The sequence below is a fragment of the Micromonospora costi genome (assembly GCF_003626655.1).
Lineage (GTDB): Bacteria > Actinomycetota > Actinomycetes > Mycobacteriales > Micromonosporaceae > Micromonospora > Micromonospora costi.
This window is the reverse complement of sequence record NZ_RBAN01000004.1, coordinates 791,778-837,444: the sequence shown is the minus strand read 5'-3', so window position 1 is coordinate 837,444 and position 45,667 is coordinate 791,778. Positions and strand designations below refer to the sequence as shown.

General features: G+C 69.3%; 42 protein-coding genes (1 of these 42 running past the window's edge). 29 read left to right on the top strand and 13 right to left on the bottom strand.

Going from position 1 to position 45,667, the window contains the following annotated elements; all coding sequences use genetic code 11:
- The first annotated feature begins 578 nt into the window (after positions 1–578).
- The 6 genes from D7193_RS25775 to D7193_RS25750 all read left to right on the top strand — a co-directional run bounded on the left by D7193_RS25775 (position 579) and on the right by D7193_RS25750 (position 6,082).
- Positions 579–1,352 (top strand): SDR family NAD(P)-dependent oxidoreductase, encoded by a 774-nt coding sequence (locus D7193_RS25775; RefSeq protein ID WP_120782126.1) that lies wholly within the window; start codon positions 579–581, stop codon positions 1,350–1,352.
- A 342-nt stretch (positions 1,353–1,694) separates the two neighbouring features.
- A complete protein-coding gene (locus D7193_RS25770; RefSeq protein ID WP_120782125.1) occupies positions 1,695–2,153 on the top strand; it encodes a hypothetical protein in 459 nt (152 codons plus the stop codon).
- Positions 2,154–2,991: 838 nt separating this feature from the next.
- The gene (locus D7193_RS25765; protein ID WP_120782124.1) at positions 2,992–3,390 is read left to right on the top strand and encodes a GntR family transcriptional regulator; all 399 of its coding nucleotides are present in this window, start codon (positions 2,992–2,994) and stop codon (positions 3,388–3,390) included.
- A 63-nt stretch (positions 3,391–3,453) separates the two neighbouring features.
- Entirely contained in the window at positions 3,454–4,158 is a 705-nt protein-coding gene (locus D7193_RS25760; protein ID WP_120782123.1) for a 4-carboxy-4-hydroxy-2-oxoadipate aldolase/oxaloacetate decarboxylase, read from the top strand.
- Entirely contained in the window at positions 4,155–5,231 is a 1,077-nt protein-coding gene (locus D7193_RS25755; protein WP_120782122.1) for a 4-oxalomesaconate tautomerase, read from the top strand. The genes D7193_RS25760 and D7193_RS25755 overlap by 4 nt, the downstream gene beginning before the upstream one ends.
- A 47-nt stretch (positions 5,232–5,278) precedes the next feature.
- On the top strand, positions 5,279–6,082 hold the full coding sequence (locus tag D7193_RS25750; protein ID WP_120782121.1) for an NAD(P)-dependent oxidoreductase: 804 nt from the start codon (positions 5,279–5,281) through the stop codon (positions 6,080–6,082).
- A gap of 39 nt (positions 6,083–6,121) precedes the next feature.
- Here the strand turns inward: D7193_RS25750 and D7193_RS25745 are convergent, their stop codons facing one another.
- On the bottom strand, positions 6,122–6,778 hold the full coding sequence (locus D7193_RS25745; protein WP_241563411.1) for a GntR family transcriptional regulator: 657 nt from the start codon (positions 6,776–6,778) through the stop codon (positions 6,122–6,124).
- 235 nt (positions 6,779–7,013) lie between these two features.
- Between D7193_RS25745 and D7193_RS25740 the strand changes: the two genes are divergently transcribed.
- The 7 genes from D7193_RS25740 to D7193_RS25710 all read left to right on the top strand — a co-directional run bounded on the left by D7193_RS25740 (position 7,014) and on the right by D7193_RS25710 (position 15,691).
- The gene (locus D7193_RS25740) at positions 7,014–8,033 is read left to right on the top strand and encodes an amidohydrolase family protein (protein ID WP_120782119.1); all 1,020 of its coding nucleotides are present in this window, start codon (positions 7,014–7,016) and stop codon (positions 8,031–8,033) included.
- A gap of 47 nt (positions 8,034–8,080) precedes the next feature.
- The gene (locus D7193_RS25735; protein ID WP_241563409.1) at positions 8,081–8,815 is read left to right on the top strand and encodes a GntR family transcriptional regulator; all 735 of its coding nucleotides are present in this window, start codon (positions 8,081–8,083) and stop codon (positions 8,813–8,815) included.
- Between the two features lie 86 nt (positions 8,816–8,901).
- On the top strand, positions 8,902–9,837 hold the full coding sequence (locus tag D7193_RS25730; RefSeq protein WP_120782118.1) for a DUF6282 family protein: 936 nt from the start codon (positions 8,902–8,904) through the stop codon (positions 9,835–9,837).
- Complete coding sequence (locus D7193_RS25725) at positions 9,834–10,601, top strand: ABC transporter ATP-binding protein (protein WP_120782117.1); 768 nt, start codon at positions 9,834–9,836, stop codon at positions 10,599–10,601. Before D7193_RS25730 ends, D7193_RS25725 begins: the two co-directional genes overlap by 4 nt.
- Positions 10,598–11,455, top strand: a complete 858-nt coding sequence (locus D7193_RS25720; RefSeq protein ID WP_120782116.1) for an ABC transporter permease — start codon at positions 10,598–10,600, stop codon at positions 11,453–11,455. The genes D7193_RS25725 and D7193_RS25720 overlap by 4 nt, the downstream gene beginning before the upstream one ends.
- Before the next feature lie 6 nt (positions 11,456–11,461).
- The gene (locus D7193_RS25715; RefSeq protein WP_241563449.1) at positions 11,462–12,583 is read left to right on the top strand and encodes an ABC transporter substrate-binding protein; all 1,122 of its coding nucleotides are present in this window, start codon (positions 11,462–11,464) and stop codon (positions 12,581–12,583) included.
- An 18-nt stretch (positions 12,584–12,601) separates the two neighbouring features.
- On the top strand, positions 12,602–15,691 hold the full coding sequence (locus D7193_RS25710) for an FAD-binding and (Fe-S)-binding domain-containing protein (RefSeq protein ID WP_241563407.1): 3,090 nt from the start codon (positions 12,602–12,604) through the stop codon (positions 15,689–15,691).
- A gap of 341 nt (positions 15,692–16,032) precedes the next feature.
- On the opposite strand, the gene D7193_RS25705 is transcribed toward D7193_RS25710, so the two are convergent.
- Positions 16,033–17,853, bottom strand: coding sequence for a CocE/NonD family hydrolase (locus D7193_RS25705; protein ID WP_120782113.1), 1,821 nt, complete (start codon positions 17,851–17,853; stop codon positions 16,033–16,035).
- Between the two features lie 40 nt (positions 17,854–17,893).
- Positions 17,894–19,087, bottom strand: a complete 1,194-nt coding sequence (locus D7193_RS25700; protein ID WP_241563405.1) for a M14 family zinc carboxypeptidase — start codon at positions 19,085–19,087, stop codon at positions 17,894–17,896.
- Positions 19,088–19,757: 670 nt separating this feature from the next.
- Between D7193_RS25700 and D7193_RS25695 the strand changes: the two genes are divergently transcribed.
- The 5 genes from D7193_RS25695 to D7193_RS25675 all read left to right on the top strand — a co-directional run bounded on the left by D7193_RS25695 (position 19,758) and on the right by D7193_RS25675 (position 25,801).
- A complete protein-coding gene (locus D7193_RS25695) occupies positions 19,758–21,233 on the top strand; it encodes an LVIVD repeat-containing protein (RefSeq protein ID WP_147434453.1) in 1,476 nt (491 codons plus the stop codon).
- 103 nt (positions 21,234–21,336) lie between these two features.
- Positions 21,337–22,479, top strand: a complete 1,143-nt coding sequence (locus D7193_RS25690; RefSeq protein ID WP_120782111.1) for a branched-chain amino acid ABC transporter substrate-binding protein — start codon at positions 21,337–21,339, stop codon at positions 22,477–22,479.
- Between the two features lie 5 nt (positions 22,480–22,484).
- A complete protein-coding gene (locus D7193_RS25685; protein WP_120782110.1) occupies positions 22,485–24,290 on the top strand; it encodes a copper resistance CopC/CopD family protein in 1,806 nt (601 codons plus the stop codon).
- Between the two features lie 122 nt (positions 24,291–24,412).
- Complete coding sequence (locus tag D7193_RS25680) at positions 24,413–25,057, top strand: hypothetical protein (protein ID WP_147434452.1); 645 nt, start codon at positions 24,413–24,415, stop codon at positions 25,055–25,057.
- Positions 25,058–25,093: 36 nt separating this feature from the next.
- Positions 25,094–25,801, top strand: coding sequence for a YcnI family copper-binding membrane protein (locus D7193_RS25675; RefSeq protein WP_120782108.1), 708 nt, complete (start codon positions 25,094–25,096; stop codon positions 25,799–25,801).
- 80 nt (positions 25,802–25,881) lie between these two features.
- Here D7193_RS25675 and D7193_RS25670 read toward each other — a convergent pair whose 3' ends face one another.
- The 3 genes from D7193_RS25670 to D7193_RS25660 are packed head-to-tail and all read right to left on the bottom strand — an operon-like array spanning position 25,882 to position 28,533.
- Complete coding sequence (locus D7193_RS25670) at positions 25,882–26,817, bottom strand: ornithine cyclodeaminase family protein (protein WP_120782107.1); 936 nt, start codon at positions 26,815–26,817, stop codon at positions 25,882–25,884.
- On the bottom strand, positions 26,814–27,266 hold the full coding sequence (locus D7193_RS25665) for an aconitase X swivel domain-containing protein (RefSeq protein WP_120782106.1): 453 nt from the start codon (positions 27,264–27,266) through the stop codon (positions 26,814–26,816). Before D7193_RS25665 ends, D7193_RS25670 begins: the two co-directional genes overlap by 4 nt.
- Positions 27,247–28,533 (bottom strand): aconitase X, encoded by a 1,287-nt coding sequence (locus D7193_RS25660; protein WP_120782105.1) that lies wholly within the window; start codon positions 28,531–28,533, stop codon positions 27,247–27,249. Before D7193_RS25660 ends, D7193_RS25665 begins: the two co-directional genes overlap by 20 nt.
- Before the next feature lie 309 nt (positions 28,534–28,842).
- Between D7193_RS25660 and D7193_RS25655 the strand changes: the two genes are divergently transcribed.
- The 7 genes from D7193_RS25655 to D7193_RS25625 all read left to right on the top strand — a co-directional run bounded on the left by D7193_RS25655 (position 28,843) and on the right by D7193_RS25625 (position 35,291).
- The gene (locus D7193_RS25655) at positions 28,843–30,015 is read left to right on the top strand and encodes a branched-chain amino acid ABC transporter substrate-binding protein (RefSeq protein ID WP_120782104.1); all 1,173 of its coding nucleotides are present in this window, start codon (positions 28,843–28,845) and stop codon (positions 30,013–30,015) included.
- A 69-nt stretch (positions 30,016–30,084) separates the two neighbouring features.
- Positions 30,085–30,978, top strand: a complete 894-nt coding sequence (locus tag D7193_RS25650; protein ID WP_120782103.1) for a branched-chain amino acid ABC transporter permease — start codon at positions 30,085–30,087, stop codon at positions 30,976–30,978.
- Complete coding sequence (locus D7193_RS25645; RefSeq protein ID WP_174242725.1) at positions 30,978–32,015, top strand: branched-chain amino acid ABC transporter permease; 1,038 nt, start codon at positions 30,978–30,980, stop codon at positions 32,013–32,015. Before D7193_RS25650 ends, D7193_RS25645 begins: the two co-directional genes overlap by 1 nt.
- Entirely contained in the window at positions 32,012–32,830 is an 819-nt protein-coding gene (locus D7193_RS25640) for an ABC transporter ATP-binding protein (RefSeq protein ID WP_120782102.1), read from the top strand. Before D7193_RS25645 ends, D7193_RS25640 begins: the two co-directional genes overlap by 4 nt.
- The gene (locus D7193_RS25635; RefSeq protein WP_120782101.1) at positions 32,823–33,551 is read left to right on the top strand and encodes an ABC transporter ATP-binding protein; all 729 of its coding nucleotides are present in this window, start codon (positions 32,823–32,825) and stop codon (positions 33,549–33,551) included. The genes D7193_RS25640 and D7193_RS25635 overlap by 8 nt, the downstream gene beginning before the upstream one ends.
- A gap of 4 nt (positions 33,552–33,555) precedes the next feature.
- Entirely contained in the window at positions 33,556–34,566 is a 1,011-nt protein-coding gene (locus tag D7193_RS25630; protein ID WP_120782100.1) for a proline racemase family protein, read from the top strand.
- 20 nt (positions 34,567–34,586) lie between these two features.
- Positions 34,587–35,291, top strand: a complete 705-nt coding sequence (locus tag D7193_RS25625) for a GntR family transcriptional regulator (protein ID WP_241563403.1) — start codon at positions 34,587–34,589, stop codon at positions 35,289–35,291.
- 153 nt (positions 35,292–35,444) lie between these two features.
- Here D7193_RS25625 and D7193_RS25620 read toward each other — a convergent pair whose 3' ends face one another.
- Together D7193_RS25620 and D7193_RS25615 are read right to left on the bottom strand one after the other, a co-directional pair.
- Entirely contained in the window at positions 35,445–37,826 is a 2,382-nt protein-coding gene (locus D7193_RS25620) for an ABC transporter permease (protein ID WP_120782098.1), read from the bottom strand.
- Entirely contained in the window at positions 37,823–38,533 is a 711-nt protein-coding gene (locus D7193_RS25615) for an ABC transporter ATP-binding protein (protein WP_120782097.1), read from the bottom strand. Before D7193_RS25615 ends, D7193_RS25620 begins: the two co-directional genes overlap by 4 nt.
- A 28-nt stretch (positions 38,534–38,561) precedes the next feature.
- On the opposite strand from D7193_RS25615, the gene D7193_RS25610 reads away from it, so the two are divergent.
- Positions 38,562–39,260 carry a TetR/AcrR family transcriptional regulator gene (locus tag D7193_RS25610; protein WP_158674860.1) on the top strand — a complete coding sequence of 233 codons (699 nt, stop codon included), beginning with the start codon at positions 38,562–38,564 and terminating at the stop codon, positions 39,258–39,260.
- A gap of 183 nt (positions 39,261–39,443) precedes the next feature.
- On the opposite strand, the gene D7193_RS25605 is transcribed toward D7193_RS25610, so the two are convergent.
- The 5 genes from D7193_RS25605 to D7193_RS25585 all read right to left on the bottom strand — a co-directional run bounded on the left by D7193_RS25605 (position 39,444) and on the right by D7193_RS25585 (position 42,959).
- Positions 39,444–40,355, bottom strand: coding sequence for an NADP-dependent oxidoreductase (locus D7193_RS25605; RefSeq protein WP_120782095.1), 912 nt, complete (start codon positions 40,353–40,355; stop codon positions 39,444–39,446).
- A gap of 44 nt (positions 40,356–40,399) precedes the next feature.
- Positions 40,400–40,780: an MmcQ/YjbR family DNA-binding protein gene (locus tag D7193_RS25600; RefSeq protein WP_120782094.1), complete on the bottom strand. Its 381-nt coding sequence runs from the start codon at positions 40,778–40,780 to the stop codon at positions 40,400–40,402.
- Between the two features lie 45 nt (positions 40,781–40,825).
- Positions 40,826–41,473, bottom strand: a complete 648-nt coding sequence (locus tag D7193_RS25595; RefSeq protein ID WP_120782093.1) for a nitroreductase family protein — start codon at positions 41,471–41,473, stop codon at positions 40,826–40,828.
- Between the two features lie 55 nt (positions 41,474–41,528).
- Positions 41,529–42,350: an isocitrate lyase/PEP mutase family protein gene (locus tag D7193_RS25590; RefSeq protein ID WP_120782092.1), complete on the bottom strand. Its 822-nt coding sequence runs from the start codon at positions 42,348–42,350 to the stop codon at positions 41,529–41,531.
- Between the two features lie 78 nt (positions 42,351–42,428).
- Positions 42,429–42,959: a carboxymuconolactone decarboxylase family protein gene (locus tag D7193_RS25585; RefSeq protein WP_120782091.1), complete on the bottom strand. Its 531-nt coding sequence runs from the start codon at positions 42,957–42,959 to the stop codon at positions 42,429–42,431.
- Between the two features lie 134 nt (positions 42,960–43,093).
- On the opposite strand from D7193_RS25585, the gene D7193_RS25580 reads away from it, so the two are divergent.
- The 3 genes from D7193_RS25580 to D7193_RS25570 all read left to right on the top strand — a co-directional run.
- Positions 43,094–43,729: a TetR/AcrR family transcriptional regulator gene (locus D7193_RS25580; protein ID WP_120782090.1), complete on the top strand. Its 636-nt coding sequence runs from the start codon at positions 43,094–43,096 to the stop codon at positions 43,727–43,729.
- Positions 43,730–44,042: 313 nt separating this feature from the next.
- Positions 44,043–44,696: a Type 1 glutamine amidotransferase-like domain-containing protein gene (locus D7193_RS25575; protein ID WP_120782089.1), complete on the top strand. Its 654-nt coding sequence runs from the start codon at positions 44,043–44,045 to the stop codon at positions 44,694–44,696.
- Positions 44,697–45,065: 369 nt separating this feature from the next.
- Positions 45,066–45,667: the 5' portion of a carboxypeptidase-like regulatory domain-containing protein gene (locus D7193_RS25570; protein ID WP_120782088.1), read on the top strand. Its footprint extends 565 nt past the window's final position; 602 of the gene's 1,167 nt are visible here — the first part of the coding sequence; it begins with the start codon at positions 45,066–45,068; its stop codon lies off the right edge, out of view.

Genomic DNA, 45,667 nt, shown 5'->3' with positions numbered 1-45,667 from the left:
AAGGTGTCGGCGCCGTGGCGGGCGAGCGTGGCCAGATTCTCGTTGGCCGAGCTGTCGGCCCGCCGGTTGGTGATGGTCACGTCGGTCATCTCGGTGCTCCTGTCGGCGTCGACGATCTCGAAGCGAAGAAATTCGGTCGGCGAGTGGACTATGTGGTCCAACTAACGCTCGGGTGCGGACAAGGTCAACCTCGGGCGTTCCTGTGCCGTCGGCGACTCTGCTCTGATCGGTTCGGGCGGGAGGTGGCAGGGGTTCTCTGGAGCCACCGCGTCTGACCTGCATATATATCGGCGGTGCGCGTGCCGGGTCCGTCGTCGAGGTCGAGTGGGCTCGCGGCATGTTCCTCCGTCGCGGGCAAAGGTTTGTTGCTGTCCAAGCAGGTGATTGGCGCCAAGAGTGGACTTGACCGACCAGTTGTACCGCGACTAGGTTCGGGGCGTCCGACTGGGTGCCGCCGCTAGCGCGAGCTGCCCGACTCAGACCCACCGGCGCCGAGTTCCACGGACGTCGCGCCACTTTCGCGGGACGGGTTCTGCGAACACTAATCGCGGTTCGGTGGGTGGAAAGGAACAACCGTAATGAGTGAGAGCTTCGAGGGCCGCAAAGTCGTGGTCGTCGGTGGCAGCAGCGGCATGGGCCTCGCCACGGCCCACCAGGTGGTCGCCGGAGGTGGCACCGCCGTGATCACCGGACGAGACCAGGACAAGGTCGGGACTGCAGTCGAGGCCTTGTCGCGGAACGGAAAGGCATGGGGCATCACGGCTGAGCTGACCGACCGCGACCAGGTGCCCGAGGTCCGAAAGCAGCTCGCCGCCGAGCACGCCGACGCGACCCTGCTCGTCAACGCCGCGGGCTTCTTCATCCCGAAGGCGTTTAGCGAGTACGACGAAGCCTTCTACGACTCGTACAACGAACTGAACCGCGCGCTGTTCTTCATCACGCAGACCGTCGTCGCGGGCATGGTCGCCGGGGGCCGGGGCGGCGCCATCGTCAACATCGGCTCGATGTGGGCGCACCAGGGCATCGCGGCGACGCCGCATACCGGCTACTCGGTGCAGAAGGGTGGCCTGCACTCGTTCACCAAGGCCCTCGCGATCGAGCTGGCGCCGCACCGCATCCGGGTCAACGCGGTCGCGCCCGCGGTCGTGAAGACACCCCTGTACCTGGGCTTCGTCCCAGCGGACAAGCTCGATGAGACCGTCGACAGCTTCGACAGCTTCCACCCGCTGGGGCGTGTCGGCAGCCCGGAGGACATCGCGAATGCGGCGTCATTCCTGCTGTCAGACAAGTCGAGCTGGATGACCGGCGCCATCGTCGACGTCGACGGCGGCATCATGGCCGGCCGTAACTGACGCTCGAAACGTAACGCCGGCATTCGCGCCGGCGGGGCTGCGGACGTGCCCGTACGCGTCCGCAGCCCCTCGAAGCGGGGAGACCACCGGCAATGTCGGTGAGACCGTGGCTCGCCGGAGAAGTCGACGGCAGCGAGGTCGAACATCAGCGGCACAGGTCGGGGCGGGGCGGGCGCGCCCCGGCTGGCTCGCGTGTCGGTGACGGAGGGTGGGCGTCACGCCTGCACAAGCTCTGGGCTCTGAATTGAACCGGTCATTGTTTCGTAAGTTCATACGGGGTCCGGTGTTGTTTCCTTGGAATCCGGCGCACGTCTGACGCCGATTGACCTCGAAGGAGAAACTATGCAGAACGTACGTGTTCGCGCGCTGCGTGTATTCGGCGCGGGTGCGGCTGTCGCCGCAGCCGCCGTCCTGGGCCTGGCCGGACAGGCCTCGGCTGGGGTAACCGGTCCGGCGTTCTACGTGGATGGACAGCTCTACCGGACCGTCGGTACCCCGACGGACTTGTCGCACACTGGCGCACCCGACCGCGCGTGGGACGTCATCTACAGCTTCGGAGACGTGCAGCAGAACGTGGCCGAGGCAGCACCAGGCGACGCCGGCTACAACGGCGGCCGGTGGCAGGTTCATGCGCTGGCATTCCCTGCGGGCTACGCCGCCGCCGTGACCAACGGTGACCTGGACGGCGACGGGGTGCTGGATTCGGTCCTGGAGGTTCGGGCAGCGGTGACGGCTGGGAGTGCCGTCGACACCGGTGTCGTCAAGCAGTTCGAGTGCCCCGCTATCCCGCTGCACAACTGAGTGCCGATCTTTGCCGGCCATCACTAAGTCCCAGCACAAGACGCTCTGTTCAGAGTGACTAGCCGGCTTGCTGCGTGATGAGGCCGTGGTGGGGATGCGGTGCGTGCACCCCGGGCAGGCCCCTGGCCTGCTGGCAACGCAGGCCTGAGGGGTCGCAGAGGCTCCGGGGTCAAGGGCGGCCCGCAGGGCCGTCGCGTCAGCGACGCGAAGCGCCCTTGACCTTGGAGGAGGGGCGGCCCCGCACACTCCGCGCCGCATCCCACCACGGCCGGCGGTGACTCGCCCTACTGCGCGGCGATGCGACGGCCGCCGCGCCCGGGCCGGCTGCCAGCCCACCACCTCACCGGTCAACGGTGTCGTTCTGCGGCGGCCCTCCGGGCTCCCCGCACTCTGCGCCAGCCGCCGGGCATAGGCGGGCCGGAGCGTTCGATCGACGCGGAGGACATCCGTACGCACATCCGACAGGTACTCGAAGGCGGCGAAGAGGCGTTCCTCCGCCGGTACACCGAGGACGGCGGCATCCGCCTAAGTCTGGCGCCTTCACGTACGGCCCCTGGTAGCCATTGCCGAGCAGACGGTGGCGTTGGTGTCGGAGGCAACTCATGGCCGACAGTGGCCGCCATACCCGCAACTGATCGCACACCTGCCGGAGCCCGGACGGCGGCGGCTGCTCGCCATCGCTGGATACGCACCGATCGACGCTCGGGTGGCCGCACTGCACGCCCTACGCCTGGATGTCCAACGGCCGCCGCCGCTGGTCCAGCATCTTTCAACAGAAGTGTTGACAATCTTGTCGCCAGTCGCCTAGCGTCGGCGCAAGATCTGTTGGGGGTAAGCCATGGAGAGAATCGCCAACGGCGACGTGGCCGTCCGACAGGCAGACCAGGTGCGGTTGCGCGAAGCGACCACCAGCGGTGACTTCATCGCGGGCCAGCGGCTGATCGAGGCCGATCTGGTGACCCTGCGTGGCGCCTCCCGCAATGCCGCCTGGCTCGCCGTGGACTCTCTGATGGTCGATCGGATCACGAATCGCGGCGCCCGCGTGCGTACGGTCTCGACCGCGGAGACGGTGGCGGTCAGCGCGTGCCGTATGGCGCTTGACGGTCTGATCGCGGTGAAGGCCGCGCCGCACGCCACGGACGCCGAGGTAGGCGCACCGCGCGTCCATGCCCTGCGGATACGGCAGGCAGCGCAGGCGGGCGAGCTGACAACGAGCCGGCGGCCCGGACCCACCTGAGCCGACTTCGCCGCCGCCCTGACTAACGAGCGCCTGACCTTGCTACCAAGAGGAGACTCCCGCATGAGGACTGTCGTCGTCACCGATCCACCGCGCGCCGACGTCGGCGATGCGGAACGTCTGGGCGGGTACGGTGTCGCCACCGTGCACGAGGCGCTCGGCCGCGTCGGCTACCTTGGCCCCGAGTTCCGGCCCGCGTGGCCGGGTGCGCGCATCGGTGGCACTGCCGTCACCGTGCTGTGCTGGCCCGGGGACAACCTGATGATCCACGTTGCGGTGGAGCAGTGCCGGCCAGGTGACGTCCTGGTGGTCGCGACCAACTCGCCCTCGACTGACGGACTGTTCGGTGAGCTGTTCGCCACCGCCCTGGCCAAGCGGGGCGTCCGTGGCGTGGTGCTCGCCAGTGGGGTGCGCGACGTCGCGGAGCTGCGTGAGATGGGGTTCCCGGCGTGGTCGCGGGCGGTCAGCGCGCAGGGCTCGGTCAAGGCCACGGCCGGGTCGGTGAACGTACCGATCGTGCTCGGCGGACAGACCGTTCACCCCGGTGACGTGATCGTCGCCGACGACGACGGCGTCATGGTCGTACCCAGGGCCGATGTGCCCCGGGCGCTGACTGCCGCGCAGGCCCGGACGGATAAGGAGGACGCCAGCCGCGCCGCTTTCGAGCAGGGTCAGCTGGGCCTGGACCGCTACGGGCTCCGTGACAAGCTCAACGACTTCGGCATCGAGTACGTCTCCTACGACGAGTACGTCATGGGTGAGCGGTGAGCTACGACGACACGGGGGTGCGCTGCACCATGATGCGTGGCGGCACCTCCCGTGGCCTGTACTTCGAGGCTGCCGACCTGCCGGCCGACCCGGCCGAGCGGGACGAGCTGCTGCTGCGGCTGATGGGCAGCCCCGATCAGCGCCAGATCGACGGCCTCGGCGGGGGCACCTCGCTCACCAGCAAGGTCGCGGTCGTGAGTCGGTCGGCGAACCCGGACGTGGACGTCGACTACCTGTTCCTTCAGCTCGGCGTCGATACCGCGACGGTCAGCGACCGCCAGAACTGCGGCAACATTCTGGCCGGCGTGGGGCCCTTCGCCGTCGAACGCGGACTGGCCGCGGCAGGGCCGCGCGAGACCAGCGTACGGATTCGGATGGTCAACTCCGACAGCGTCGCGGTGGCCACCTTCCCGACCCCGGGTGGCCGTCCCGAGTATCGTGGCGACGTTGCGATCGCTGGGGTTCCCGGCACCGCCGCGCCGATCGTTCTCGCCTTCACCGACACGGCGGGCTCGGCGACCGGCAGCCTGCTGCCGACCGGCAGGGTCCGGGACTCGATCGACGGCGTCGACGTGACCTGTGTCGACAACGGCATGCCGCTGGTCGTGGCGCGGGCCGAGTCGCTCGGCCTGACCGGCTACGAGACGCACGAGCAGTTGGCTGCCGACGTGGCGCTGCTCGAGCGCATCGACGCCCTGCGTGTCAAGGCCGGCGCCCTCATGGGTCTGGGGGACGTGAGCCGATCCTCCGTACCGAAGACGGCGCTGGTCGCCGCCGCGCGCGACGGCGGCCAGGTCTGCACCCGGTCGTTCATCCCCGTCCAGCCGCACACGTCGATCGGTGTGCTGGCCGCGGTCAGCGTGGTCACCGGCATGCTGCTGCCGGGGGCGGTCGGTCACGAGCTCACCGCGGACTGGCCGGCCGACCGCTCGCAGGTCGACGTGGAGCACCCGACTGGCCACTTGCTGGTGGACGTGACCGTCGACGCGGGTGTCGTTCCACCGCGAGTCGTCCGCTCAGGTGTTGTACGCACTGCCCGCAAGCTCTTCGAGGGCATCGCCTTTACGCGCTGACGTTGCCCACCCGTGATCCGTGTGCTCATCGACGATGTGGAGACAACATGCCCCCGCTGCAGAACCCGGAGGCCCGCACGGCCGTCCGCATCGCCGTCCTCGGGCTCGGGGAGGCCGGCTCGGAGATCGCCCGCGATCTGGCAGCGGCCGGCGCCGACGTCCGGGGCTACGACCCGAAGGTGCCGGCCGCCGACGGCGTCGCCCCTCGAACCGACGAGGCCGACGCGGTGCGCGACGCCGATCTGGTGCTCAGTGTCAACAGCTCCCACGACGCGATGGACGCGCTGCGCCACGCGTTGCCTTCCGTGCGGCCAGGGACGATCTGGGCCGACCTCAACACCGCTTCGCCGGGTCTCAAGGCGGCGCTCGCGGAGACGGCCGGGGTGCCCGTCCCGGTCGTCGACGTCGCGCTGATGGCGCCGGTACCGGGCAAGGGGTTGCGTACCCCGATGCTGGTGTCCGGCGCCGCCGCCGACCGGTACGCGGCCATCCTGTCCGGCTTCGGCGCGGAGGTAGCGATTCAGCCGGGGCCGGCGGGCGCGGCCATCTCGCGCAAGCTGCTCCGCAGCGTCTTCTACAAGGGACTGGCCGCAGCGGTGGTGGAAGCGGTGGCCGCCGCGGAGGCGGCAGGCTGCGCGGACTGGCTGCGCAACAACATCAGCACCGAACTGGCCGGCTTCGACCAGCGCACAATCGACAGGCTGATCGACGGGACCCACCGGCACGCCCGCCGGCGCGCGGACGAGATGACCGCTGCCGCTGAGCAGCTCGAGGAGCTGGGAGTCCCGCCGCGGATCAGTGCGGCAACGCGTGATCTGCTCATCGACCTGCGCGACAACGGTGGCCGATAGTCCGCCGGCGCCGGCCAGGCGGACAGCGTCCGCCCGGCCCTAGTCGGCGTCGGCCTCCTGGAGTGCGGTGATGACGCTGCTCAAGTGTGCGCGGGTGGCGACCTCGGCGTCGGCGGGTTCGCGGCGTGCGATCCCGTCGATGATCGCGAGGTGCTCCCGGAGGGACACCTGCGGGCGGCCGGCGCGCAGCGCGAGCCGGAACTGGTGGCGAACCAGCTGACCGTTGAGTCGGTCGAGCAGCCCCGAGGCCACCGGTTGCGCCGCGTATTCGCGTACGAGGCGGTGGAGTTCCCGGTTGAGCGCTGAGTACTTCATCGGGTCGCCGTCCGCGACCGCACGCTGCATCTGGTCGCCGAGATCGGTCAGTACGGCGATCTGCTCGTCGGTGACCCGTTCGGCTGCCTTGGCGGCACACAGGCCCTCGAGGACCATGCGGCACTCGGTGATCGCCACCGCCTCGGCCACGGACACGACCCGTACGCGGGCGCCGCGGTTTGGGATGCGCTCGACCAGTCCCTCGGCGGCCAGGTCGAACAGTGCCGTGCGGAGACTGGCGCGGCTGACGCTGAACGCCTCGGCGAGTTCTGCCTCCACCAGCCGCTGTCCGGGCGCGAGATCGCCGTTCATCAGCGCGGCGCGTAGTGCGTCGGCCGCCAGCCTCGTGGCAGCGGCACCCTCACGCGGGGTCTTGGCCAAACCGGACCTCCTCAGTCGCGGATGAGTATATGGCCTCTGTGGAGTCCGTGGTGAAAATATTGTCGACAATCTGCTCGACATCTATTGCGACGATGTTGCGTGGTGGTTACGGTCACAGTTGCCGAGCGGCATTCGCGAGCGTGACGCGGGAGGCCATCAGGCCCCGGATCACATCGCCTGCCGGTAAACGGAGCTGGTTCTGCCGATCAGCCCACCCCAAGGAGCCCTGGGACACGTGATCATCGACTGCCATGGCCACTACACGACCGCGCCGCAGGCGCACACGTCGTGGCGAGAGGCGCAGCAGGCGGCCTTCAGCGCCGGCGAAGAACCGCCGGCCTACCCCGGCATCTCGGACGACGAGATCCGCGAGACGATCGAGGGAAGCCAGCTGCGACTCATGGCCGAGCGCGGGATCGACTTGACCATCTTCTCGCCGCGCGCCTCGGCCATGGGCCATCACGTCGGTGACGAGGCCGTCAGCAGCCGCTGGGCGCAGGTCTCCAACGACCTCATCGCGCGCGTGGTCGAGCTGTACCCGGACAACTTCATCGGAGTCTGCCAGCTCCCGCAGTCGCCCGGAGTCCCCATCTCGCACTCGATCGCTGAACTGCGACGCTGCGTGTTGGAGCTCGGGTTCGTGGGATGCAACCTCAACCCCGACACCAGCGGTGGCCACTGGACCTCCCCGCCGCTGACCGACCGCAGCTGGTATCCCTTCTACGAGGCGATGGTAGAGCTGCAGGTGCCGGCGATGGTGCACGTCTCGGCGGTGACCAACGCAAACTTCCACGCCACCGGGTCGCACTACCTCAACGCCGACACCACCGCGTTCATGCAGTTCCTGCAGTCAGACCTCTTCAAGGACTTCCCAGACCTGCGATTCGTCATTCCGCACGGCGGGGGCGCAGTGCCCTACCACTGGGGCCGCTTCCGAGGGCTCGCGGACATGCTCAACCGCCCCGCGTTGGACGAGTCGGTCATGAAGAACGTCTTCTTCGACACCTGCGTATACCACCAGCACGGCATCGACTTGCTCTTCAGCGTCATCGGCGTCGACAACATCCTGTTCGGCTCCGAGATGGTCGGCGCGGTCCGGGGCATCGATCCGCAGACCGGCCACCACTTCGACGACACCCTGCGATACGTGGACGCGCTGCACCTGGCGCCGGGAGACCGAGAGAAGGTCCTCGAGCGCAACGCCCGGCGGGTCTACCCGCGACTGGATGCGGCACTGAAGGCCAGAAACCGTTGAGAGCCGAGTCTCCCCGCTCGATCCCGCAGCCGACGAAAGGAACCGTCGTGGACGCCACACCACCGCCGCAGTCGGTGCCGACGACCGTCGGCCGCAACGGCCGCGGGCGGACAGCCGCCGACGAGGCGTACACGAGACTGCGCGAGGACATCGTCAGGGGGCGGCTGATGCCCAACCAGCGGCTGGTCGAGGTCGACCTAGCCGTCACGCTCGGAGTAGGCCGCACCGCCGTCCGCACTGTGCTCGCCCGACTCGAGCAGGAGGGGCTCGTGGTCCATGAGCCGAACCGCGGGGCCCGGGTGCGGATGGTGACCGAGGCCGAGGCCCTGGAGATCACCCAGGCGCGCGGCGCGCTCGAAGCACTCGCTGCCCGCGAAGCCGCTACGAAGGCCACACCAGCGGAGGTCGCTTTCATGCGCGAGACGCTCGCGCACATGTCGGCCTGCCTGAAGGCGGGCGACCTGCTGGCGTACTCGGACGGCAACGCTCGGATGCACGCGAAGATCATTGAGGCGTCCCGGCATCACACGGCCACCCGGCTCATCGCCGGGCTCAAGGCACAGATGGTGCGGTTCCAATACCGCACGGTGCTCGTTCCCGGACGGTCCGCCCGGTCCTTCGTCGAGCACACCCGGATCGTCGACGCCATCGAGGCGGCTGACCCGGACGCCGCCGAGGCCGCGATGCGCTACCACCTCTCCCATGTCGCAGACACCCTCCGCGAGATGACGTCCGCCCACGCGCAGCACCACGCGTCTGCACCCGACCTCGTCCACTTTTGAATCGAGAGTCCACAACATCACAGCTCGACCGGCCACCGCGGTGCCACACGTCGCGGGGCGATGTCCTGATTCCCCTTGGAGGCTCCGTGAGTGACCACCCCACCCCCTCGGCCCGAGCCCGTGAACTCGTCGCCGGGGCGTACGACACGCACATCCACGTCGCGCCGGACGTGATGCGCCGGCGCATCGACGACGTCTCGTTGGCGCGCCGGTTCGCCGAGGTCGGCCTGGCCGGCTTCGTACTGAAATCCCACTATGTGCCCACCGCCGAGCGGGCCGAAGTGGTGCGCAACGCCGTACCCGGTGTGGACGTGCTCGGCGCTCTCACGCTGAATGGCTCGGTCGGCGGGCTCAACCCGGTGGCAGTGGAGATCGCGGGCCGGCAGGGCGCGCGGATCGTCTGGCTGCCCACCGTGGACTGCGCCAACCAGCGGGAGTGCCAGGCCTGCGAGCCGGAGGGCGCCACCCCGCCCATGTGGGCGCAACTGCAGGCCGACCTGGCCGAGCAGGGCATCATGGCCCCGGCGATCGACGTCGTCGACTCCGACGGCGCGATCGTGCCGGCGCTCCGGGAGGTGCTGAGCGTCATCGCCAAGCACGACATGGTGCTGGCGACCGGGCACCTGTCCGGTGACGAGATCACCACGGTCGTCGACGCGGCGGCCGACCTCGGGGTGCGGCGCATCGTCGTCACGCACCCGGAGTTCACCTCTCAGCGACTGTCGGTTCAGGTGCAGCGGCACCTGGCCGAGCGGGGCGCGCTGATGGAACGCTGCTTCACCACCCCGTACACCGGAAAGGTCAGCTGGGACACCCTGTTCGACCACATCCGGCAGGTCGGCCCCGAGCATTCGCTCCTCTCCTCCGACCTCGGCCAGCCGTTCAACCCCCCGGTGGAGGACGGTCTCGCGCTGCTGGCCGACCGACTGCTGGAGGCCGGGTTCACCGAGGACGAGGTACACGTGATGGCAGTGACGAACACCCGCCGCGTCGCGGCGGCGCCGTCGGCGGTGACAGCATGAGCGCCGCCGTCATCGAGGTGCAGGGACTGTCCAAGCACTTCCGCAAGGACGACGAGGAACTGATTGCGCTGCGCGGCGTCGACCTGACCGTCGAGCAGGGGTCCTTCCTGGTGTTGCTGGGACGCAGCGGTTGCGGAAAGTCGACCCTGCTCAACCTCCTCGCCGGGCTGACCCCGCCGACCAGCGGGCAGATTACGTATGGCGGCAAGCCGATGCGCGGACCCAACACGCAGGTCGGCTACCTGACCCAACACGACACGCTGATGCCGTGGCGTGACGTCGCCCGCAACGTGCAGATGCCCCGCGAACTGCGTGGGGAGAGCAAGAAGGAACGCGCTGCCGTCGCCGCCGAGCTGATCAAGCTCGTCGGTTTGGACGGCTTCGAGCGGCACTACCCACGCGAGCTGTCCGGTGGCATGCGCCGGCGCGCCAGCCTGGCCCGGATGCTTTGTGCTGACCCGGAGACGCTGCTGCTCGACGAGCCGTTCGGAGCGCTCGACGCCCAACTGCGCACCGAACTGCAGGGCGAACTGCTACGGCTGTGGTCCGGCAGCGGGCGCACGGTCGTCTTCGTCACCCACGACATCGAGGAGGCGCTGATCCTCGCCGATCGCGTCGTGGTGCTCGGGCCGGTCGGAACGATCCTGCTCGACCAGTCGGTGGACCTGCCCCGGCCGCGCGATCCCGACGACATCCGGGTCGATCCACACTTCGTCGAGCTGCACCGGCGGCTGTCCGCGGCGCTGAAGGAGGGGGCGCGATGAGCGCGACCACGACCCCGCAAGTGGGCTCGGCCACCAGGCCTGCGGGCCCTCTGCGGGAGACGTCCCGGCGCACCTGGCGCCAGCGGCACGGCCGCAAAACCCTGATCTGGGGGTGGCGGATCGGTCTGCTCGTCGTCCTGCTGGTGGTCTGGCAGGCACTGTCGGGTCCCGTCCTCGACCCGCAGTTCGTCAGCAGCCCGAACGGCATCGCCACCCGGCTCGGCGACTGGGTCGCCGACGGCACGCTGTGGTCGAACACCTGGATCACCGTGCAGGAGATTGTGCTCGGTTTCCTGGTCGGTGCGCTGTCCGGCGCCGCGTTGGCCTACCTGATCGCCTCCGTCCGAGTGGTCTGGGACATCCTGGACCCGTTCCTGATGGCGCTCTACGCCATCCCGAAGGTCGCCCTGGCGCCGCTGTTCATCGTCTGGTTCGGCATCGGTACCGACATGAAGGTGCTGCTCGCCGCCGTCACTGTGTTCTTCCTGGTCTTCCTGAACACGGCCGCCGGTGTGCACGAAGTGGACCGCGCGCTGGTCGACGCCGTGCGGCTGATGAACGGCACCCGCCGGGACATCGCCTTCAAAGTCGTCCTGCCCGCCTCGATGACCGGTCTACTGACCGGACTACGGGTCTCCATCCCGTACGCGCTGATCGGCGCGGTCATCGGTGAGCTCGTGGCATCGAACCGTGGCCTCGGTTATCTGATCAGTGATTCGTCCGCGAAGTTCGACACCGACGGAGTGTTCGCCACCCTCGTCGTGCTCAGCGTCATCGCCGCCGTCCTGAACGCCATCGTCAACCTCCTGGGCAAGCGGGCCAACCGCTGGAAGCCCCTGGACGCCGAGGCCTGACGGTTGGTGCCCGGTCAGACACGCGACAGCTCCCCATCCGTCCCTCAGTCGAAAGAGTCCACCATGTCCCGTAGTAGAACATCCGTATTGCGCCGTTTCGGGGCCATCGCCGCCGTCTCGGCAGCGCTGCTCGCCGCCGGCTGTGCCAACAAGGGCAGCAGCAGCGAACCGGCCACCGGCGCCGACGCCATGCGCCTCAACGTCGGGCAGATCAGCGACTCCGTCGCCTTCTTCCCGCTGTTCGTCGCCGAACACGAGGGCTACTTCAAGGCCGAAGGGCTCACCCTGGGAGAACGGCCCCGGCTCGGCACCGGCGCCAAGCTCGCCGCAGCGGTCCAGTCCGGCAGCATCGACATTGCCGGCGGTGTGATGACCGACGCGTTCAACCTGTACAAGATCAACAATAAGGCGCGTGTGGTCGGCTCCCTCGTGGACGCCTACTACGTCGACATCATCGCCGGATCGAACATCCCGACCGCCGGCGACTCGGCGCCGCTGAACGAGCGGATCCAGGCCCTGCGCGGCAAGAAGATCGGCATGACCGGGCCGGGAAGCGGCACCGAGGCGCTGGTGAACTACCTGTTCAAGCAGGCCAACCTCGACCCCAAGAACGATGCGACCCTGGTCAACCTCGGCGCTGACGCGTCCGCCGCGATCGGCGCGCTGAAGGCCGGCCGGGTCGACGCCCTGTCGTTCTTCCAGCCGATCGGGCAGCAGGCCGTGGCCACCGGAGTCGGCCGTATCTACATCTCGCCCGCTCGCGGTGACATCCCTGCTCTCAAGGACGCCATCCACGGTGCCGTCTTCACCACCCAGAACGTCATCGACCGCAAGGGCAAAGCGGTGGCTGCGTTCCTGCGCGCCATCGCCAAGGCCGAGCAGACCATCAACGGTGACCCGGCGAAGGCCAGCGAACTGCTGCAGCAGTACCAGAAGACGATGAACGCCCAGACCGTTCAGGCGCTCGTGCCGGTCCTGCAGGCGGAGATCCCCGACGCCCCGACACCCACCGAGACCGCCTACAACGTCTCGGCGGACTTCCACCGGCAGACCGGCCTGGTGCCCACCACGCCCACGTTCACCGACATCGTTCCCTCGGAGTGGATCGCCACGGCGCTCAAGGGCTGAGAAGCAGAAGGCGTCTTCGTGTCGACCGGACCCCTTGCGACGGGTCCGGTCGGTACAAAAGACCGAACCGCGTCCGTTTCCGAGTCAGAGCGGCGCGACACCGGCATGTGCACCGACTACAGGTACGCGCAACGACTGACGCCGCCGGATGCGCCGCCCGCATGTCAACGAGGGAGGGCAGCAATGAATTCGGTGCGTGCACCCGGGCCCAGCGATGACCTCGTCGCGGCACTTCGGGAGGCAGTCGACGGGGATGTCGACGACTCCGAACGCCGCCGGGCCGAGTACTCCACGGACGCGTCCAACTACCGGGTGCCCCCGCGGGTAGTGGTGGCCCCGCGAGACAACGACGACGTGCTGGCGGCCCTGGACGTAGCCCGCCGCCTCAAAGTGCCGGTCACCGCCCGCGGCGCGGGTACGTCGGTGGCGGGCAACGCAGTCGGCACCGGAATGGTGCTCGACTTCTCCCGGTACATGGACCGGATCATCGCGCTCGACCCCGATGCCCGCATCGCCGTGGTCCAGCCGGGTGTGGTGATGTCCTCCCTGCAGGCCGCAGCCGCACCGCACGGGCTTCGCTTCGGGCCGGACCCGTCGACGCAGAACCGGGCGACGCTGGGCGGAATGATCGGAAACAACGCGTGCGGTCCGCATGCTGTCGCCTACGGGCGTACGGCCGACAACATCGTCTCGCTCGATGTCGCCGATGGCGCCGGGCGCCGATTCCACGCCGGCGCCGGCGCGGGCGCGCTGGACGCGGTCGCGGGCCTGGACGCCCTGGTGCACGCAAACCTGGCGACGATCCGCACCGAGCTGGGCCGCTTCGGCCGGCAGGTTTCCGGCTACTCTCTCGAGCACCTACTTCCCGAGCACGGCCGCGACCTGGCCAAGATGCTCGTGGGCACCGAGGGCACCCTGGTCACGGTCCTGCAGGCCACGGTGAACCTCGTGCCCGTGCCGGCCGCCCCGGTCGTCGTCGCGCTGGGATACCCGGACATGCCCACGGCCGCCGACGCCGTACCCGCGCTCGTGGCCCACCGGCCCCTGGCGATCGAGGGCATGGACGCCCGCCTCGTCGAGGTTGTGCGCCGCCACCGCGGAGCGGGCGCGGTGCCACAGCTGCCCGCCGGTGGCGGATGGCTGCTCGTAGAAGTCGGCGCCGACGTCGGTGAGAGCGTCGACGACGCGCTAACCCGGGCGCACGCGCTGGCCGCAGACGCCGGCACCGACGCGGTCCGGGTCGTCCCCGCAGGGGCTGAGGCCGCGGCGCTGTGGCGCATCCGAGCCGACGGCGCCGGACTGGGCGGACGGACCCCGGGCGGCGCGCCGGCGTGGCCCGGCTGGGAGGACGCCGCCGTCCCACCTGAACGGCTGGGGGACTACCTACGCGACTTCACCGCGCTGATGGCGGACCGTGGCGTGGACGGGCTGCTGTACGGGCACTTCGGGGACGGGTGCGTACACGTTCGCCTGGACCTGCCGCTGGAGACGCCCGCCGGGATCCGGCCCTCGCGAGCATTCCTCGAAGCGTCCGCGGACCTCATCGCCTCCTACGGCGGGTCACTCTCCGGCGAGCACGGAGACGGACGGGCCCGTTCGGAGCTGCTGACGCGCATGTACACCCCCGAGGTGATCAGCCTGTTCGGCCACGTCAAAGCGCTATTCGACCCGGAGAACACGTTGAACCCCGGGATCGTGGTGGACCCCCGGCCCCTGGACTCGGACCTACGCCGGCCCAGCGCGCGCCCCACCTCGTCCCGACACGGGTTCGCCTTCGCCGACGACGGCGGAGACTTCACGCGCGCGGTCCACCGCTGCACCGGAGTGGGGAAGTGCCGGGCCGACAACTCCGGCGCGGGTGGCTTCATGTGTCCGAGCTACCAGGCGACCCGGGACGAGAAGGACGTCACCCGCGGCCGCGCGCGGGTGCTGCAAGAGCTGACCAACGGCTCGCTCATCACCGACTGGCGCTCCCCGGCGGTGCTCCAGTCCCTCGACCTGTGCCTGTCATGCAAGGCGTGCTCGACGGACTGCCCCACCGGCACCGACATGGCCCGCTACAAGTCCGAGGTCCTCCACCGCGCCTACACGGGCAAGGTGCGTCCGCGCAACCACTACATCCTCGGCCAGCTGCCCCGCTGGTCCTCCCTCGTCACCAAGATGCCAGCCCTGGCCAGGCTGGCCAACACAGTGCTCAGGATCCGCCCCATCGCGAGGGCGGTGCTCGCCGCAGGCGGGATGGACCCCCGCCGGCAGATCGTCACCTTCGCCGAGGAACGCTTCTCCGCCTGGTTCAGAAAGCAGGGCCGCGCGACCACGCCTGACAGCGCGTCGCTCGCCGCCAGGCACACGTCGTCCTTTCCGCCGCGGCCGGTGGTGCTGTGGGCGGACACGTTCTCCGACACGCTGGATCCGGCCGGGGCACGGGCCACAGCCGCCGTCCTGCAGGAAGCCGGATACACCGTGATCGTGCCCGAGAAGTCCGCCTGCTGCGGGCTCACCTGGATCTCCACCGGGCAGCTGGACGGGGCCAAGAAGCGCCTGACCGACCTACTTGCCGTCCTGGCGCCCTACGCCACCGATGGGATCCCCATCGTGGGCGTCGAACCCTCGTGCACTGCCGTGCTGCGCTCAGACATGGTCGACCTCCTCCCAGACGATGCCCGCGCCCGGATCCTCGCAGCCGGCATCTACACCCTCGCCGAGCTGCTCACCGCCCCCGCCCCGCTAGGCCCCGGTCCCGGCTGGGCCCCGCCATCGCTAACAGGCGTCGACGTCGTCGCGCAGCCGCACTGCCACCACCACTCAGTCATGGGCTGGGAAGCCGACGCCGCGCTCCTGACCCAGGCAGGCGCGTCCGTGACCCGGCTAACCGGGTGCTGCGGGCTGGCCGGCAACTTCGGCATGGAGGCCGGCCATTACGACACGTCCGTCGCCGTCGCCGAGAACGCCCTGCTGCCCGCCCTGCGCAACGCTGGGCCGGACACCGTCTACCTCGCGGACGGCTTCTCCTGCCGTACCCAGGCCGACCATCTCGCTGGCCGTCAGGGCGTCCACCTCGCCGAACTCCTCGCTCGCGGCAACTACTCGCCAACAGGGACCTGGTGATGGTCTCTGGCCCGGCTCACAGAGGCTCATCTACGGAGAGCCCCGCAGATCTCGGAGGTGCTGCCGTAAGTCGAAGCCGGGCCGCTCAGCAGGCCTGATCCGACCCGGTGGAAGGCCGGGCCCGCAGCGACCACCGGCGAGACGGCGAGTGCGGTCCCTGGCTACTCCTGGACGGAGACGTCGGGCAGGACATGGACGTGCTCGACCACTATGAGCCAGACACCAGGTGGCAAGGAATCCAACCACCGCAACGCGGCAGCCTCTCCTGACACTGAGGAGAGGATATCCGGAGGTGTCAGGACCAGCGCACGCCCTGGCGTGCGCTGGTCCTGAACCGCTGCTCAGAGTCGGAATCTCGGCGTGCCCGGCTCCGGGAAGGTGCGCGTGTACGCCTGGATGTAGCTGTCGAGGAACGGCGAGCGTTCCCCCGCGGTCGGCACGTCATCCGCGGTGCTCTCCGTCGACAGCCGTAGGATGGCGCCGGTCACGCTGATCGTGGCGCCCGACGGCGTGTCCCGCCAGCTCCCGGTCGTGATCGAGCCGATCTCGACCGCGAGCCTGTGCCCGGCCTGCAGCGTCCAGTCGGTCGACTTGAGGTCGAACCCGACCCGGCCCTTCTTGACCAGCGACACGTTCTCGTCGAACATCACCGCCGTGCCGTCGGGCGCCACGTCCCACACCTTGACCATGACGTTGCCCGCCGCACCAACCGTGAGCTCGACGCGCGGCGTGGCGGTCAGCCGCGTCTCCTGCCGCACCACGTCGGACCACACGAGGTAGCTCGACGCCGGCTCCGCGGAGGCCGCGTCGGACGACGGCGACGGCGAGGCCGCCTTGCGCGTCGCCCCGAGCCCCTCGAGCCTCGGGGCGCTCTCCATGTCCCACTGCCCGTAGCTCTTCGGGAGGGCGAGCGTGGACGGCGACGACGCGTACGGCACGCCCGCAGCCCCGCCGTCGTCGACGTAGGTGCCGTTGCCGAGCGCCACGGCGAGGCGGCGGTCGGGGGTCGGCCATGTCGGCTCGGCCCGCCACCCGCCGAGGTTGTCCTCGATCGAGTACGTGGGGTACGTCGTCGTCGGCTCCTCGCCCTTGAGGTACTGGTCGTAGAAGCTCATCACCTCGTCGAACCAACCCTCGCGGCCCATCGCCAGGCGTCCGTCGGATACGCGGTCGTTGCCGCGCACGTGATCCCACTGGCCCAGCCAGCCGCGTTCGGGGCCGACGTGGTTCTTGAGGAACTCCTCCATCCCCTCGGGCTTGGTGTTGTTCTCGATGAAGCCCGCCGTGACGAACAGCGGAGTCGTCGTGCCCTTGGCGTTGGCTGCCATGTCGCGCGCCTGCCAGAAGGGGGCGTTCGGGTCCGGCTCGTAGTTGTCCGCGATGTTCTCGCTGAGGCACTCGGGGTGCGACTCCTCGTACCGGGCATTGGCCTGGTAGCGCGAGGTGTCGTCGGCCAGCGGGTCCATCGTGGCGATGTTGTTGTAGGAGTTCGGCGTGCCGGTGGCGTTCGGGCGCGGCACCCCGTTGGAGAACAGGTAGTTGTACCCGGTCCAGATCGACTCCTGCGCCACGACCGCCTTGAGCTGCGGCATCTTGAGGTTGTTGCCCATCAGACCGGTGGCGCCGTCGTACGACTTGCCGTACATGCCGACGTTGCCGTTCGACCACGGCTGGGAGGCAGACCACTCGATGGCCGCGCGGACGTCGTTCTGCTCGCCCGGGCCCTTGTTGTCGAGGCAGCCGGTGGACCCGCCGAACCCGCGCAGGTCGACCATGACGTAGGTGAAGCCCTCATCGAAGAGGTCGGCGCCCTCGAGGAAGTCGTTGAAGCGTGCCGACGGCCCAGTGTGGGTGAAGCCCTCGGGCCCGGTCTGCCCTGCGTGGCCGAAGTAGGGCCCGACGGCGAGGATGACGGGCGTCTTCGCGCCCGCCGGCAGTCCCTCGGGCCGCAGCACGTCGGCGTGCAGCTCGACTCCGTCCGTCGACGGGAAGTAGTGCTCCGTCCAGACCGAGCCCTCCGGGACCCGGTCGTTCTCCTCGTGGGTGATCCCCTCCGGCGGGACCTCCGCCGCCGTCGCGGGGGCCGCCGCTGCGATCCCTCCCGCGAAGACGCTCGCGGTTAGCAGCACGCCGAGCGCCGCCGCCGTCGTCCGTCTCTGCATCGATGTCTCCTCGTCGTCCGTGATGGTCGCGTCCCGCCGATCAGCCGTTGCGGACCGGAATCTCCTCGTAGCGATTTGGGTCGATGTCTTCGAAGGTGTTGTCGACGAGGGAGTCGATGATTCCCATCATCGCCAGTTCGTGGACCTTCGCGATGAATCCGTGCCGCCACTGCGGGTTGGCGTGGCGCTGACGGCCGGCCTCCATCAGCACGCTTGCGCTGCCGCGCAGCTGGTAGGTGGCGTTGGCCGAGCCGGCCAGGTTGAGGTTCTGCGGGTAACGGGTGACGCCGGAAAACGTCGAGCCTCCGCGCTGGACGCCCTCCCAGGCGGCGACGTTCGCCCGGCGTGACGCGTCCCAGCCGAAGTTCGGATACATGGTCCCAGCGCCGTGCGAGCCGGGGTCACGGAGGAACTGCGCCGAGATCGACATCGGCGTGTGCAGGTCGGGAGTATGCGCATCGCCGTCATCGAACGTGTTGCAGGGCGCCTGATTGTGCAGGTCCACGAACACGTCAACGAGGCCGAACTCCTGCTCCAGAGCGGTGTACAGGTCGCGCGAAGCCCGCGCCTCGGGGGTGAGGTACATGCCGCGCACCGAGCCGCTGCCGGGAAGATGCCCCGCCTGCGGCGCATAGTCGAAGTCTGGGTTGAAGTCGCGGTTCAGGTCGAAGCCGGGTACCCGCGGATCGGACCAGAATCGGGGTCCCGGAAGCGAGTGGTAGAACGCCGACGGCGCGCCCGCGAGCTGCGGGAACATCGAGACCGTATCGTCCCAGGTCTGGTGGTTCTCCCGCTGGTAGGGTATTGCCCCGTCCGGGTTGAGCTGCGGGACGGCGACAATGGTCACTGCTTCGCGGATCTGCTGCGATCGACGTGAGCTGTCGCTCAAACTGTTGAGTACGTTGACGAGTGCGATCGTTCCCGTTGGCTCGTTCGCATGGATCCCGGCCTGTAGGAAGACGACCTTGGCGCCGGAGCCCACTCGGACCGAGTAGATCGGTCGTCCCTGGTTCGACGTCCCGATAACGTCGGTGGTCACACCCTGGCCCGTGTGCTCAAGCTTCTGCACCACGCGCTCGATTTCCGCAGGCTGGTAATACCCCTCGACCGTCTCGCTTCCCTGGCCTTCCGGGAACTCATTGCACTGCGAGGGATCCGCTCTGACCGGCGACGGTGACTCGACCATCGCGACCGACGTGAACGCGAGTGCGGCCAGGACACCGACCCCGAGCACTCGACGTATGCCAGGTAATGTCGTCACCAATTTCGGTCCTCATCTCCGTGGTCTATGACCGGCTGGACTCCCTGCGGCCGCGACCGCCACCAGCTTCCTCGCCGATGCTGTGATCATCGTCGATCAATGTATTTGGCCGCGCGTCGGAGGGGCACCGAACACGTGCAGGGATTTCGAGCGCCCGTTTAGGACATCCGTCGAGACCGTGTGTCGGTGGACCCGTACGACCGTGGCCCGCTCGAAGTGGCCCTCAGCCGGACCGGACGGCGTCCGGTGCCGATGCCCCATCGGCGCCGGCGAGGACTCTGACCTCTGCGCCGGCCAGCCGACGGGCGGTCTGCCACCGGCTGTCCGGCACTTGACGTAGGCGACCGCCCGCCCGCAGGCCGGTACCGGCCCTGGGCGCATGCTCGGCGTACTCGGGCGGTCACCGTACGCCGCCGTCGGCGGGCGCCGTCCGGTATGAGCGCAGAGCCGCGACAGCTCGGCTGACGTGCGGCGTTGCATGATCACGACGATTGACGTAGTGGTGGGGCCGCCTTCCTCGACAACTGCAGCATGACGGCCCGCTCGTGCCGTCTTTAGTGTCATGCCCCGTGCGCTCTTCGGCTGCGCGGTGTCCAAACTGCGCTGAGAGTCACCAAGGGAGAAATGCCAAGGGAGAAATGTGGTGAAAGCGAAGCCCCTCGTCGCGGGCGCAGTCGCTCTGGCGGCGGCTCTGGCAGTGCAGCTCGGTGGAGCCGGCGCGGCATTCGCCGCCGGGCCAGGATCGAGCCCGTCGGACAACTCCGCCCACGGCGGGGCGGTCCTGGAGGACGTCCACAATGAGCCGACGACCGCCGTCGCAGGCAACGTCACGTTCATCGACAACGTCAGGGGAGTCAGCGGCTACTCTGCGCTGAACTTCATCAACTACGACAAGTACGGCTACGACTTCATGTTCGCCAACGGCACCGGCGGTCTGGCCGTCTGGTCGCTGAAGGACCCCAAGCACCCGGCCCTGGTCTCGAAGATCACGGCGGCCGAGCTGCGCCTGCCGGGGGACACCCAGGACAGGTTCTGGGAAGGCGAGAACATGACCGTCGACCCGAAGCGCAAGCTGGTCTTCCTCACCCGGGACCCGCGTGGCTTCGGTGGCACCGTCTCGACCGGTCAGTCCGGCGTGTACATCGTCGATGTCAAGAATCCGTGGAAGCCGGAAGTCGTCACCTTCCACCCGATTCCGGCCGGGCACACGGCCACCTGCATCAACGACTGCAAGTACCTCTGGTCGGTCGGTCCGGCCAACACGGGTACGCCAGGCCAGGACCCCTCCTGGAAGGGTGTGCCGGTGCGGGTGACCGACATCCACGACATCAAGCACCCGTACACCTTCGACCAGGCGGTCGACCTCGGTCGGCACGACGGGGTCACCGACTACGTGCACAGCGTCGACGTCGACAAGAACGGCATCGCCTGGGCCTCCGGTGAGGGTGGCGTACGCGGCTACTGGACCGAGGGCCGGCATTACGACCCGGTGCAGAAGCGCAACCGCGTCGCAACGGCGTACGACCCGGTGCCGTACGCGGGCGGAACCGTCGTGGCCACCAACCCGGCGGGCACCGACTTCTTCGACTTCTTCGACCACAACGCGTACCACAACACCGAGAAGGTCGGCGACTTCGACAAGGGCGAGCTGCTCTACATCACCAACGAGAACATCACGACCTGCTCCCGGGCGGGCGAGTTCAAGATCGCCTCGTTGAAGGGCAGCTACGACGGCGAGGGCTGGCGTTCCACGCCGGAGAATCCGTTCCGGCTGGACCTGATCAGCCACTGGTCCCCGTGGGGCAAGGAGGGCTCGGCCACCACCGGTAGCTGCTCCGCGCACTGGTTCACGGTGAACGGCAACATCGTGGCACAGGGGTGGTACGGGCAGGGCACCCGCTTCATCGACGTGTCGGATCCGCGGAACCCGACCCAGGTCGGCTACTTCCGGGTGCCGGCGGGGCAGGGTGTGACCGGCGGTTCGGCGTCGGCCGTCTACTGGCACAACGGGCTGGTCTACGTCGCGGACTACAACCGGGGCGTCGACGTCCTGCGGTTCGACGGCAAGCTGGCCGGCGCGCCGGACGACAAGATCTGTTGGAACTCGTGCGACAAGTAACCGTCTGAACGAAAGCACCGGCCCGCGCGCGGCGACCGCTGCGCCCGGGCCGGCTTTCGGTGGTGGCGGACCTGGAGGTAGAACGGTGCGACGCAGAGGTGCCGTGCGCTCGGTCGCGCTGGGCGCGGCCGCCCTGGTGGTGAGCGGCCTACTCGGCGCGTGCTCCGGCTCTGACGAGGACGAGAGCGCGCCGAAGCTGCGAGGCGAGATCACGTTCGGGGTGCTGGCCCCGCTGTCAGGCGACATGGCTGAGCGTGGGCAGGACCTCGTCGACGGGGCGCAGCTGGCTGCCGCTGAGCTCAACGATCAGGGCGGAGTCCTGGGGCGGCAGGTGAGGGTGGTCGTCGAGGACGGCGGCTGCACGGCGGCGACCGGCGAGCAGGGGGCGACGGGGCTGGCCGCCAAGAAGGTCGTGGGGATGGTCGGCGGGCTGTGTGAGGATGCGGCGGTGGCGGCGGCGAAGGCCGTGGCCGCGTCCGGCACGCCGTTCCTGGTCTCCTCCGCCCCCGCCGACCGGCTGATCGAAGCCGGGGTGCCGTCGGCGTTCCCGATGGAGGCGACGGTCTATCAGGAGGCGCTGGCCGCGGTGCACTGGATGGGCTACCGGAGCACGCAGCAGGTGGCGGTGCTCGATGACGGCTCGGCGGCCGCACAGCGATTGTCCGGCCTGGTGACCGATCGGATCAAGGCCGACGGCCTGCCGGTGAGCAGGCAGAGCACCGACAGTCCTGATCTCGCGAAGCTTGCCGGCACCGTCACCGCGTCGAAGGCGGACTTCGTCTACTGGACGGGGGCAGCGGAACCAGGTGGACGGCTGGTGAGCGCGCTACGCCACGCCGGCTACACCGGGCATTTCATGGCTTCCTCCGAGTCCGACAGCCCCGAGTTTCTGAAGGCGGCCGGCGGGGCGGCCGAGGACGCGTTCCTCACCACGGCCGCGGGCCCGAAGCTTCTCCCGACGGCGGCGGACTGGGCTGCACGCTTCAAGGACCGTTACCGACGGGACCCGGGCCGTGACGCCATGCAGGCCTACGACGCGCTCCGCGCGCTGGCGCAGGCGGTGCGCCAGGCAGGGGACACGGCACCCTCGAAGGTCGTCGACAACATCCCGCGGCTCGAAGACTTCACCACCTTCACCGGGGTGCTCCGCTTCGCCGCCGATCACTCGCTGACGTACGACAACTACGTCATCGCCCAGGTCCGGGGCGGCACGTTCACCCTGGCCAGCAAGTTGCGTACGGATTAGGTCGGATGACGCACCGGATTCAACTCGCGGGCCATCGCTGGGTCCGGCTGGTCACGCGGCTGGCGGTGGTCCTCCTCCTCGCGACCGGCGGCCTGGTCACCAACCTCGCGTCCACCGCGCAGCCGGCGTACGCCCACGCCTACCTGGTGGAGACCTCGCCGGTCGACGGCGAGGTGCTGGCCTCGCCCCCGCCGGCGGTCCGGCTCCGCTTCAACGAGGCGGTCAGCTTCAACGAACGGTCGATCCAACTGCTCGACACGAACGCGGAGAAGCTGGCGATCGGCACCCCCGGTCACGTGGACGGGAAGGCCAACACGGCGCAGGTCAGCCTGCCCACGGATCTGACCGAGGGAACCTACGTCCTGGCCTGGCGGGTCACCTCCGCGGACTCGCACGTGGTGTCGGGTGCGCTCACGTTCAGCATCGGTCATCCGAGCGCAACGGCCGCCCCGGTGGAGCAGGACGCCCACCGTGCCGTCGTCGTCGTCGACGCGGTCGGCCGTGCCCTGGCCTTTCTCGGTATGGCCCTCGCCCTGGGTGGCGCGCTGTTCGTGGCCGTGCTCTGGCCCGCCGGCCGCAGCGACCGCCGCGGCCGCCGCATCGTGTGGTCAGGATTCGTCGTGCTGGCCGCCGGCACCGTGGTGGTCCTGCTCGTACAGGGGCCGTACGCCGCCGGCACGTCGCTGGCCGGAGTGTTCGACCCGGACCTGCTCGGCGCGGCACTGTCCACCCGGTTGGGCCACGCGCTGCTGACACGGCTGGTGATCGTGCTCGCCCTCGGCGTGGCGTTCGGGCTCGCCGTACGCCATGGGTCACCCCCTGCCACCACCGGGACGGCGACCACCGCGACGGCCGGAGCGGCCGGCGCCGCCCGCCGGATCGTCCTGCCCGCGGTCGCCACGGTCGGCGCCGTCGCCCTGCCGCTGACCTGGACGCTGACGGATCACGCGCAGACCGGCGTGCAGACCTGGCTGGCCGTGCCGGCGACCAGCCTGCACCTGCTCGCCATGGCCCTGTGGCTGGGCGGCCTGATCACGCTCGCGGCCTGCGTCCTCGTCCCGGCCGGCAGGCGGGAGACCAGCCGAGCCATCACCCTGGAGCCCGCGCTGCCCAGGTTCTCCGGGCTCGCGCAGGTCTGCTTCGCGGTGATCGCGGCGACTGGCGTCTATCTGTCCTGGCGGCAGGTGGGGACGTGGGCGGCTCTCGGCGCGACCGACTTCGGTCGGCTGCTCCTCGGCAAGCTCGCCGTCGTCCTCGCCGTGGTGGGTCTCGCCGCCGGAGCGCGGCGGTTCGTGCGGCGGCGCGGCCGGGAACCCCTCGGCGTCGACGCCGCCCCTGCCGCCGCGGTGCGCCGGCTGCGCCGTTCGGTCGTGGGAGAGATCCTGCTCGGGGTAGCCGTCGTGTCGATCACGGCCGTGCTCGTCAACACCGCCCCGGCCCGCACCAGCTACGCGCCGCCGGTGCACACCACCGTCCCCGTTCCTGCCGCCGCGGCCGAGTCGGCCGCCGGGCTGCAAGACGCCTCGATCGAGGTGAACATCGAGCCGGCGCGGTCCGGCAGCAACGTGGCCGACATCTACCTCACCGGCCCGGATGGCTCGCTGGTCGCGGTACCCGAGGTCTCCGGTCAGCTCGAATCACCCGACCGCGACGTCCCGGCACTGCCGGTCACCGTCACGGCGGCCGAACCCGGCCACTACGTGGCGAACTCGATGTCCATCCCCTTCCCCGGGGAGTGGGTGCTGCGGCTGGACATCCGAGTCTCCGACTTCGACGAGACACCCGTGCGCGTCCGGTTCACGGCACGCTGAAAGGTAGGTAACACATGCGAGGCGCTGACCGAAAGGCGTCCCGGAGCCGATCGACCGCGATCGCCGCCGGCTTGCTCGCCCTCGGCGTCCTGGTCGGCTGCTCCAGCGAGAGCCCGGCACCCGTGACCAAACCCCCCTACACCGTGGACTCGGTCCGCTCCGGCCTGGTCAGCCCCAGTGACCTGGGCGAGGGCGCGATCGAGATCGAGGACGAGGGCCACTCCTCGCACGTCATCTACACGCCCCCGAACAGCATCCCGACCTGTCCGTACGTCCAACGTTCCGAGGACGTCGAGGTCACTGTGGAGCCAGCGATCGAGCCGGTGGGTGGGAATCCGACCGGACGGACCATCGTCGCCCCTCAGATCGTGGGGCCGTCGTCGCTGCCGGTTGTCACACAGGGCGCGGTGGTCTTCCAGAGCTCCTCGCTCGTGGACGACACGATGAACGCCGTCGTGGCTGAGGCCAACAAGTGCCCGGCGACGTTCAGCGTGCTCGGCGGACCGGCGACCGTGGTGGGTGAGTACAAGGTCGGCAGCCGGTCGATCGAAATCAACGGGTGGAAAGGGTTCGCGCAGCATCTCGTACACACCTCGCCCCCGGAGGTGAACCCGGAGACCTACGACGACCTGGTCACCGTCGTGGTGCGCAAGGCGAACGCCATCATCTACGTCGGCTACACCCAGATCAAGTCCGTGGGCAAGCGCGCCGACTCCGAGGAGAAGGTCAAGGCGTTGATGAAGACCACGCTGGCCCGCCTCGGCTAGTCATACTGTCGATCAATAGGAAGCTGGAGAACGCACATGCTCCGCCGAGTAGTACGTGGCCTCGTAACCGTAGGCGTGGCGGCCTGCCTCGTCGGCGTCCTACCGGCGGCGGCGTTCGCGCACGTGACGGTCAACCCGGGCACGGCCACCCAGGGCGGTTACGCCGCCCTGACATTCCGGGTCCCCACCGAGAGCGACGACGCGAGCACCACCAAGGTCGAAGTGCAGTTCCCGACCGACTCCACACTGGCCTCGCTCTCGGTGAAGCCGCACGCCGGTTGGTCGTACGAGATCACGAAGAAGAAGCTGACCACACCGGTCGAGGCGCACGGCGCGCAGATCAGCGAGGTCATTGACAAGATCACCTGGACTGCGGCGGATCCACAGTCGGCGATCAAACCGGGTGAGTACGACGAGTTCTCGGTCAGCGCCGGACCGCTGCCCGCAGCCGACCAGCTGGTGTTCAAGACGCTGCAGCACTACAGCAACGGCGAGGTCGTGCGGTGGATCCAGGAGCCAACCGCCGGTACCGACGAGCCGGAGCGGCCCGCGCCGGTGCTCCGGCTCGTGGCCGAGGCGGATGCGGCGGCGGCGGGCACCGCGCAGGCGGCGGTGGCCGTGGACAGCGCGCCCACGACGCAGTCGGATGCGGGAAGCCGGTGGGCGGTCGGACTGTCCGTGGCCTCGCTGGTGATCGGCCTCGTGTGTGCGACGATCGCCGTGCGATCGCGCCGGACGCGATGAGCGCCTGATCGGTGCTCCTCGCGCCCGGCACGAGGAGCGCCGATCAGCACCACCGAATGCCCGCGCCGACGACGACCACGTCAGGTATGGCCTCGTGCCGTCCAGCGCTGGTGGGCCAGATCGGCCACCACGAGGTCCTGCCAGCCCATGCCGACGCTCTTGAAGACCGATGAACCGGTGGTGGGTGCCAGATGTACCGCGTCGCGAAGCTCGATGAGGTTGTCCTCGCCGACGACGCCGGCGCGTACGGCCTGGATGATGTCACCCGCTTCGCGTAGCGCGACGCCGCGGGACTCGACGACCACCCGTTCGGCGACGCCGATCGTCACGGCGTCGAGTTCACGGGCGTCCGGCTCGTGGGAGCCCACCGCGACCGTACAGGTTCCGGGGCGCAGCCTGCGGCCGTCGAAGAGCGGCTGGCGGGCGGTGGTGGCGCAGACCACCACGTCCGCATCCGCGACGTCGTCGTGGCTGCCCACGCGCGCGTCCAGACCGCTGTCCCGGACCCTGGCCACCAGGGCCGCCGCGCGGTCAGGGTCCCGGCCCACCACTGTGACGTCGCTGAGCGGGCGAACGGCTCGCAGCGCCTCCACGTGCCCCCACGCCTGTGGGCCGGAGCCGAGCACGACCAGGTGTCGCGCCCCGGGCGCGGCGAGGTGGTCGACCGCGACCGCGGAAACCGCGGGGGTCCGCAACGTCGTCAGGGCCGTGCCGTCCAACAGCGCCACCGGCGTCAGCGTGACCCGGTCGTAGAGCACGTACAGCGCCTGGACGCGGGGGAGGCCCCGACCGGAGTTGCCCGGAGCCACCGTGCTCAGCTTCACGCCCACCGCGGTCGCGGTCTCGGCGGGCATCAGCAGCAGCTGTCCGTGCTCCACGTCGTGGATCGAGCGCTGCAGCGACGCCTCCGGGTCGAGCCCGCCGGACAGGGCCTTCGCCAGTGCGGCGACGGCGTCGGCGAACGGCACCAGGCCGAAGACGTCGGCCTCGTCGAGGTACGGCAGCGTCGCGGTCATCGGGGCTTCGCAATCACGGTCGCCGGGCGGGGTGCGGTGTGGGCTAGGACGGCGGCATGGGTGCCGGTGTGCAGTCGTGCCAGGTCGTCGTCGGTGAGCTGCACGATGGGCAGGCTCGTGCCGTAGATCTCGGCGGCGACGAGGGCCCCGATCACCAGGATCGCGTCGCACTCGGCCAGGAACAGGGCCGCCGGCGCGTGCCCCGACCGGATCAGCTCCGCGAGTACCGCCGTGGAGGAGCTGGATCCGCGACCGGCCTGCATCGCGAGGATCTGGCCGGCGACCGTGACGCCGCGTTGCGGATGGTGGGCGTCGACGATCACCCCGCGCGCGTCGACTCCGCCCCAGAACGAGAGCGGTTCGTCGAGCGCGAGGACGACGCCGTCCGCCGCTCCCGGATGAAGGGAGCGGCCGGACAGGGTCACCGGCTCATCTCCAGAGCCGCTCATCGCGCACCACCCTCCCGGCTCGTGCCGAGGCGACGCACTCGGCCAGGCTTCCCAGTACGGTGTCGATCCCGAGGTTGGCCGGCGCGTACCAGGCCCACTTGCCCGAGTTCGTCATCACGGTGCGGATCCCGTCGCGCAGCACGGGCGTCACGTACGTGCAGGTGTCGGTGAGGATGCTCCCACCCGCGTCGCGCACGGCGTCGGCGTACCCGCGTGCCTCCGCCTCGGCCAGCACGGCCCGGCTGGTCGACACGAACACGTCGACCGACGGGGCGAACGACGGGCCGTCGCGCAACTCGCGCGCCAGCGCCGCGAACTCGGACAGCGAGAAGTGCGGGGTGCCGAGGCTGACGGCGTCGAGTGAGGTCGTGGCGGCGCTGCTGAGCCGGTCGCACGCGCGCCTGAGGTCGTGTGCCGTCACCGGCACGGTGGTGGCCCCGGGCCCGAGCACCCCGTCCAGCGTCGGCGCCTCCGGGGTCACCCCCACGACGTGGAACAGCGCGACGCCGCCTGCGGACGCGGCGGTGGCGCCGAGCGCCTTGAGTCGGTCCTCGGTGACCCCGCCGTCGTTCAGGTCGCCCGGCAGGCCGGTGAGAGCCGCGACCCGGGTTCCGGCGAGTTCCCCGAGCAGCGCCCCGATCGCGGGCCAGGCGACGTCGGCGTCGAGCAGCGCAGCGGGGACCGCGGAGAAGTCGAGCACCAACGCGGCGGTGCGGTTCCGCTGCAGGTGCAGGCCCGAGTAGGGGACCCGGCCGGCAACGCCGGCGGCGATGTCGATGAAGTCGCCGTACCGGTCCGTGCGCGCCCCGAGCACCGAGTTGACGAAGGCGATGGCGTTCGACTCCGCCCACGCCACGTGGCTGCCCGCTGCCGGGCGGTGGCCGGACTGGTACGGCGCGCACGACCAGATCGGCTCGCAGCCGAGGGCCACATGCGCGTCCATCAGGCGCCGGCCGTTCTCGGCCACCTCCGGGTCGGCGCGTACCAGCCCGGGGTGCAGCAGATCGAGCGAGCCGACGTTGAGCGTCGTACGCACCCGTACCCGGGCGCCGAGGGAGACGAGCCGTTCGGTGAACTCCAGCCCCGCCACGCCGTGGTACAGGCAGCCGTCGGCGTGCGCCGACTCGATCGGCACCAACCGTTCGGCACCGTTCGCGCGTGCCACCCCGACGATCAGCCGCATGCACATCGCGGTGGCCGGGCCCTGCTCCCCGGCCAGCATCGACTCTTCCTCGGCGGTGAGGACCAGAGCGTCGTCGCCGGGCATCAGGCTCCTTCGCGGGGGCCAGGGTCACGGTGTGCAGGGAGCTGAAGAAGTCCGGCGCGGCCTTGCCCTGCTCGCTGCCGCCCACGCTGGACGCCTTCTCGCCGCCGAACGGCACCCTTCCGTGGCAGCCAGTAAAACATTACACAGCAGACCGCCGGGCTCAAATCACGCGTCGATAACACCCCCACGTGCACTCTTGGAGCAATTTTGTGTCGTGTGCCATAGTGCGGTGCTACGTCACACAGCAGTGATACCAGTCGCTACCTGGCCGTCCACTGTGTCGGTCCCTGAGGGAAGTGAGTTTGGACAATGACGTCATACCTCACCCGCCGGCTGTCGCGAGTCGCCCTCGTGGGCAGTGCGGCGGTGGCGGCCATGCTGCTCTCCGCCTGTGGCAACGGTCTCGCCTCGGGAGGGGGCGAGAAGTCGGACGACGGGCCGATCGTCCTCGGCATGCTGACTCCGCTGTCCGGCAGCAGCTCGGCCATCGGGCCGTACATGAAGAACGGCGCGCAGCTCGCCGTCGACGAGATCAACGGCACGGGCGGCGTCAACGGGCGCAAGCTCGAGCTCAAGGTCGAGGACGAGGCGTGCGACGCCAAGAGTGCCACGGCCGGCGCCAACAAGCTGGTCACCGCGGGCGTGAAGATCTCGGTCGGCGGCTACTGCTCCAGCGCGACGCTCCCGACGCTGCCGATCTTCGAGAAGGCCGGCGTGCCGATGCTCATCCCGGCCGCCAACTCCAACGAGCTGGTCGCGCAGCACAAGAAGAACGTCTTCCTGATCAACGGCACCGGCGCCCAGCAGTCAGACGCGGCGCTCAAGTTCATGAAGAAGGTGGGCGCCACCAAGGTCGCCCTCATGGACGACAACACCAGCTACTCGAAGGACATCGCCGACACCACCGCCAAGCTGCTGGCCGGCTCGCCGGCGCTCGCCGGACGCGAGTCGGTCACCGCGGGGGAGAGCGACTACAGCGCCAACGTCAACGCCATCCTGAAGGGTCAGCCGGACTTCATCTACTGGACCGGCTACTACCAGGAGGGTGGCCTGATCATCCGCCAGCTGCGGCAGGCGGGCTACAAGGGCAACATCATGGTCGCCGACGGGTCGGTCGACCAGAAGCTGGTGGACATCGCCGGCCCCGAGGCCGCCGCAGGCGTCTTCGCCACCATGACGCAGACGCCGGACACGATCCAGGGCGCCGACAAGTGGATCGCGGACTACAAGAGCAAGTTCGGTGCCGCCCCCGGTCCGTACTCCACCCAGGCCTACGACGCGGTCCGGGTGGCCGCCGAGGCGGTCAAGCAGGCCGGCTCGACCGACGGTGACGCCGTCATCAAGGCACTCGAGGGGATCGACGGTTTCCAACTGTTCTCCGGGCCGCTGAAGTTCACGCCCGACCACACGCTCTCCAGCGGTGGCTTCCAGATCCTCGTGGTGGAGAACGGCAAGATCGTCCTCAAGGACACCCTGCAGTAGGTCGCCCGCTCCCGACGGCGCCCTCCCCGGAGCGCGCCGCCGGGGGGTTCCCCGCCCCGAAGGACTCCCATGACCCAACTCCTCTGGAACGGTCTCTTCGTCGGATCGTTCTACGCCTTGGTCGCCCTGGGCTACACCATGGTGTACGGCATCATCAGGCTCCTCAACTTCGCCCACGGCGACCTGTACATGCTCGGTGCGTTCGTCGGTTTCGGCGTCCTGAGCGTCGCCGGCGGGCTGGCGACCGGCCTCGGTTTCGTGGCGCTGCTCATCGTCATGGTCATCTCGATGCTGGTGACCGGAACGGCCGGCCTGCTGCTCGAGCGGGTTGCCTACCGTCCCCTGCGCGGCGCGCCCCGGCTCTCCGTGCTGATCACCGCGGTGGGCGCCTCGTTCGCGCTCGAGTACGGGATGCGGCTGGTGGCCGGGCCCAACCCCGAGGTCTACCCGGTCCGGCTGGCGGGTGACCCGGTCAATCTGCTCGGCGCCCGCATCACCATCCAGCAGGCCAGTCTCATCCTGATCGCGATCCTGCTGATGGCCGGCCTCCAGTGGCTCGTCATGGGGACCGAGACCGGGCGGGCCATGCGCGCCATCTCCCAGGACCCGACGGCGGCCCTGTACATGGGCATCAACGTCGACGCCGTCATCGCGCGTACCTTCTTCATCGGCTCCGCCCTCGCCGGCGCCGCCGGCGTGATGGCCGGCGGCTACTACGGGAAGATCGACTTCCTGATGGGGTTCATCATCGGGCTCAAGGCGTTCACCGCGGCCGTCATCGGCGGCATCGGCAACATCAAGGGCGCGATGCTCGGCGGCCTGACGCTCGGCCTGCTCGAGTCGATCGGCACCGCCTGGATCGGCGGGCAGTGGCGCGACGTCTTCGCCTTCAGCTTCCTCATCATCTTCCTCACGCTCCGCCCCACCGGCATCCTCGGCGAGCGCGTTACGGAGCGTGTCTGATGACCAGCAACCTCGCCATGTCACCCGCCCGCGCCCGTGAGCTCTTCGACCGCATCCAGCAGAACCGCCACCTCGGCCTGGTCGGACTGGCCGTCGCGTTGCTGGCGCCGTTCATCACCGCCACCAACTACGCCCTGTCGGTGATGACCTCCGCACTGCTCTTCGTGATGCTCGCGGTCGGCCTCAACATCGTCGTCGGCTACTGCGGCCTGCTCGATCTCGGATACGCCGCGTTCTTCGCCATCGGCGCCTACGTCAGCGGAGTCCTCGCCACCAGGTACGGCTGGCCGCTGCTGGCCACGGTGCCCGTCGTCATCGTCGCGGCGGTGGTCGCGGGGATCGTGATCGGTGGGCCCACCCTGCGGCTGCGCAGCGACTACCTGGCGATCGTGACGCTCGGCTTCGGGGAGATCATCCGGATCACCGCGAACAACCTCACCATCACCGGGGGGCCGTCCGGCATCTACGGGATCCCCGGCATCATGCTGCTCGGGGTCGACCTGAGCGGCCCGGTCGGGCTCTACTACACCTGTGTGGTCGTCGTCGCCTTGGCCGTCCTCGGCGCGGCGCGGCTCGGCCGCAGCCGGCTCGGCCGCGCCTGGCGGTTCATCCGCGAGGACGAGGACGCGGCCGAGGCCATGGGCATCAACACGTACCGGGTGAAGCTCGCGGCCTACATCGGCGGCGCCATCTGGGGTGGCCTCGCCGGCATCCTCTTCGGCGCCCAACTGTCCGCCATCTCCCCACCGAGCTTCACCTTCCTGTGGTCGGCCCTCATCCTGATGGCCGTCGTGCTCGGTGGCATGGGCTCGACGCCCGGCGTCGTGCTCGGCGCCATCGTCATCAGCGTGCTGCCCGAGCTTCTCCGGGAGGCCGCGGACTACCGGTACTTCGTCTTCGGGATTCTGCTCATCATCGTGATGATCTTCCGTCGGCAGGGGCTGTGGCCGGCGCGGGCCGTGGAACGGCAGCCCCGGCGCGACCGGCGCAGGGCCGAGGAGCATGACGTGCGCAAGGCCAAGGAGGAGGTGCCGTGAGCACGCGAGATTCCGTACCGCTCCTGCGCGTGCAGGACCTGCACCTGGACTTCGGCGGCGTGAAGGCCGTCGACGGGCTGACCTTCCAGGTCTACGAAGACGACGTCCTCTCACTCGTCGGTCCCAACGGTGCCGGCAAGACCAGCGCGTTCAACTGCATCACGGGCTTCTACAAGCCCACCGGCGGCTCGATCACGCTGCGCGGCGCGGACATCACCGGCCTGCGGCCGTCCGCGATCGCGGCCCGGGGGATGTCGCGCACCTTCCAGAACCTGCGCCTGTTCGGTGAGCTGACAGTGCTCGACAACGTCCGCGCCGGGACGCACCTCCGGCTGCGGCAGAACGCCCTCGACGCACTACTGCACACGCCCCGGTTCCGGCGAACGGAGCGGGAGGCCACCGACGAGGCCAACCGGTGGCTCGACTTCGTGGGCCTGCGCGGCGACCGCGGTGGTCTCGCGCGGAACCTTCCATACGGCGAGCAGCGGCGTGTCGAGATCGCCCGTGCCCTCGCCCGCGGGCCCAAAGTGCTCCTGCTGGACGAGCCCGCCGCCGGCCTCAACTACGGCGAGAAGGGCGAACTGCTCGATCTGCTGCAACGCATCAGTGCGCTCGGCATCGCCATCGTGCTCATCGAGCACGACATGGATCTCGTCATGCAGGTGTCGCGCCGGGTCGTCGTGCTGAACTTCGGCCGGGAGATCGCCGACGGCACTCCCGAGGAGGTACGCCGCGACCCGGCCGTGATCGAGGCGTACCTCGGCAAGGACGACGACGAGGAGGACACGAACGAGGAGATGATGAGCCATGAGTGACGCCGCCGGCCGCTGGGCACTCGAAATCGACGGCCTCGACGTCCACTATGGTCGCATCCATGCCCTCCGGGGGCTGACCCTGACCGTCGGCGAGGGCGAGATCATCACGCTGCTCGGCAACAACGGCGCGGGCAAGACCAGTACGCTCGCCACCGTTTCCGGGGTGGTGCGGTCCACCGGCGGCACCGTGCGCGCGTTCGGCCGGGACATCACCAAGGCCAAGCCGTGGGAGATCGTCGGCGCCGGGGTCGTGCACGTGCCGGAGGGACGACGCATCTTCTCCCGGTTGACCGTCCACGAGAACCTGCAACTCGGCGGCTACCTGGTGAGCGACAAGGCCGTGGTCAGCCGCCGGATCGACGAGGTCTACGCCCTGCTGCCGCGGCTCGCCGAGCGGCGCAACCAGCAGGGCGGGAACCTGTCCGGCGGCGAGCAGCAGATGCTCGCCGTCGGTCGCGCGCTGGTCGCGGGGCCCAAACTGCTGATGCTGGACGAACCCTCGATGGGGCTCGCACCACTCATGGTGGCACAGATCATGAACCTGATCCGCCAGATCAACACCGACGGCACCACGGTGCTGCTCGTCGAGCAGAACGCCCGCGCCGCGCTCAAGATCGCGCACCGGGCGTACGTCGTGGAGAACGGCGTCATCACCCTGCAGGGAGCGGCCCGCGAGCTCGCGCGCGACTCCCGCGTGGTCGAGGCGTACCTGGGGGCCTGAGGCGATGCGGGACATCCGTGCCACCGACTACCACACGGCGGGAGAGCCCTTCCGCATCGTCACCGAAGGCGTCCCGGAGATTCCCGGCGCCACCGTACTGGAACGGCGCGCGCACGCTCAGCGCGACGAACAGGTCGACGCGGTACGCCGGCTCCTGGTCAACGAACCTCGTGGCCACGCCGACATGTACGGCTGCTTCCTCGTGCCGCCCGACGACGAGGGCGCACACTTCGGGGTGCTGTTCTGGCACAAGGACGGCTACTCGACGGCGTGCGGACACGGCACCATCGCGCTGGGTGTGTGGGCCGCCCGCAGCGGGCTCGTGAACGCCGCCCCGGACGGGGAAACCGACGTGGTGATCGACGTACCGTCAGGTCGCGTCACGGCCACCGTCACCTGCATGGCCGGCGAGGTCCGCGAGGTCAGCTTCCGCAACGTGCCCGCGTACGTACTGGGTGAAGGCATCACCGTGAACACCAGCCGCGGCCCGGTGCGCGCGGACATCAGCTACGGAGGCGCCATCTACGCCTCCGTCGACGCCTCGGCCCTCAGGCTGTCGGTCGACCCCGAGCATTATGGTGACCTGCTGGCGCTCGGCCGCGAAATCACGTGGAAACTCAACGGGACCGAATGGGCCAGGCACCCGAGCGAACCGCGGCTCGACGGCATCTACGGCACCATCCTGTTCGACGATCTCGGCCCCCGGCCCGACGGCCCCCACCAGCGCAACATCACCGTCTTCGCCGACGGGGAGGTCGACCGGTCACCGTGCGGGTCAGGCACCTCCGCGCGGATCGCGCTGCTAGCATCGTCGGGGCAACTCGCCCCTGATCAGGTGCTGACGCACGACTCGGTGGTCGGAACACGGTTCCTGGGCCGCGTCGTGCGGGAGTTGGAAGCAGAGGGTCGCCCGGCCTACGTTTCAGAGGTGCGAGGGATGGCCTACCGCACCGGCGAACACCATTTCGTCCTTGAGGCCAACGATCCCGTCGGGCTGGGATTCACCCTGCGATGAAGAGGACAAGGAGTGAGACCGTGACGGACGCCGCCGGGCGCCTGGCCCCGGACGAGCTCTCCTTGCCGCAGTTGGGAGGCCGGCCCAACCTTCGACAGGAGATCGCCCATACCCTGCGTGGCGCGGTCATCACAGGGCAACTGCGCGCCGGCGTGCTGTACTCCGTGCCGATGCTCGCAGAGCAGTTCGGTGTTTCCGCCACGCCGGTGCGCGAAGCGATGCTCGACCTCGCCAACGAGGAACTGGTCACGATCGTTCGAAACAAGGGCTTCCGGGTCAAGGAGCTGAGCGACCGGGATCTGGACGAGATCACCTCGCTGCGCGCGCTGATCGAGGTGCCCACCGTGGCCGAGATCGCCCGGGCCATCAACGAGCCCACCCGGGCGGCGGTCGAGGAGCTACGCCCCCTGACGAAGGAGGTGGAGCGCCTCGCCGAAACCGGCGACCTCATCGGCTACGTCGAGGTCGACCGGCGCTTCCATCTCTCGCTGCTCGCCCTCGCCGGCAACCGGCATCTCATCGACGTGGTCGGGAACCTGCGGGCCCGCAGCCGGCTGTACGGCCTGCAAGAGCTCGCCGAGCGTGGCGAGCTCGGGCGTTCGGCCGCCGAGCACGAGCAGATCGTCGATCTGGTGGTGGCCGGCGATGCGCCGGGGGCAGCGGCGCTGATGCGACGCCACATCGGCCACGTCCGGGGCTCCTGGGCCGGCCACCACGAACCCTGACCGCCAGCGTGCTGCCGTGCGCTCAGCCGCCGTGCAGCTCCATCACGGTGCTGGCGATCCAGCGGAATCCGAAGGCACACGCGAGTAGGGCAGTGACGGTGGCTGCGGCGATGAGGGTGATGCGGGTGCGTCGGGTCATGGCGTCAGCTCCGGTTACTGGTAGGTGAGGGTTTCGCGGATGGTGAGACGGGCGGCGCGTTGCGCGGCGGTGAGGGTGGCGCCGATCGCGCCGGTGATGACCAGGAGCAGCCAGGCGCCCAGCCCGCCGGGAGCGATCCGCAGCGGTACTGGCAGCCCGAAGGAGAGGTTTCCGAGCAGGTCACCGATCATCGTGGACAGCGGGATGCCCGCGGCGATGGCGACGAGGCAGCCGATGATGCCGGTGATGGCGCCTTCGGTGAGCACAAGCCGGCGGATGGTGTGTGGGGTGGCGCCGATGGCCTGCATGATGCCGTACTCGCGGGTGCGTTCGATCACGGTGATGCTCATCGCGGAGGCGAGGCCGAGCAGTCCGACAGTGGCCATGAGGGCGGCGAGGACGACCAGGACGTACACGAAGATGACGACGTGTCCGTCGACCGCGTTGCGCAGTTCGGTGGTCGGCATGGTGGCCACGACGGTGGCGCCGGTGCCCGCGACCGCGGTCTCGACCCGGTCGGTGACGGCGCGCGGGTCGGTGCCGTCGAACCGGTAGCGTAGGGCGTTGACCTGGTCGGCGGCGATGATCGGGGTCATGGCGTCGGGGATGGTGTAGGCGGTGGCCGGGCCGCCGACCTCGGCTACCGTCCCGACGACTCGCCAGCGGCCGGCTCGCCCGTCGACGGCGATGCCGACCTCGGAGCCGATCGCCGGGTTGCCGAGGCGGCTGGCCGCGTCCTGGTTCAGCACGACGGCGGTACGGTCGCCGGCCCGCAGCCACCGCCCGGCCCGCACATCGAAGCGGACCATCGCGGTGTCGGGTCGGATGCCGGTGAGGGTGAAGCTGCCGTGCCCGCCGTCGGGATAGGTGCGTTGCACCTCGACCCGGCCCGCCACATCGGCGGGGGTGGCGGCGACGCTGAGCACCGCCTCCACCGAGGTGACACCGGGTACGGCACGCGCGGCGGCCACGACCGGCTCGGCGAGGACCGGTTCGGTGAGTTGCAGTTCGGCGTCGTAGGCACGGCGATCCATGCCCTGGTCCACCCAGGCCCGCCAGGCCGTCGCGGAGTTGAGCCCGGCGGTGAACAACGCCCCACCCGCGGCCAGCAGCAGCACAGTGAGCGCGAGCCGGCCGCGCCGCCGGGTCAGGTTCCGCACCGCGAGCAGGGTGGTGCGGTTGCCACGCAGCCGGGCGAGCCACCGGTCGGTGCGCCGCAGCCCGACCCGGCCACCAGTGCCGTGGTCGTCGAGCGCGGCGCGAACGGTGATCCGGGCGGCGCGCAGGATCGGCACCAGCGCGACCAGGACCGGGATACCGACACCACTGGCGACAATGCCAACCGGCACCCACCACGGCAGCGACCGGTCCGCGATGTCGATGTTGAGCAGCGTGCCGACGAGGTCGACCAGGCCGTACCCGGCAAGCAGGCCCGGTCCCACGGCCAGCAAGGTCGCGACCACGGCGGTCGCGGCGGTGGCGGTCAGGTACATGCGTAGCAGTTGCCCGGTGGTGGCGCCGACGGTCTTCATGGCGCCGATCTGGCGGGTCTGCGCGGCGAGCATTCCGCCGAGTGTGGCGGCGACCAGCACCGCGGCCAGGACGAGCGCGGCGGCGGCGAACGCCAGGAACAGTGCGGTGACCGCGTTCGTTTGCCGCTGGTGTGGGTGCTGGAACGGCGGCGCCTGGATCTCGTGCACCACGTGCCCGTTCGCGGTCAGCCAGGCGGCGAGGTCACGCGCCGTGGAGTCCACGGCAGAGCGGTCGGTAACGGTGATCTTCAACTGGTCGGCGACCGGGGTGAAACCCAGGCGAGCCAACGCTGTCGGGGTGAGGTAGCCGTAGCCGCTGCGTTCCTGGGCGGCCGGTGCCAGCGCCGGGTCGTAGACGGTGCCGTCGACGCGGATCGAGGTGGTGGAGCCGTCCGGCCCGGCGACCATAAGGGCGTCGCCGGTCCCGGCGCGCAGGATCGTGTCGGCGGCGCGCTCGATCAGCAGCCCGTCGTCGGTGGGTGGCCAGGAGCCGGACTCCACCCGGAACTTGGCGATGGTCAGCGCATCGGCGGGGTCGACGACGAACAGCAGCATCCGCCGCCACTGCCCGTCGACGAGTACCCGGGTGGTGACGGTCTGCCGGGTGGTGGCGTCGGCGATTCCGGGCCGGGTCCGGACGGCGGCCAGCAACGCCGGATCGACACCGTCGTCGACGTCGAGGGTCGCCGCCGCCGGGTTCGTGCTGGCATAGGCGGCGGCGGCTTCCCGGGTGATGACGGCCCGCGCGACCAGCAGCGCGGCGACGCCGGTGAGGGCGACCGCGATTGCCAGCACCATGACCGTCACCCGGCCCCGCGCCGCCCACAGGTCGCGGACGATTTTGACGGTACGGGGGCGGCTCATGCCGGCACCGCCAGGTCGGTGTCGATCCGGCCGTCGGCCAGGGTCACTTGCCGGTCGGCGTAGCCGGACAGGTCCCGCTCGTGGGTCACCATCACCACCGCCTTCCCCGCGCGCGCTAGCCCGGTGAACAGGTCCAGAACCGCGGCGGCGGTGGTCGAATCCAGGTTGCCGGTCGGCTCGTCGGCGAGTATGACCGGCGGGTCGTTGGCCAAGGCTCGGGCGATCGCGGCGCGCTGCTGCTGCCCACCGGACAGGGCCGCCGGCAGTTTTTCGGCCTGCTCGGCGATCCCGACCTGGTCCAGCAGGTGCATTGCGGTCGAGCGGCGTTGCCGGGCCGGGACGGTGTCGCAGAAGTCCATCGGGAGCATCACGTTCTCCGCGACAGTCAACGTGGGTAGCAGTTGGAAGAACTGGAAGACCAGACCGACCGTGCGGCCCCGCCACGCCGCCAGGCGCCGCTCCGGCAGCGCGTGCACCCCGGTGCCGCCAACCCACACCTCACCGGAAGTGGGGCGGTCGATCCCGGCGAGCAGGTTCAGCAGCGTCGTCTTGCCACTGCCGGAACGGCCAACGATCGTCACGAATTCTCCGGGGGCCACGCGCAGGTCGACCTCGCGCAGCGCCGGGAAGTCACCGCCGGCCGTGGCGTAGACCTTGGTCGCGGATCGGACCGCGAGCACCGCCTCGTTGTTGGACGCTATGTTCATAAACGGATGGTGGGTCCAGTAACCTGGAATGGTCAATGAGCAGATCAACGTGCGTGTGCGATACCGGACACGCGCCGTCGGACTGACCGGAAATGAGGGACGCATGGCAGTGGACCGGCGAGTGCGCCGTACCCGCGAGGCGATTCACCGCGCCCTGGTCACTCTGATGCTGGAGAAGGGGTACGACGCGGTCACCGTCGCGGAAATCATCGAGCGGGCCGACATCGGCCGGTCCACGTTCTACACCCACTACACCGATAAGCAGCACGTCCTCTACACCACCCTCGACGCGGTCGCGGACTTCCTGCGCGCACAGCGTGATGCCAGCGGTGGACGGTTATTCGGCTTCAGCCGGGCCCTGTTCGAACACGTCCATGAGCAACGCGAACTGCTCCGAGCGCTACTGGGCCGTCGCGGCGGGACCGTGGTACACAACCGGATCCGTCAGGTGCTGGTCGACCTGGTCCGCGAAGACCTCGAATCACGCGCCCGCCCGGACGCGGTCGTGCCGATCGAGATCGCGGTCGACAGCGTCGTCGGGTCATACCTGGCACTGCTTGGCCGGTGGGCCGACGACCGCGAGCCCTACCCGCCACAGCAGATGGACGCCGTGTTCCGCCAACTCGTCATCCCCGGCATCGCCGCGTCCCTCGGCATCACGGCCGCACCCGACGACTCGCCGAGCAAAGCCCCCAAAGACTGCAGCGGTCTACCCGAGCGTGCTTGACGAGCCGATCCCGCAGACGTGGCACCTGGCGCATCCGACACGAGTTCCTCGCGTCCGCCGATCCCACAACGCATCGGCGTCACCGCCCTTCTCCCACAGCGTTGTGTCACGAAGGTGCTGGCCCCACATGGCGGACCAGCACCATCATTTCGGACGATCTGCAACGTCCTTCGACCGCGGACGTCAGAACTCGAGGACGTACTTGATCCCACCAGAGCGGCCGCCCGCGACCCGGTCCGCGATCGCGGCGCCGTCCTTGATCGGTGTCGTCTGGACGTCAAGTGTCAGTTCGCCGGAGGCGGCGAGTGCCGCGAGTTCGCCGAGTGCACGTCCGTCGGGCTGCACGTAGAGGTTCGAGGTGGTGATTCCGCGAATCGGGTCGGGTGCGTCCGAGGTGATGGAGGTGAGGCGGCCTCCGTCGGTGAGCAGTTCGATCGCGGCCTCGGCGGTGCCTGTCGCGGCGATGAGGACGGCGTCGAATCGGCGATCGCTCTTCTGCGCCCAACCGTCAACGTGGGTGTCGATGACCTCGCTGGCGCCGAGGGCGCGGAGCTGATCCGCGCGGGCCGGTCCTGCACCGGCGACGATTTCGGCGCCCCTGAGGTGGGCGAGTTGCACGGCCAGTGACGCGGTGGGGCCGGAGGCTCCGACGACGAGCAGGCGGGTGGTGGCGTCGACGTGGAGCTCGTCGAGAGCCTGCAGGGCGGTGAGCCCGGCGACCGGGAGTGCCGCCGCAATCTCCGGAGCCAGGTTCTCGGGCAGCCGTGCGACGTGCGCGGAACGGACCAGAACGCGCTCTGCCCAGGTGCCACTGGCGCCTGGCAGAGGCGCCTCGTGGACCAGCACAAGGTCCCCCGTGCGGAATTCGGTCTCGTCCGGGCCGGTCGCGATGACGCGGCCGACGGCTTCGACGCCCAGAGCCGCGGGCGGAACGAGGCCGACGTCCCATCCGCCAGTGTGAAGCAGGGCGTCCCACGGCCCGATCCCTGCCGCGACCACCTCCAGGACGAGCTCGCCCACGTCAGGCTGACGGGGGTCCGGAAGGTCGAGGATCTCCAGAGCGCCGTTGGTGGCTCGAACACCGAGTCCGATCATGATTTGTCCTTCTGTGTCGATTCTGTTCGTGCGTGTTGCCGGTTTCAGGCGGCCGGGTTCGTGCCCGGGTCCACGGGCCGCTTGGATTTCGGGAGCTTGTCGACCACGAGCCGGTAGGAGTCGGTGACGAGTTCCTTCACCAGCTTCTCGTCGAGGCTCGGCCCACCTGCCGCCGTGATCCAGTGCTTCTTGTCCATGTGGTAGCCGGTCGTGATCTCTGCGTACTGCTCGCGCAGCCCAACGGCCTCGTTCGGATCGGCCTTCAGGATCACAACGGGGTGTCCCGGCATGTCGGTCATGAGCATGAAGACCTTGCCGCCCACCTTGTACAGCTCCCAATTCGGGCCGACACGGTGCTCGAACGTCACCTCCGGCAGCTCCGTCGCATACTCGTTCGCGACCTTCTGGAGTTCCTGTCCGTCCATCGCTGATCAACTCCTCTAACGATCGGTTCGCCCGGACCGGGCCACTCAGGCGAAGGTGAACAGACGCTCGGGCTCGAACCGCGACACCGGAGTCTTGTACTGCTTCGCCTCGTCGGGGTAGCCGAGCGCGAGCAGCACGGTGGTGGTGTGTCCGGTCGCGCGGATGTTGAACGCCTTGTCCACGCTGATCGGGTCGAAGCCTTCGAGCGGCATGGCCTCGACGCCGAGCTCGGCGGCTGCCATCATCGTCAGACCCATCACCATGTAGGTCTGCTTCTCCATCCAGTGGTAGGTGTCCTTGTAGCTGTATTGGCGCAGGCTCACGAAGTCGCGGGTCATCGATTCCCACCGCTCCTGCTTCGCCTCATCCGCGAACCGGCCGTCGGCCCGCTCCTTGGCGAACACCGCTTCGAGGTGCTGCTCGGTCACATCGGCCCGAGTGGTGAGGATGATGGTGTGCGAGGCGTTGAGGATCTTCTCGGCGTTGTCCTGGAACCGCTCGCCGAGGTTGGCCGCCAGCCGCTCCTTGCCCTCCTGAGTGGACACGACGTAGAAGTGATTCGGCTGGATGTTCGTCGACGTGGGAGCCGAGCGCAGGAACTTCAGCAGCTGCTGAAGAGTCTCGTCCGGGATCGTCTTGCTGCCGTCGAAGTACCGGCTGAGGTGCTTGCTCATGAGCTTGTCGAGATCCATGTCAGTACTTTCTGTGCTGATGTTGAGGGTTGTGGATGGTGAAAGTCGGATACGGCTAGGGTTTGCGGGCGAGGAGTTCGCCCACCCGGTCGAAGCTGATGCCTGTCGTGGCCGAGGCGATGTCGCCGGCCTTGAGCGCCGCGGCCGCCTGTTCGAGAGCACCCATCGCATGCGTGTAGAGCGCAGGGCCCAGGCTGATGCGCTTGACCCCGGCCCTCTGCAGTTCAGAGACGGTCAGCACCTGGTCCGCCGGTGAGATGAGAACGTTCACGGGCGTCGGCGCGACGGCGGTGACGATCGCGACCAGGGACTCGAGGTCGGGCGGGAACGGCGCGTAGAGCACGTCGGCGCCGACCTCGGCGAAGGCCGTCAGCCGTCGGATGGTGTCATCGAGGTCCGGCCGCCCCTGGATGAAGTTGTCGGTGCGAGCGGTGACGACGATGCGTCGCTTCGCCGCGACGACCGCACTGCGAACCCGGCCTACCGCGTCGTCGAAGTCGCGGATCGGGTCATCGGGATTCCCGGTGGTGTCCTCGATCCCGATGCCGGCCAGCGCGTGCGCGACGGCACTGCTCACAGTCACGGCGACGTCCTCGGCGGTGACGCCGTAGCCGTCCTCGAAGTCACCGTTGACGGGCAACCCCGTGAGCCGGCCGAGCAGCTGTGCGTGGCCGAGATGCTCGTCGCGGGTGATGCTGTGGCGTCCGTCGATGCGACCGAGCGCGGCCGCCAAGGCCGCCGACGACGTGCCGATGGCCTCGAAGCCCGCATCCGCCAGGATCAATGCCGAGACGCCATCCCAGGCGTTCGGCATGACGAGGCCACCGTCTCGGGTGTGCAGTGCCATGAACTTCTCATAGAGCTCAGAGCCCGACATGTCGCTCCTTCCCAGTGCGGTTGATCGGGGCGAGGGTTCGACCGGTCAGGTCGCTGTTCTCGCGAATGTGGTGAGCGCTCATGCCAGGTCGGGGGCCGGGATGTCGACGTCGGTCAGGTTGACGTTGTTGAGATAGTTGGTCAGCAGTGCCCGGACGACCAGCGTGACGATCGCCAAGATTTCCGGATCGGTGTACCCGGCCCCCTGGACGGCCGCGAGGTCGGCGTCACTGACCCGTCCGCGCGTCTCGATCACCCGCTGGGCGAAGCGAGCCACCGCAGCCCGCTTCGGATCGACCGAGCTTCCCGCCCGCGCCAGCTCGATGTCCTCCACGGACATGCCGCCCTTCAGGGATCCGGCCGTGTGCAGCGCCAGGCAGTAGTCGCAGCCATCGGCTTCGGACACGGCCAGCGCGATCGTGTGGCGCGTCCTCGCGTCCAGGAGCCTGCTCGCCTTCGTCTGCACCGTCATGACGAGATCGAGAACGGTCGGGTTCGACGCGAGCATGGTGAACATGTTCGGTACGAAGCCGAACTGCGCGCCGACCTGGTCGAGCGTGCTCCTCACGTCGGCGGAGGGCTCGTCGGCGGGAATGTTCAGGCGTGGCATGGGAAATCCACTCCAGTCCATGTGGGGGTGGTGGGTAACCGACCCGGGTCAAGTTTTGGGCTGCGCGGCCCACTTCCCAGATACAACACCAACGAGACTGGGCTGTCAAGCCCACTCTTGGTAAGCTGTGAATCATGAAGTCCACGACGGCAGCGCCAGAGCCTCGCAAGCTCACCGTGAAGGGGCAGGCGACGCGTGCCCGGATACTGGAGCACGCCGCCGCGCTCATCTACGCCGAGGGCGTCCACGCCACGAACAACGACAAGCTCCGGCGCGCCGCCGGCGTCAGCGGGTCGCAGATCAACCACTACTTCCAGACCAAGGAGAGCCTCGTCCTGGCGGTGATCGAATGGCAGGCTGAACGCGTCCTCGGGCTCCATCGCAGTGAACAGTTCGACCGCTTCGAGAGCCTCGAGGGGTTTCGGAAGTGGGCAGCGTTCTATATCGGGTATGAGCGCGCCTACCACGAGGGCTGCAGCCTCGGGTCGCTCGCCAGCGAGATCATCAAGACCGACCTCGACGTTCACGACGAGCTTGCGGATGCGTTCGCCCAGTGGCGAGAGATCTTCCGCGACGCGCTCCTCCGCCTGCAGCGGCAGGGCCGTCTGAGCGACGAGGCCGACCCCGAGCGGCTCGCGAGCCTGCTCCTCGCCGCCTTCCAGGGCGGCATGCTCCTCGCCCAAGTCGCCCGGGACATCTCCCCCCTCAGGGACGCCCTGGAAGCCGCCCTCGACTACGTCGAGACCTTCGCGAGGTCGCACGACGCCTAGGCGGCTGGAACCGAATCGGCGCCGAGCAGCAACGACGCGCGCTTCGCGGCGCTTGGCCTCCCAGTAACGTGGTCGCCTGTCGCTGCTCCCGACGCGGCTAGCGCCGACCGACATCTCGCGCCGTCGTACTTCGCTGAGGCACCCCGCCGGCATAGGCGAGCGCCGCTCCGGCTGACCTCGGTGGACTGCGGGCGGGGGGCTTGAGGGGTCGCGACGGCGATGAACTTCGTTATGGTCTCCAGTCTGTACTCCCATGCACCCGATCTCCCGACTCTCGGGGAGACGGTCGTGACCGCTACGTACGGAGGCAAGCGTGAAACTTCTTCTCACGTCCGCGGGCGTCCAGAACGCGAGCATCCGCGATGCGCTGGTCGACCTGCTGGGCAAGCCGATCGCCGACTCCAGTGCCCTCTGCATCCCTACGGCGGCCTACCCCATGGGCGGGCCAGCCTCGGCCTGGCGATTCATCACCGGGCAGACCCCGCTACCCATGTGCGACCTGGGTTGGAAGTCGCTGGGCGTCCTCGAGCTGACAGCGCTGCCCAGCGTCGGTGAGGAGCGGTGGGTCCCCTGGGTCCGGGAGGCTGACGTCATGCTCGTGGCCGGCGGCGATGCGACGTACCTGTGCCACTGGATGCGGCAGTCCGGGCTGGCGGATCTCCTGCCGTCGCTGCGGGACACCGTCTGGGTGGGGTTGAGCGCTGGGAGCATGGTGCTGACCCCCCGGGTCGGTGCGGACTTCGTCGAATGGCAGTCCGCGCCCGACGACCGCACACTGGGGGTCGTCGACTTCTCGATCTTCCCGCACCTAGGTCTCGAGCCGGACAACACCATGGCCGGTGCCGAGAGATGGGCGGCCGAGATCGCCGGTCCGGCGTACGCAATCGACGACCAGACGGCCATCAAGGTGACCGACGGCACCGTCGAGGTCGTTTCCGAGGGGCACTGGAGGCGGTTCCCCGCGTAGCCGCGGCCAACAGTGATCGGCGTGGCGAAGCGCCCGCTCATGCCGCAGGTCGCGCGCTGGTCCGGGGACCGGTGCCGGGAGTCGGTAACAGTGACACCCATCCGGTGACCGCTGCCGGGTGGGCGCCGGCGTCGAGGGCTGCTCGGTCTCGCTCCAGCCAGGCGTCGAACGGGTCGGTGAGGGCGTCCTATCCGCCTGCCAGAAATACGGCAATCACGAGGCTGTATATCAAGCAGCGCCCCAGCGTCGAGGTCCCCCTGAGAGAGGCCCGGTAGGGGCCGCGAGTCGCGCGAACGAACCCTGACAGGGCATAGTGTCCCGCGGCGTCATCGGTCGATGTCGCCTGCCCGCGGAGAGGATGGTAGGAAGGTGACGACACGCTTGCGTGCCCGATGGGCCCGGGCCGCCGCATTGATCGCGCTGACCGGGGGGACGCTCGCGGTGTCCGCGGCACCCGTGGCGGGCGCCCCGGCACCCATCAGCATCCTGAGCGTGTCGGCGGAGAACATGGAGCCCGGCGACAAGGTTCGTGTTCAGTTCCGCGTCACGAACAACGGGAGCCGGGCCGAAACGGCCATCGTGGTGGTCAGCGGCGGCCTGCAGTGCACCACCGGCTGCCGGGCGGAGCCGAACCTCAAACCCGGCCAGAGCCAGGACTTCCAGGCCACCCTTGTCGCGCCCCAGGTGCGCGCGGGCGAGATTATCGGTCTCAACATCTCGGTCGGCGTACAGCTCGACGGGGAAAACAGCTTCGACTTCAAGATGGTCTACGTTTACGGCCCGGGCACGTCGCAACCCGCCCCGGGCACGTCCCAACCCGGCGCGGGCGCGCCGCAACCCGGTGCGGACGAGCCATCGTCGGAGGTGGACGGGGTGTCCGGCCAGGTCCGCGACGACAGCGGCAAGGCGATCGGCGGCGTGGCCCTGACCGTCCGGGACAGCGCCGGGCACGAATACCGTACGACGAGCGA

Excerpts from the sequence above, each read along its gene's own strand:
- D7193_RS25645 (WP_174242725.1), top strand. The coding sequence starts at position 30,978 with ATGACCAGCAACCTCGCCATGTCACCCGCCCGCGCCCGTGAGCTCTTC.
- D7193_RS25585 (WP_120782091.1), bottom strand. The coding sequence starts at position 42,959 with ATGCCACGCCTGAACATTCCCGCCGACGAGCCCTCCGCCGACGTGAGG.
- D7193_RS25580 (WP_120782090.1), top strand. The coding sequence starts at position 43,094 with ATGAAGTCCACGACGGCAGCGCCAGAGCCTCGCAAGCTCACCGTGAAG.
- D7193_RS25655 (WP_120782104.1), top strand. The coding sequence starts at position 28,843 with ATGACGTCATACCTCACCCGCCGGCTGTCGCGAGTCGCCCTCGTGGGC.
- D7193_RS25595 (WP_120782093.1), bottom strand. The coding sequence starts at position 41,473 with ATGGATCTCGACAAGCTCATGAGCAAGCACCTCAGCCGGTACTTCGAC.
- D7193_RS25750 (WP_120782121.1), top strand. The coding sequence starts at position 5,279 with ATGCCCCCGCTGCAGAACCCGGAGGCCCGCACGGCCGTCCGCATCGCC.
- D7193_RS25770 (WP_120782125.1), top strand. The coding sequence starts at position 1,695 with ATGCAGAACGTACGTGTTCGCGCGCTGCGTGTATTCGGCGCGGGTGCG.
- D7193_RS25705 (WP_120782113.1), bottom strand. The coding sequence starts at position 17,853 with ATGCAGAGACGGACGACGGCGGCGGCGCTCGGCGTGCTGCTAACCGCG.
- D7193_RS25615 (WP_120782097.1), bottom strand. The coding sequence starts at position 38,533 with ATGAACATAGCGTCCAACAACGAGGCGGTGCTCGCGGTCCGATCCGCG.
- D7193_RS25725 (WP_120782117.1), top strand. The coding sequence starts at position 9,834 with ATGAGCGCCGCCGTCATCGAGGTGCAGGGACTGTCCAAGCACTTCCGC.
- D7193_RS25675 (WP_120782108.1), top strand. The coding sequence starts at position 25,094 with ATGCTCCGCCGAGTAGTACGTGGCCTCGTAACCGTAGGCGTGGCGGCC.
- D7193_RS25630 (WP_120782100.1), top strand. The coding sequence starts at position 33,556 with ATGCGGGACATCCGTGCCACCGACTACCACACGGCGGGAGAGCCCTTC.
- D7193_RS25610 (WP_158674860.1), top strand. The coding sequence starts at position 38,562 with ATGGTCAATGAGCAGATCAACGTGCGTGTGCGATACCGGACACGCGCC.
- D7193_RS25605 (WP_120782095.1), bottom strand. The coding sequence starts at position 40,355 with ATGATCGGACTCGGTGTTCGAGCCACCAACGGCGCTCTGGAGATCCTC.
- D7193_RS25765 (WP_120782124.1), top strand. The coding sequence starts at position 2,992 with ATGGAGAGAATCGCCAACGGCGACGTGGCCGTCCGACAGGCAGACCAG.
- D7193_RS25665 (WP_120782106.1), bottom strand. The coding sequence starts at position 27,266 with ATGAGCGGCTCTGGAGATGAGCCGGTGACCCTGTCCGGCCGCTCCCTT.
- D7193_RS25635 (WP_120782101.1), top strand. The coding sequence starts at position 32,823 with ATGAGTGACGCCGCCGGCCGCTGGGCACTCGAAATCGACGGCCTCGAC.
- D7193_RS25720 (WP_120782116.1), top strand. The coding sequence starts at position 10,598 with ATGAGCGCGACCACGACCCCGCAAGTGGGCTCGGCCACCAGGCCTGCG.
- D7193_RS25600 (WP_120782094.1), bottom strand. The coding sequence starts at position 40,780 with ATGGACGGACAGGAACTCCAGAAGGTCGCGAACGAGTATGCGACGGAG.
- D7193_RS25670 (WP_120782107.1), bottom strand. The coding sequence starts at position 26,817 with ATGACCGCGACGCTGCCGTACCTCGACGAGGCCGACGTCTTCGGCCTG.
- D7193_RS25620 (WP_120782098.1), bottom strand. The coding sequence starts at position 37,826 with ATGAGCCGCCCCCGTACCGTCAAAATCGTCCGCGACCTGTGGGCGGCG.
- D7193_RS25775 (WP_120782126.1), top strand. The coding sequence starts at position 579 with ATGAGTGAGAGCTTCGAGGGCCGCAAAGTCGTGGTCGTCGGTGGCAGC.
- D7193_RS25685 (WP_120782110.1), top strand. The coding sequence starts at position 22,485 with ATGACGCACCGGATTCAACTCGCGGGCCATCGCTGGGTCCGGCTGGTC.
- D7193_RS25660 (WP_120782105.1), bottom strand. The coding sequence starts at position 28,533 with ATGCCCGGCGACGACGCTCTGGTCCTCACCGCCGAGGAAGAGTCGATG.
- D7193_RS25760 (WP_120782123.1), top strand. The coding sequence starts at position 3,454 with ATGAGGACTGTCGTCGTCACCGATCCACCGCGCGCCGACGTCGGCGAT.
- D7193_RS25590 (WP_120782092.1), bottom strand. The coding sequence starts at position 42,350 with ATGTCGGGCTCTGAGCTCTATGAGAAGTTCATGGCACTGCACACCCGA.
- D7193_RS25650 (WP_120782103.1), top strand. The coding sequence starts at position 30,085 with ATGACCCAACTCCTCTGGAACGGTCTCTTCGTCGGATCGTTCTACGCC.